The following is a 41,144-nucleotide window of genomic DNA, read 5'->3' on the forward strand; positions in this document are numbered from 1 at the left end:
TATGATTTAGGAATTTAGTATTTGTTTTAATGGAGATTTAATACTGATTTCATAAGCTTGTGAGAATCTGTACAGATGATAGAAATAATTTCTTTGCTGAATAAGTATGAGCTTGGAATACTTTCTAAAAATAACTAAAAGGAATATACAATCAGACCCAGTGCTTCAAACAACTCCGAGCGCATCCACATCGCGGGCACAGTATCCGATATCGTATTTCGACAAATTCCCAGAAAATCATCGGTGTGCGATCAAGCTGTAACAAACAATCCTTAGACGAATTTTGAGGTGTTGGAATGCTCAATCCATCAATTGGCTATCTGCGGCTCACTAGCTTTTCGGACTACACAGATAGTGGTTTATTTGTAGATGCACTCAAGGAACTTGAAACTGCGCTCGACTGAGTCTTCACTGCTTCTAAAAAGCTTCAAGGGCTTGTGATTACTTTCCCTTTTGTTGTGCGGGCTGCCGAACATGAAACCCTTTAAACTAAGAAGTTCTTTCTTTTGACAGATTTTCAAAATTCGCTTGCGCTCTTTCTGACAACGCGATCGCATGTTTTTTTGACATCGCCGTAGCTCAACGGAAAGGTGAAATACAACCAAACTGCATAGTTAATGATTTCGGTGAGAAAGCGATGGTGGATGTGCACTAGAGGTAAGGAACCGAGGGGTATCCAGATTCTACTATCTGCTGCTCCCTTCATTAACTTGACAATGCCTTCGACGGATATCCCGCCAGATTTGTGTAGCAGCAAGCGCTCCATCAGCTGCTGCAATAACTACTTGATTTAGTCCGACTTTGAGGTCCCCAATTGCAAAAATTCGGGGATGGGAGGTACAAGCCATCTTATCCGTAACCAAATTACCACCCTGCTTTTCCAGATTGAATCCTTGGAGATAATCGGCGTGATATTTTGAACCCATTGAGATTAATCCAGCTTCTAACTCAATCACTGTACCATCTTCCAGTTCTACTCCACTCATCTGGTGGTTCTTGCCCAAAAATTGCTTAATAGGTGTTTCCACCAACTTATAACCATATTTCTGTAATTTCTGACGCAACTGGAATGCCACCTCAAATTTCCCCTGGGTAAACAAGGTAATGTAGGGTGTAAACCAACCAAGAGGAAAGACTACTTCTGCATTACTGTTGCTATTTGCAAACACACCTACCTTTTTGTTTGCCATTTCATAGCCATCGCAGATGAGACATACGTGCAGATTGTACCCAGCATAATCGTAAACATTTTGCATATTTTCCATCTCTGGCAAGTAGTCAATAATACCACTAGCCACAATTAGGTATTTGGAACGGAACTTTTGATAGACGCTATCTTGCCTGCCAACTTTGACGTGCACGGCAAAGGTTTCTCCTTCATCTACTACTTCTTCCACATAACCATCAAGAAGGTCTCCGCCAAGGGATAAGTAATGTTCTCTACCTTGCTTAAGCAGCGTGCGACCAGGTGTGTCTGCAGGCAAACCCACGTAATTGTGCAGTTCTTGCATCCAGAATGATCGGGCTTTGCCTTTATCGATAATTAGACTGGAGAGGAGATAACGTTGTAGATAAATTCCAGCAGACAAACCACCTGCTCCGCCACCAACAACAATTGCATCATAAATGTGGTCAGTATGTTCTGCAAGAGTTCGTTTTGTGAGTTTCATAGCTTTGTCCTCATAGCAACTTGAATTTTAAATAGGACATTGACAAATTTAAGATTTAATAAGGACGGCAACGAACTCAAGAATGCTGCCATTTTTGATAACCAGTAGGTAAAAAGCACAGAGATAGTAGGGGATGTAGGCTATGACGGAGCTAAGTTGGTCAAAGATCACAAGCGTTATATCTTGGTTGAGTTGCGATCGCTTATCTTAGTGCCATTTTATTATGAGGCTTTAAAGTCATAGGATTTGTAGCGAGCAATTTGGTAGTTGTAGAACTTTCTCTGTAAAGGCATGATTATTCTACACCTCCAACAATTAATTGGTAAATAATAGTCAAATTAACTTTTTGGTTTGCTTAGTAAAGCGCAAGTATTATTTTTAAATCTCAAATGTTGTAGAAATAACATGCATCAGCATCGGATGGGCAACATTGCTGTTGCGATTTAAGTAATATCGTTTATAGGCGACGACTCTGAGCGCTTCTTCATAGTGAATGCCCGCCTGCTGGAATACCTCAAAAACTTGGGTTGCAGCACAATGCTGCCGCCACGGCTATCGAGTTGATGAAGAGAACGTTCGTAAATCATTACGTCCCAAGCAATTGCTTAAAGCAAAACTCCTGCCAACAATCCGTCTAGCAATCTGCTAATGATGAATGAACACGCGTTTTCCTAAAGATTGCATTTTTCATATTCTCCTCGGCATTGCTTTTAGCATTCTCAGCGTGGTTTCAAGTCATGATTACGTAGAGATATCTATTGTTCCAAACCAGATACCTGCGATGCCGATAAGCAGGAGCCCAGCAAGACAAACGCCTGTCCACTGAAAAGCGCTCCAACCATAAGTTCCAACGACCGATCCCAAAGATGCGCCTAAAAATGTGGAGACCATGAACACGGTATTAAGTCGGCTGCGAGCATCGGGAAGCAAGCTATACACTTTGACTTGATTGGCAACTAAAGCACCTTGGCTACTCAAGTTGAGTAACATGCTACCCACGATTAAGCCCCACACCTGAGTTTCAAATTTCCAAAAGATTAGATACGCTGCAATTGAAGCTAAGAGCGCCATGCCGACCATTGATCGTAGGGTCTTTGCTGTTCCACGATCGGCAATTTGTCCTAATACCGGAGCTGCTAAAATTCCTCCAATTCCAACGAAGCCGAACAGACCAACCACATTACTGCCATACGAGTAAGGAGGGCGCGTTAACAAAAACGCCAATGTTGACCAAAACACACTCAACGCACCAAACAGTATCGCTTGAATTAAACTGGCTTCGCGAAGGACGGGCTGCGATTTCACTAATCCCCATAGCGATTGCAATAATTGTAAATAGGTCAGCTTTAGGGTGGGCTGGCTTTTCGGGAGCAATTGAGCAGACGCGATCGCTAATGCAGTCATCCCACCACCCGCGCTCCAATAAATACTGCGCCAGCCATATTGTTCTCCGAGCCATCCACCTACTGGTCTTGCAAGCAAGCTGCCGACAAACAAGGCACTCATCAGATTACCTACGATTTTGCCTTGTGCATTCGGTGGAACTAACTCAGTGGCAAACGGCAGCAGAATCTGCGCGACAATCGTCGTTGCTCCAATTCCATAGCTTGCCACGACTAAACTGTTGAGGTTTGGAGAGAGTGCAGCTATAATCAAAACGCTTGCGGTGATGAGTAGCATCGTCACAATTAGTTGCCGACGCTCTAGTCGATCCCCTAACGGAACGAAAAGTAGCAGTCCAGACGCATACCCCAGTTGAGTGAGTGTGGGAATCCAGCCGACTTGATCGGCACTGGCATTGAAACTTTCAGCAATCGCCGCAAGTATCGGCTGATTATAGTAAAGATTGGCAACGGCAACGGCACACGTAATTGCCATTAACCAAAATATTTGAAGGGTCATACGGATTCAACTTAAGCGTCTTTTGCAAGTTCTCGATCAAAGCAAGCAAGCTGTTGATCGATCGCACCAGGTAATAGGTAAAATAAGGAGATAGCACCACACAAAAGAAGGCTGAGTGTCGCATTAACCAACGCTAGGGTTGCAGCCAAAGAATATGAAATTGGATAGCCCATGCTCCAAATTGACGCTTGACGAACAATATGTCGTTGAATCAAGTTTTCGCTCTTGATATACCTATTTAGAACGTAAAACCAAAGTGCATTGTAAACATATCCAGTAATCGCGAGTGAAAATCCATAAAAGCCAACAATGCTTGGATACTGGCTGTACTGCCCCACAATCGCTGTCGAGCATGGAATAAATGCAATACACATTAACAGAAATAAATTCAGCGTTAACGTGATTCGATCCACCCGTTTGAGAAAATGAAATAGGGCATGGTGATTTAGCCAAATCACACCAATTACAATGAAACTCGTTGCGTAGGTCAGGACATGTGGCACAAGATGTAAGAGTTCTCGCCAAATCGCTGTCGGCGAAGCATGAGAAAGATCGGCAATCCGAATTTCAATCGCGAGTAGAGTCGCTGCGATCGCGAATACGCCATCACTGAATGCCTCGAAGCGGTTGAGACTCATCAGTGATGTTCGCTGTTGAATGAAAGACTGAGACATTAAGCCATTTCCTTCAAGTATTTATCTTTTCGTACATTCTCTGAGCAACTCCTTCAGCATAAGCCTGATCTGCCTTGGCAAAATGTGCAAGTTGTCTTTCGATGATAAATTGTGGTACACCCTTCATTGAGTCTGCAATGTTGCCGAATAGCCGCTGTTTTGAGTCTTCTGGCAACAATCGAAATAGATTACCTGCTTGAGTGTAATCGTCGTTGTCAACGCGGTGATCGTAACGATCTGCATCACCAAAAATCTTCAATGGCGGTTCCTGATACTGTGGATTTGCTACTGGCCCCCCAAAGCTATTTGGTTCATAGTTAACCGACCCACCATCATTACCGTCAAAGCGCATCAAGCCATCACGGTGGTAGGTATGCTTCCCAGTTACATGGGGACAGTTCACTGGCAAACTTTCATAGTTGACACCCAGCCGATAGCGATGGGCATCAGTGTAGGACAAGATGCGTGCCTGAAGCATTTTATCTGGACTCAAGGAAATTCCCGGCACGACGTTGGAGGGAGCAAAGGCAACTTGTTCAATTTCGGCAAAATAGTTTTCTGAATTGTGGTTGAGTTCAATAATTCCCACTTCAATAAGAGGATAATCTTGATGTGGCCAAACCTTAGTTAAATCGAAAGGATTGTAAGGTGTCTTTTGTGCATCCGCTTCTGGCATAATCTGTACAAAGAAACGCCATCTGGGATAATTACCCTGCTCAATCGCATAGAATAGGTCACGCTGAAAACTTTCGCGGTCTTCTCCAATAATCTTAGCGGCTTGCTCATTCGTGAGGTTGCGAATACCCTGTAAAGTTTTGAGATGAAATTTGACCCAAAAACGCTGATTGTTTGTGTTAATGAAACTAAAAGTATGGCTACCATAGCCATTCATATGACGATAGCTTGCAGGTAATCCGCGATCGCTAAACAGAATTGTTACTTGATGCAGACTTTCAGGTAAGAGTGACCAGAAGTCCCACATGGCAGTAGGATTACGTAGATTGGTTTTGGGGTTGCGCTTTTGGGTGCGGATGAAATCGCTGAATTTGAGCGGATCGCGCACAAAGAAGACAGGAGTGTTGTTCCCGACTAAATCCCAGTTACCTTCTTCAGTGTAGAACTTGAGGGCAAAGCCACGCACATCTCGCTCTGCATCAGCAGCACCACGTTCGCCTGCCACTGTGGAAAACCTAACGAGGACTTCGGTTTGTTTGCCAACTTGTGAAAAAAGTTTTGCCTTTGTATATTGTGTAATGTCGTTTGTAACGGTAAAAATGCCATAAGCTCCAGAACCTTTAGCGTGAACCACCCGTTCTGGAATGCGCTCACGGTTGAAGTGGGCTATCTTCTCAATTAAGTAAAAGTCTTGCATGAGCAGTGGACCTCGTGGTCCGGCTGTCAGCGAGTTTTGATTATCAGCAACTGGTATTCCTGCATCTGTAGTCAATATCTTTTTATTTTGATTCTCGTCCATGATTGAAGTTCCAATAATTTTGTAACGCTTTTGTTAGAGGATTTTGTGTCAACACATATCCTGGTTAGGATTGATTGATGGGCAGACGAACCTTAAAGCTTGTGTTGCTTGGTTCCGAAAACAAGCGAATGTCTCCGTGATGCTGAAACACTACAATACGATAGGCAATCTCTAGACCTAATCCCGTCCCTGCACCGACCTCCTTCGTTGTAAAAAACGGCTCAAAGATTCGGGACTGAATCTCCAGAGGAATGCCTGGTCCATTATCTGCTATCTCCACCAGCACGTAGTCAATCTCTCGTGCAGTGCGCACCCAAATCTGCCCAGATTCGCCTAGCGCATCGATAGCGTTGTCAATTAGATTCGTCCAAACCTGGTTAAGTTCGGTGCCATATGCACTAATGCGCGGCAGATTCGGGTCGTACTCGCGTGTTACAACAATGCCGCTCTTCTTTCTTAGTTTATAACTGAGGATGGTTAGTGTACTTTCAAGACCCTCATGCACATCTACCTCTTGCAGTGGAGATTGATCCATGTAGGAATACGCCTTAACAGCCTTAACTAGCTCGGAGATGCGAGTAGTACCCTGTTCGAGCACATCCAGCAGACTTATTACACTCAGCGTTGCCTCCAGCCAGTTCAGCACATCGCTAAGTGCATTGACACTCACCTGCGATCTAATCGATTCCAATTCAGTAGTGTTAATTCCAGCTGCAACTAGGGTAGAAACGAAGATCCATCCATCGGCAATATCGTGCTCTTCCAGCCAGTTCGCTAATTCGTCTTCCAGCTTAATTTGAGTCAATGGATCTAAACGGTTGGGAGTAGTGAAGTGCTTAATAGCATCACGCTTTAGCTTCGAGAGGCACTGGAGTTGAACTGGCGTGAGGTGTTGCTCAATCGGCCTAAGTGCAAAGGCTTCTAATATCGCGATTGGAGTGCGCAACTGTTCCGCAACCCGATGTACTGCTGATGCTGGATTGTTGATCTCATGAGCAAGACCAGCGGCCAGTGTACCCAAGGATATGAGTTTCTCGTGCTGTTGGGATAAGACCTGCAACTCTTGCATTCGCCTTGCCATACAACCAAGTATAACTTTTCTAACTGACGGACAGATTACGAGCATCTGCCAAAAATCGTCTTTTTTTATACAATACACATGGCTTCTGCATACTGCTTGCCCACTTGCCAAGTGAACCGTACCCGTAAGTAGAGGAACTTCTCCTAAAAACATACCAGTATCGTATGTATTTAAAAAAAGCTCCTGGTTATAAATCTTTCTCGAAATCCGCACAGTTCCTTCGAGTACCACATAAAAGAGTTCGACTGGCTCTCCTTGATTAAACAGCATTTCTCCTGGATTCAGCCAGACCTGAATACCCTGTGTTAGGTACTGAAGTTGCTCCTCTGTTAATTCTTGAAACAGGGGTATTTTACGTAATGCCTCAAGCATCGCAAGAACCTAGACAGTTTCTATTTTGTTACATCTTCCGCAAATTTTACTGAGACTTAAGTATTGGTGACTGGCATAGCACTAAAGGCGATCGCTTCTGCCATATTCCGTGTATTACCCGTATTCTGTTGTGGAAATTATCAATAAATTCGTCATTTTTAATCTCCTTAGTTTTGCTCAACAACGGCATTTCCTGCCAGCATATCCAGCAGAACCAGTACATTTGGTTATTACGAATATGTTGTAGTAGTTGATGGGAGCAGAAGGACAATTTTTCACTAAAGCAGCTGGTATATGGATGACCGCTGACTACTATAAACTCCTAGAGGTCAGTTTCCCGTAGGGTAAGCATTGATCGAGAAATCACTAAGAGCCATTGCTGCCCAAAATGAAGCTTTCCACTCTAGATAACTTCACTTTCATCAATCAGCACAACAATGCTTGTCTTTTATACTGGCAATTTAAAAATGTTTTCTCCAGGGAATATTAGGAAGTTAAATATGAAATTAAAAAAGTATATATTTTGCTGGTTCAACACCTATGTGTTTTTTAAGCATATAAAGTTTTGATAAAAATAACTAAATTGAGGAAAAAAGAACGCTGTCAGTGACGTATTTGAAATTAATATTAAGCGAAGCGAAACATGAGATTCTGAACGATAGCGAAGAATAATATTCCGGCGCAAGATGTGACTTTACTTAATTTTGTAGTAAAAACAGGTGGTAGATGCGATCGCAATCTTTGCCACTGTTCGTCTGTTAAGTAGTTACGTCTCATATTACGAGATTACCGTGATTTGCAGACACGCCCTAAGCTTCATAAGTTCATCCTTAACATCCGGATGTTCGCTTGTTAAAACTTTTTTGAAGTTGAAAATTGGAATTGACTTATCACGCAACAAACAAAAGGAGCATGAAGAATGCAACTGAACCACGTTAACCATATCAGCGCTTCTGTCCGCGATCTTGACCGCTCGATTGAGTTTTACCGTGACCTTACAGGCGGTGAAATTGAGAATGAAGGAAGAGGAAACAGTCCGTCTGGTGATAACCTTGTCAATGAAATGAAAACTGCCAAGCAAGAATTCTAACTTCGGCAAATTTCCCACTTCTATAAGGCTGATCCAGACTACGGTATGCGGGTCAAGATTTAAACATCTATATCAAAAAGGAAGTGCTTAATTAGTTGAGCAAGTTGCACTGAAACATAATCAATAGTCTGCATCAGTTCCCTTCTAATATAAGCAGGAGTCGCTTAAGGGATGTATCAAAACAATGAGGCTTGATATGCAGAAGCGAAATAACTACTACAAAGATTTATCAGCTGATTATTCTAGACCAGGACTTGTTCCTGACGATCTAGGGAAAAAACTCATCAGTGATGCTGAGAAGTATATTGCACTTCAAAAACCAACTTTACCTGAAATTACTCCCGAATACACCTTACAACTCATAGAAAAAGAGAATAAGGAATGGTGGCCAACTCACTGTGAAGCTTTGCGGCAAGCTAGAGGTGATCTACTAGCAGGCGAGTACACCGATAATCTAGTTTACTTTTGTCAAGATGGGCCTTTTTACGGCAAAACAGCAGGGACAAAACGAGAGGCAAACTGGTGGGCAATTATTGCTCAACCAGAGGTAACTATGGTTTGGCCCATTGTGATGTTTCATGGTGAAACTGTCTATTTTGAATGGAAATGTCTTGACGACGAAACAAATGAAACTTTAGCTAAGGGAAATGTGACATATCTGCGTCGTGGGCATAGAGGTGGATGCTACCTCAAAACTGAGCAGCTGACCTTTTACAGGGATGTTTTTGCATCCGAGAGACTAATGAAGTTAATCACCACTTAGAGGTTAATCGTGATGAAAAAATCTAATGTTACAGAAGTATTCCAAGCTTTTAATGAGATAAATTCAGCTTTTGGCGGTCTGACAGAGTGGTATGCTCGTGGAGTCCAAGAAAGTTCCGGTCTGACTCTCAAACAGCGTGCTTTCATGTCCATTGCTTGCGATGTTTGCGAACAAACACTATACGGCCCACTAGAATTCCACATCAAAATGGCCTTAGAAAATGGTGCGACTCGCCAGGACGTGAAAGAAGCAATCTTGCATATGGGAGTATACGGAGCCTACCCGAAGTGTTTTGAAACAATTGCCAGGCTGAAGGAAATTTACACAGAATTCGACAAAAAGGGTCTGTATCTCACTGGAGATAAGGTTTCGCACCCCAAGCCAGAGCATAACTGGATATTAGATACCGATGTCAAAGATGGACTGATAGCATTTGAACCTCAGTATGGCGATCTCTCGTCACGTATGGCAGGTGAGGTTTGGGGACGTCCTGGTTTGACACCAATGGAACGGGTCTATATTTCTATTTCAGGCGATGTGTGCCAGCAGACATTAAGTGCAGATGGTCCTTTTCCTTTCCATGCCAACTTGTGCCTCCAAAATGGGATGACACAAAAGCAGGTACGCGAGATGATCATGTACCTAACGGTTGATGTTGGCTTCTTAAGAGTCTGGAATGCACTCGAAGCACTCAATGCACATTTTACCAGACTAGATTCTCAAATCGCAGAACCACTTGCAGGTTCACGTAAATAACAATTTGTCGTTATTTGCAAGTTACATTCTTAGCTCACAAGTTATATTACGATGATTGAGAACAATTTTGTAATTGATGCAGCGGTACACGCTTTTGACTTCTCAAACGAGAACAGAGTCAGAAGCTATCCTCCAGATAAGTTTCAGGATGTACAAAATTTTTGGCATCAGGTTATCCATGCATCATTAGAATCTCTAGAACCTGGTTATTTGCTGGGTTTTGAAGAGTTTACAAAGCGTTGGCAAGCGGAGGATCTTGCTCATGCCTTGTTTGTCGAATCCGATTTGGACATGGTGGTCGCCCACAGTGTTCAGATCTCGGCGGTTCTCCAGAATGGACCTAGCCCTTGGGATACTCATGTTGAACTGAAGCGTTTAGCTCCTGACCGCGTACTACTCTATGCAGAGGTAGATACCTTCGCAGAAGACAAAAATGCACTTTTTGACCACATGGAAAAACGAGTGAGCCAGGGAGCGGTTGGCTTTAAGTTCTATCCTTCCAATGGTATGTTTGACATCAAGTCAAACAAGATGGTCTCGATGTTTTATGACGATCCAGAAAATGCATATAAGCTCTTTGAAAAAGCTCGTGAATTGGGAGTCAAACATGTAGCCTTTCACAAAGCACAACCTGTAGGACCTGGACCTTCAGACGTGGTCAACGTCCAAGACATTTCAACTGCGGCAGCAGTGTTTCCTGACATGACATTTGAAGTTGTGCATACCGGCTGGGCTTTTTTAGAGGATTCAGCACTACAAATGCAGATGCATCCCAACGTCTACGCCAATCTAGAATCCACGATGGGTTTAGTTGTACGCCAGCCTCGCCGATTTGCCCACATTATCGGGAAATTGCTACAGTATGGCAAGCCAGAGCAGTTACTTTTTAGCTCTGGATGCGTGTTAAATCATCCCGATCCAATTATCAAGGCATTTATAGCCTTTGAGATGCCTGAGGATCTACGTGAAGGATATGAATATCCGGAGTTAACACTGGAAATTAAAAGGAAAATCCTCGGTGAAAACATGGCACGGATTCACGGTATAGACATTGAGCAGATCAAAAACCGAATTAAAAATGATAGATGGAGTCGCCTGAAAGCTAAGGGTAAAGCGGAACCGTGGAGTTCACATCGTGCCCGCATAGGAAGTGTCAATAAAATTGCGAGTAGAAGATGATTTTCCGGTCAACGGTATCTTGGGTGGCTGATGTCTTAAGCCTATATTCCGCAGGTAAGCGAGGAGATTAGTAGTGCATTAAAGAAGTGTCATGCCAAGCCCAAGGAGCGATCGCTAACCCTATTCTTATAGCAGCAGTTTTCCTTGCGGCTATGAACCCAAATTCAGTTGAAAGAAGTGTTGGGCTTGGCTCAAAAGTCGTATTCGCAAGACTGTATCTCACTTCCCTTGCTTGCGGCAGGCAATAGACTTTATTCTAAAACATGCTGTGTCCTAATACTACTGGCGATAGCTATAAAACAAACAGCAGTCTCAGCGATGGAAACTAGTAGAGCGACAAGGTTGATTTGATGGATAAAATTTAAAGCTTTTTCTCCTTGTCTCCCTTGTCCTTCTTTTCCCATCTGAATCCATCAATTCAAAGTTGATAGACTAGTTGTCAACTTTGAATTGAGGGATTAAAAAAACACGTTAATCTATAAAGACTGGATGTGGTGCTGTGTGTGATGCCCAAGAAAAAATACTTTGTTGACCTAACCTTAGAACAGAGAGAATACGCACGAAAAACTCACAACTAAAGGTAAAGAAAATGCCTACAAAATCAACCTTGCGCGTGTATTACTGAAAGCTGACATCAATCAAGAAGGGGGAAGTTGGACAGATGGAGCGATCGCAAAAGCATTAGATATTAGTGTTACAACGATTGAACGGCTAAAACGGCGATTTGTGGAGTCTGGTTTAGAAGCGACAATCAACCGTAAACCCCAACCGGAGAGCAATCCACACAACTTTAATCACAGAAGTTACTGCTTGGGTGACACAGAGAAATCAAGGCTCGCGGACTGTTGACTAGCAGTTTTACACAGCAGATGCACGGATTAAACTTAAGCGCCTTAATCCCTCAATTCAAACTTGACAAAGTACTAGTGAGTAGAGAAGTTAAAGCATGAACAATTCACTCAAAACTAAAGAAGATGTAATTGCTTTGGTTCAAACTAAGATGAATGAGGTTTACGACCCCTGTGGGCTGGCTCGGGGTCTCTCAATTGGAATGGTAGATATGGGGCTTATTTGCAGTATCGATGTTGAACCTGTAGACAATACTTGGAAAGTGTTTTTACGGATTCGTTTTACCTCTGCAGGATGTGAATACTTCCCCTATTTTGAGAGGGAAATCCGTGAGCGACTAGAAGTATATCAGCAAATTGAAAGTATCAGCTTAGAATGGGATAAGAACATGGATTGGACTCCTGAGAATTTGAGCGAGGTGGCTAAATCAAAGTTGGAGGAACATAATGAAAAGCTTCTGTCAGCTGCGTTGCAAAGACAGCAGTTGAGATAAAACCTTAAATTTCACATCGAGGCTGGGAAGTTCCTTCAACTATTAATATAACTCTTTCCAAAAGAGGCTCTCTGTTCTAGCAACCAGGTCTTTCATCTTTATTGGTTCAGTGCCACATACTAATTGGCTGAATGGTGTTATGAAGAGTACAAGCAAGGCTTTATCTCTTTTGGATGTTATCAACCAAGTTCCGCCCCTTGTAGATAGCGATCGCATCCTGATTCAGCCATGTTTTTACATACATTTTGCCTCTTTTGTCAATCCGTAAGTCCTAGTGATTAGCGATCATTTAATTGAAAAATCTTATCTTCTTTTTGCTCTTTGCTCCACATTTTGTCTATTTTGTCAATGCGTAAGTTCTATTATGGTCAGGCGAGTAGCCTAACAATTGAGACTCTTCGTACATCCTCTAAGCTTGTGTGGCATTGTGGTCGATAGAAACACTGAGCAATATGTCGTTGTTAAGGGAGCTGTGCCGAGATATCTCAAGCTTCAATTCAAGGTTCTTTGCATTCAAAGAAAATTGCAGATGAGTTCGGTTCTAGAGGATCTGATCGGTAAATGGATACAAGCAGGTGGACCTTTTCCTGAATACCTTGTCAATTGGTCTAGCTCTAACCAAGATAATGAGAATGTAAAGGGATATATCCCAGAATCTCTAAAGCTTCAGTTCAAAGCCCTCTGCGCACAAAAGCGAGTCACAATGTGTTCTGTTCTATATCACCTTATCGATGAATGGGTGCGGACGGGTGGTTCTACTTCTGAATCCCCGTAGTTTTGAAAGATTAATTTTATCAACTTTTATAACTTACGCAAAGCCCCACTTTTTAATGGTAGGGCTGTTTCATTCTCTAAAAGGCGTAAAATGACAAGCGTTGAGGGATGAGAAACAATGGCTGCAAATTTGATTGAACAACTGCAGCAAGTTAAAGACTTTAGAACAAAAGATGGGCAAAGACATCCAACGAACTCGAAATCGAGTCACAACAAGTACTGTACAAATTTTCAATGATTTAACTGGTATCAGTCAACAATGGATTGGCTTGAAGTCGTTAATCAAAGTTGAAAGAATTGGTACTCCTGCAGGCAAACCATATCACTAAGTTTCTTACTACATTACTGGTGGCGTGCTTTCAGCAGTTGATTTTGCCCAAAGAATTCGCAGACATTGGGCGATTGAGAAGTCTGCATTGGGTTAAGGATATGGTTTTTGATGAGGATCGTTTGACTATACGCATGGGGAGCATTCCTGCCAATCTATCGATTGTGCGAGTGTTAGCGAAGCTCCTCCGTTCGCCGTTGGGCAAAGCCCTTCTCGCAGAGTAGGGTAGGAGACTTGCCCTCAATGTTCTGTGCCAAAATGATTATTCTTGCATCACGTGTGCCCACAGATTTCTCTTGCTTTGATATTGACAAAATCTTCTCCTTTGTGGAATGAAACAGCCCTACACTTTTTAAGGAGGATTGGGGGGATTTGCAACGTCTGAAACATATGATTTTCTGTAAATGGTGCCTAAGTTCTATCTGAACAACGCTGTATACTTCGGTAAAAAGTTAAAGCACCGTTGTTTCATATACAAAGTGCTAGGAAAAACAGCAGAACATTTTGGAGTCTGCTTGCACACTCTTCAGCGTTGGAAAGACCAAGACACGATAACTGCAATTATCGCTGGCTGAAATAAAGAAAATTCGTTCTTTTTTCTAAAACTGATTTAAGAGCGATAGAACGCCTTTAGAATAAAGACATAGATTTTTATGTATAATCTATTACTCGTAACCAACCGCCTTGCCTGCACTCTGTTTAAAAATTCTCTGGTTACTCACATTCCTAAAAATTTTTATAGTTTTTATAGTTTTATTATATAGTTTAAGGTATCTAAGTCCCTAGAGACTTTTGATAATATACCATCAGGTCTAGTTGTGTTGTATCTATGTGGAGGTTGGCAATTTTAGAGAAAAGTCAAATTTTCTTTTATACTCCATAAACTTCTAAACTCTGCCTTAACCTGTCAATATTGTTCGTAGTAAGTACTGGCAGTTCCAAGCCACTGATGTTACCCATAAAAGCACGGTGCTTAGGAAACGGCAGTCAACTTGTCATTTAAATAGCTGAGAATTTAGAGGCAGGATTGAGTCTTTTGAGCAAAGGAGAACAAGCAAAGCTGACCTAGCAGAAGAGCAAACATTAGGAAACATAGTTAACTATTTAACAGGTTTCCAGATATGAATACACAGAAACAAAGACGTAAGCGCGGTGTTATTCTCAGCCTTGAAGGGTGCCAGAAACTTCGGGATGCAAGAATTGAGTCAGAAAATAAGGAGAATTTTGGAGAAAGGTATACTCTTGAAGAGTTGAGTGAACGCACTGGATTAGATACAGGCACAATCACGAAAGTACTGGCTCGCGAAGAAGGGGTTGACAAACGAACACTTGAGCGTTTTCTCGCAGCATTTAATTTAGAACTAGATAGAAGTTTCTATTCAAACATTACCCAAAGTCACTTAGATTGGGGAGAAGCGATTGATACCTCCGTTTTTTACGGACGTACAGAAGAACTTGCTACTTTAGAGCAATTGATCCTAAAGGATCGCTGCCGAGTAGTGTCAATCTTGGGGATGGGGGGAATTGGTAAATCAGCTCTATCAGTAAAGCTTACAGAAAAGATTAAAAATAATTTTGAGTACGTTATCTGGCGATCGCTACGAGAAGCTCCGCCAATTCAAGCGATCCTGGCTAACCTGATCCAGTTTTTGTCTGATGAACAGGAAACAGAAGCTAACTTACCAGAAAGCGTATGCGACAGAGTGTCGCGACTGATTGATTATTTGCGGCAGTATCGCTGTTTGCTGATACTAGATAATATGGAGTCGATTTTGCGTGGTGGTAGTCGAGCCGGACTTTATCGAGAGGGATACGAATGGTATGGGGAGCTGCTCAGACGGGTGGGAGAAACATCTCACTCTAGTTGCTTGGTGTTGACAAGCCGGGAAAAACCGAAAGAAGTGGCATCACTAGAAGGAAAAACGCTATGGGTACGCTCATTCCCACTAAGTGGTATGAACTCGGTGGATGGGCAGGGAATCTTGAAAGTAAAGGGGCTATGTGGAGTAGAAGAGGAATGTACAGCAATAGTTGAGCGCTATGCAGGTAATCCATTAGCCCTAAAGATAGTTGCTACGGCTATTCTCGATGTCTTTAATGGTAATATAAGAGAATTTTTGCATCAGAATACGGCTGTTTTTGGCGATATTCACGATATTTTAGAGCAGCAATTTCAGCGTTTGCCAGATTTAGAAAAAGATATAATGTATTGGCTGGCAATTAATCGTGAGCCAGTTTCGCTATTAGAGTTGCAAGAAGATTTTGTATCACCAATTCCGTTAAAAAAAATACTAGAAGCACTGGAGTCTCTGGTAAGGCGATCGCTAATCGAGAAGGCTTCGCCTACGCTAGTTGAAAAAAGCGCAGCACACTTCACATTACAACCTGTAGTGATGGAGTATGTGACTGACAGATTAGTAGATCAGGTGTGTTCAGAAATTTTCCTTCAGAAACTTGGTCTTTTCAAGTGTCATGCTCTGATGAAGGCGACAGCGAAAGACTATGTTAGGGAAACTCAAATTCGCCTCATCCTTAAACCAGTTATAGATGGGCTGCTTGTTCTCTTTGGGGGAAGCCCTAGAAGTGTTGAAAATCGGCTCACTCAAATTTTAGCCACCCTACGAGAGACATCACCGCTAGAAAAAAGTTATACCGCTGGAAATATTATTAATCTGCTTTGTCATTTGGGAACTGATCTCAAGGGCTATAATTTTTCTAATTTGAGTGTTTGGCAGGCAGATTTGCGGAATGTGAAATTGCACGATGTAAATTTCCAAAACGCCAATCTAGCTAAGTCTGTTTTTGCTGATACCTTTGGTGGCGTTTTGTCAGTAATTTTTAGCCCTGATGGCAAACTTTTGGCTATGGGTGATACCAATGGTGAGATTCGCTTGTACCAAGTTTCGGATGGGAAACAACTTCTGTCCTGTAAGGGGCATACCAACTGGGTTGTATCGCTTGCCTTTAGTCCCGATGGCAGAACTCTTGCTAGTAGTAGTGTTGACTGTATTGTGAAGTTGTGGGATGTCAGCACCGCTCAATGTCTGCAAATCTTGCAAGGACACGATGACGAGGTTTGGTCAGTTGCCTTTAGTCCAGATGGTAACACACTGGCGAGTGGCAGTGATGATAATACAATAAAGTTATGGAGTGTCTGCACAGGTCAATGTCTCACAACATTCCAAGGGCACACAAGTTGGGTATGCTCCGTTGTCTTCAGTAAGGATGGGCATATGCTGGCGAGTGGCAGTGATGACCACACAGTTAGGTTGTGGGATATTAACATCGGTGAATGCCTCAAAGTTTTCCAAGGACACAGTGATGGGATACGGTCAATTGCCGTCAGTCCTGATGGTAAAATGCTGGCGAGTGGTAGTGAAGACCAGACGATAAAGTTATGGGATGTCAACACTGGTGAATGCCTTAAAACGTTCCAAGGACATTTAAATGAAGTATACTCAGTCACATTTAGGTCACAAGGTGATATTCTAGCTAGTGGCAGTTTTGACCAGACGGTGAGACTATGGAGCGTTAGCACCGGTGAATGCCTCAAAACTTTCTACGGACATTCCAGTTGGGTATATTCGGTCGCCTTTAGTCCACAGGGCGAGTTAGTGGCTAGTGGCAGTTGCGATCAGATGGTACGACTGTGGGGTGTTCGTACTGGCGAATGCCTCAAAACGCTTCAGGGATATACTCATCAGGTACTCTCAGTTTCCTTCAGTCCAGATGGGCAGAAGCTAGCAAGTGGCAGTCACGATTCTTTGGTGAGGTTGTGGGATGTCGGTACAGGTCAATGCTTCAAAACGTTCCAAGGACATGGTGCTGCCATCCAGTCAGTTGCCTTTAGTCCAGATGGTAACACACTAGCGAGTGGCAGTGAAGATCGAACGGTGAGGTTGTGGGATGTTAATACAGGTCAAGTCTTGCAGACTTTCCAGGGACATGATGCTGCGATTCGGTCAGTTGCCTTTAGTCCAGATGGGCAGAAGCTAGCAAGTGGCAGTGAAGACCAAACAGTTAGGATATGGGATGTCAACACGGGTCAAACTTTAAGAACTTGCCAGGGACATATAGCTCAGGTCTGGTCAGTTGCCTTCAGTCCTCAAGGGATGATGCTAGCTAGCGGCGCGTTGGAGGAAACACTCAAGCTTTGGGATGTTAGTACTGGTGAGTGCCTCAAGACCCTAGAGGGGCATACGAATTGGGTTTGGTCAGTGGCTTTTGGTTCGGATGGTAAGCTGTTGGCAAGTACCAGTACAGATCGAACGTTAAGGTTATGGAGTGTCAGCACTGGTGAATGCCTTAACATTTTGCAGATAGATACGGGGTGGTTACTATCAGTAGCCTTTAGCCCAGACAGCCGAATACTAGCGAGTAGCTGTCAAGACCACACAGTTAGGTTGTGGGATCTTAGCACTGGTGAATGCCTCAAAGTCTTGGAAGGACATACAGGGGGTTGGATCAGGTCAGTTGCTTTTTGTCCGGATAATCAAACTTTGGCAAGCAGCGGTGAGGATGAGACAATTAGACTGTGGAAGGTAACAACAGGTGAGTGCTTAAAAGTTCTGAAAGTGGAGAAACCATATAAGCGGATGAACATTATGGGGGTTACAGGTTTAACTACAGCGATGGTTGCTACGCTGAAAGTTTTGGGGGCAGTTGCTGGTGAAAAATAGCATATTTAACAGTTATATGAAACCAGTGGAGATTTTACCAACGAGAGAGATCAGCCCACCGTAAACCTTGTCTGAAACATCAGTTTAATCTGAAGCTCCCCCGTGCAGCTAGCTGCTCTACATAAGTATCAGCGATTTTTGTTTGGGGGGAACTTCCGTTTAACGAACTGGAGATTTTCTTTGTCCGATAAGTGTTAATCCCTGACTATCTAGCCTTTACGGTAGCTAGGGCTAACCAGCCTTGAAGCTGCTTTGGCTCCTAACTTGACAGGGGCTAGACAACCAGGGTAATCAACTGTTTCAATTTTAAGCCACTAAATAGATATGTAGACTGAGTCTACATAGTACTGAATTCGGTATCACTTGGCAATCCCTGCGTGAATTCATTTATGATACTTTCCAAATCATCTAGTTCGATGCCATTCAATATATCGAAACTAGTCTCAAGGAGGTTGCTGGTGAAATCATGACTTAAAGATTGCTCCTCGATAGTTGCAGTTTTTATTGCATTTGGAAAGATCCGTGAAAAAACAACTTCATAGGCAGAACCTAAACCTAACCATACTAAAATCGAAAATCCAAAATCTAAAATCCGAAATTGCATCCTTCTTCTCCTTAAAGTTGGAACAGTACAGTTAAGGGTGTCTGAGAAAAGCTCTTCTTGCTTACCGGGTTTAGTTTTTGAAAATTAGTTCACACTCGCAGGCAAGTATTCAACTCTAGCGGTTTCAATACATTCTGAAGTTCCTCGTCTGATATATAGCCCTCCTTGGGTGGAGTAAAGCGTAACAATGCGGTTTCATAACAGGCTTGTGCTATGCGGATATGCTCTTCAGGAGTAAGCTCTGCAACAACTTTAACTGTCTCCTCTATATGCTTCACTTCGGCACCGACACTGCTGTGTACACGTAGCCAACGTGTGGCATGAGTACCCAGTGGTAACAAAGCCTCCACACTTTGGATGTACTCCTCCCCTATAAATGTCCCTAAGCGTTCGGCTGTATAGAAAAAACCAACGCAACCAATTGGATCGGTCGTCTGCACGCTTTGTATAAAGTAATCTACCAAAGCCTTTATAGGAGATGGCACAAGCGCTTGCACCACAGCCTCTGCGTCATATCCCATTGATTGAATATCGCGCAGAGCGAGTCGGTCGTGGCCTGCTTCCTCTCTGGCTTTCTGTACAGCCCACTGTGCCAAATTCTTACGACCAGATGCAGCGAATCGCTGGGCGGCTTCTTCCATCAGTCGTGAGGTATGGCAACTTGAATGGTAAGCACCAGCAAGCCGCCATACCCAACGTGTACGAGTCAGGGCTGGTGGTCTGCTGTTCGACTTCACAGCCTTCCAGGCTAATACTATAGCCCTATCTAAATGCTTCTGAGTTTGAGCTATGCTGTCTGTATCAACCTTTTTTGCAGTAAAGCCAGCCCCACTCTCTACAGAACTGGGTTGATGCACCCTAGTGCAGTTGGCTGTATTCACTGCTACTTCGTCAGATACAACACACGCCGATTCCGTGTCAATTAAAAAGTCATTACGCATATTTCGTTTCCTCAGTTACAGTTGTTGCAGAATGAGAGAAAATAACTCGTGGGAAAATTTCTTGCTCAGGGATAATTGTCTTCGCACCCTCCCACCATGCAGCGAACAACTCGGTTAACGCGTTAGCGATCCCCAGGCCTGTTTTCGTGACGAAAGTGAAATACTTTGATTGAACTATGTTGCAGTGCGTGCCACTGGGGGGCGATCGCGCCTCCCGAAACACCAAACGCATATTGCACTCCCATATCTTCCAGCATTTTGACTACTAAGTCGGCTACCGAAAGAGACGAACAAGTCTCAGATGAATACTTTTGCTGCCTGGCATGATCTGGCGTGACTTAGACAAAGGTAAGGTGTCTCGTTCTAGCTTTTCAGTATTGCTTATGTTGATTGAATGATTTGTAACACTCATAGTCGGTCAAGTAAATGGATGTGCGTTGACAATCGGTCATATTTGTGTATTAGCTATAGGGCATCCGCTAGAAAGGCTAGAGAACGCAATCGCGGACTCCGGGAACGGTAGCGTTATTACTAGGCATTTCTTTACGTTCAGCCAAAAAAGATTATTAGCACCAAAGGGCAAAAGTACTTTTTAAGGGTCGCTACATAGAATTGGTATGAACCCCAAGAATTCCTAAAGTTTCAGTCAATACCCTACAATTTGTAGATTGGGTTCTAAAGCCTCATATCATGTCCGTGAGATTAACCAGACTTTTGTAGGGGCAGGTTTTGCCGACAATATCTCAAGTCAAATCGCAATGATACTGGGACTTACAGTCCTTATATTCAACAGTAACAAAATTTACTCAGAAAACTAATTCTAGTTTTAGTCCATTAAAATGGACTTATGCTATGAGACTGGGATTTACAGTCCCAAGTGGTGGGGTAGCTAACTAGATTTACCCATTCTTCCAATATGTAGGTAGTTTTGGTTAATCGACAAGTTCACCACGCTTATACGCGGCGTTTAACTCTGTATTTGTATGAATTAGAATTTGTTGACTCCTGTACAAACAAACCACCTCCTTATTGTTAGTTCAAGAAAACTGATTTTACGAAATCTATCTAACTACAATTTTGTATTCAAAGAATATTTTTAAATGACAGTAAGGAGTAAATTACTCAACTCAGCTAAATGATTTTTATAACATTTTCTCAAACGATTTAGTGAGTATAACTATGAACACAATTTTTTGTTCAAGCTATTTTCAACTTTTAGATGCAAATACTTTTGCATTTATTATTGATACCTGTTGGTATTTTTGATATCACCTTGACTTTACCATGAACTGTAACACAAGTGAATAAAAAAATATTCATAGATTTACTACACTAATGTCTTTCTAATTATATTTTACATATTAACTTTATTTATTAAAATTATAATAAATGCTTATCTTGAAAATATTCAGCGTAAATATTGTACTAAAAATCTAATGTATCTTTTGTTGATAATCATAGCAATCAAAAATTAAACAATAGCCAAAAGCAATTATCAGTAAAATTTAGAATTTTTAAAAGATTTTAGCAACCAAAGATAGGGAAATTAAGGACGAACTTAAGTCTTTTACTTCTAATCAGTAAGAATGCACTCAATATAATGCCTAAGCGTTTAGTGGCAGAATGTATCGCAGGTCAAAAACAAAACATTCTTCTCTCTTCCTAATGTACAGGAAGTAGGTTGAAGAGTAGTTAAGTTTTTGTCTATCTCTATATTAATGTTAGACCATCTAGCTGGGAAGATTCTAAATTTAAATTCTAAAATTAAAAACAAAATTCAAAAATGTAAATTAATAGCCAATTTCAAGTAATTGTAATAAGAACGCCTTAAATATTGAATTTTGGTCTCGATTTGATTTTTTTTGCACTTCCATAGATAAATTTAGTTGCTCTGTATCCTTTTGTTTTAAATTTGAGCAAAGCAAAAGTCTGCAATAGCTTGGTTATGCAACAACCACAAAAAGAAAAAACTAAAAAAAATTAAATTTGTTTTTAACTTCCTAAATTTCGCTGGCTAAAACCTTTTTGAATTGGAAAGCTAGACATATAAAAGACCACCTTTGATTTATGAAACTGTAGTGAAAGCAGCCACATTTGTTTCAAGTATGCGGGAGGTTGAGTTCTAAGTACAGAATTGCACAAATTCATAACGATTATAAGTCGAGAACGAAGACAACATAACCTACAAGCCTTAACCATACAAATTGATGAAAAGCTGTACTAAAAGGAGGAGAAGGCATGAGCAACGCGGATTATGCAGAACACGTCGAGATGGAAAGGCAGTATTCTACGTGGCGTTGCATAATATTTGATGTCTGACGAGTACAACTTATTTAGTAAGGCAATTGGATGTGCAACGAACAATTGCAATTCCAAAACCTATTTTGATGGCATCGAAATTGGGAATCCAAACGGAAATTTGAGCATACCCAATTTCCACGTAATGGTCAAAAATGCAGATGCAATTATACCTTATGTTCCTTATGCATGGCAAGAAACTTTCAAAAATAACTTGAACACTTTTGATTTGGAAATAAGGCTAACAGCTTATTCTAGATTAATTTTGTACAACTTATTTTTACATGATGCCTTAGCTCGACTTTATCCAAAATTAAGAACTAGGTTCTCCTTATAGGGCAAAAACCCTAGCAATAAGAGCAAAAAGTTTTTCTATGTCACTGATTCACGGTGAAATCGAAAAAGTAAAACTACCACCCCATATAGGTTTCAGCAAAGCGCGATCGCGTTGCTAGAAAATGGATAAAGTCGAGCTTAGAGCAGATAGAAAAGGAAAACAAGGATTGTTGGCCAACCCACTGTGAAGCCTTGTGACAAGGGTGGGGAGATATTCTAGCTCTTGAGTACGCTAATAATCTTATCTATCTATGTGCTGATGGACTTTTTTATAGTCGAACAGCAGGAATGCAAAGAGAGACAAATTGATGGGCGATTCTCGCTAAACCAAATGTAACGATGGCTTGGCCCATTATTATGTTTCATGGTGAAGTTGTCTACTTTGAATGAAAGTGTGTTGACGACAAAAAAATGAAATGAATTGATCGCCAAGGGAAACGTGACTTGGCTGCGACGCGGTCACAGAGAAGTGGTTGCTATTTAAAATGCGAGCAACTGACTGATATCGCAATGTTTATGCACCAGAAGAATTGCTGCAATTAATCAAGCGTTAGCAGGAACATATCAATTCGCCGCGCAAAAACATTCACAAGAAAGTGATTAACCTAAATTACAAAGGAGTCCAACATGGTAACTAAAATGTCCAAGCCTAAACAAAAAATAGGTGTACTCATTGAAGCTCACTTTGACGAAACTGAATATCGAGGGTTCAACGACTTCTTTCCTAAAAATGGATACCAGATAGACTACATATCTCATCTTTGGGGTTATGACCAACTGACTTTTAAAGGCAATGATTTTACTGAAGAGGTTACAGTCTGCACAGAAGTAGAAGATGTTGAGCCTACCGATTATGACGGCATTATTCTCATTGGTGGCTATGCTATGGATCGTCTTCGCTATGAAGCCAATCCAAAGCCAGGTCAACCCAACCAGTCTTCAGCCGTCAAGTTTCTCCGAGCAGCGGTGAGAGCTATGGATACCAATCACTTAAAAATTGGAACAATTTGTCACAGCCTTTGGCTATTCTGTGCTGCACCAGAACTCCTGAGAGGCCGCAAGGTCACCTGTGCTCATAACCTGATTTACGACGTCCAAAATGCGGGAGGAATCGTCCAATTTGAGGGTGATGAAACCAAGAAAATACACATCGACGGTAATCTGATCGCAGCAAAACATCCTGACGTAACCCATGAATTCATGGGTGTCTTTTTAGAGGAAATTAAAAAGCAACAAATGCAGAAAGTTAGTGCGTAAGAGCTGATTTATAAAGTAAATCTAAATACAGCAAAATTGAAGCACGTACTCGCATCAGAATGCAATGTGTGAGGGTTAATAAATAAGGTTTTGATGACGGCGCGGCAAGATGCGTCAAGAGACGTAAACGTCATTTGCTCGTCGATTGTCTTATAGTTACCTCGGCTAATACCCAAAACCGATTGAGGTGTGCGATCGCCCGTTCGCAGAAGTTTTACGCGAGTGTGAAAATATAGAGTTGATATGGGTTGATGTAGGTTTTAGTGGTGAGAAGTTTGCCCATGTGATTGATGAAATTTATGGTGTCATTCGTTGAGGTTGTTAAACGTAATTACTTTGATTTTGAAGTGTTGCCCAGATGTTGGGTCGTAGAGAGAACATTTGATTGGTTAGAGCGGTATCGGCGTGCCAGATCGGATTCTCAGATGTTACCGGAAGTGAGTGAGGCAATTGTTTATGCTGCAATGGACAAATTGATGTTAAATCGATTTGTTTGTTAACAATTACTTTATAAATCACCTCTAATACCAATTTGCGTCGTTGCTGATTGAGGATGTGAATTGACCTGATGCAGAGACACACCAGTTGTAGAGAGTAAGAGTTTAGAGGAGCAGAGGAGTTGCCTCCTGCTTTCTCAATACCTTTGCAGAGCCTTACGTACTGACTGAATCAGGATAGACAACTCATCTGTGCAATAAAAGGAAGGGCATAATGATTGCAACAACTAAATATCAACTTGAGCCAGTAACAGCTAAGTACCAAGTAGAACGAGGAAGCCAACATCCTTTAGGTGCAACGCCATACAAAGACGGGGTAAATTTCTCAATCTTTTCAGAACATGCCACATCTGTGGAACTGTTGTTGTTCGATAAGCATGATGACGCGGAACCAATTCAGATTATCCAATTGAACCCAAAAATAAATAAAACCTTTCATTTCTGGCATATCTTTGTTAAAGGGTTGACACCAGGCACTTGCTATGGATACCGGGTTGACGGCCCTCAGAATTTACACGGCGCAGGATACCGCTTCAACAAGAACAAGGTACTAATCGATCCCTACTCCAAGGGAAACTGCAATGCTCTTTGGAACCGCATAGATGCTTTAGGAACAAAAGACAACCTAGCTACCTCAATGCGTAGTGTAGTGATTGACACCTCAGATTATGACTGGGAAGGCGATCGCCCCCTCAACCGACCAATGAGTGACACGATCATTTATGAGGTACATATTGGCGGGTTTACTAGGTCTCCCTCCTCAGGCTGTAAAAACTGCGGAACCTTCTCTGGAATTATCGAGAAGATTCCTTACTTGAAAGAATTGGGAATAACAGCTGTTGAACTCCTGCCAGTATTTGACTTTGATGAAAAGGAAATAGTCCGAGAAGTTAACGGCAACCGACTGAAAGACTACTGGGGATACAACCCACACAGCTACTTTGCTCCTGAAGGTTCATATTGTACTGCTTCTGATGAAGGAAGCCATATCAGGGAGTTTCGAGATATGGTTAAGGCTCTCCATAAGGCAGACATTGAAGTCATCCTAGATGTGGTCTATAACCATACTAGTGAAGGTAATCATATGGGTCCGACCATCAACTTCAAAGGCTTTGAAAATAGCACCTACTATCACCTCGTGCCCTGGGATAAGCAGTATTATATGGACTATACCGGGTGTGGAAATACCTTTAACTGCAATCACCCAATTGTGGAAAAGTTGATTGTAGAATCTCTGGAATTTTGGGTAAAAGAGATGCATGTTGATGGTTTCCGGTTTGATGAAGGGTCTATTCTCGCGCGTGGTCAGGACGGAGTACCTATGGCTCATCCGCCAGTAGTGTGGCACATTGAAATATCTGATACCCTAGCCGAAACCAAAATTATTGCTGAGGCTTGGGATGCTGCCGGATTGTATCAAATTGGCTACTTTCCTGGATATCGTTGGGCAGAATGGAACGGACACTATCGGGATGATATCCGGCGCTTTGTCAAGGGAGATCCAGGGCTAGTGGGGGCAGTTGCTTCACGCATAGCCGGAAGTGCCGATCTCTATCAAGCAACTGGTCACCTACCAATTAACAGCATTAATTTCATTACTTGCCATGATGGGTTCACCCTCAACGATCTGGTTTCATACAACTACAAACATAATGAAGCCAATGGTGAAAATAATCAGGATGGCATTAATGATAATTTGAGCTGGAATTGTGGAGTTGAAGGAGAGACTGACGATCCAGGAATTGATGCTTTACGTCGGCGACAAATTAAGAATTTCGCAGCCATTCTCTTCCTTTCCCAGGGCGTACCGATGTTTGTGGCTGGTGATGAAGTCAGACGTACCCAAAAGGGCAACAACAACGCCTATTGCCAAGATAACGAAATTAGTTGGTTTAACTGGAATCTTGTGGAGAAGAACTCAGATATATTCAGGTTCTTCAAGCTGATGATAGATTTCCGCAAGTGCTATTGTCATAGTGCCTTACGCCGCAGCCGTTTCTTCAGTGGCGAAGTTAACGAGCGTGGTTTGGCGGACATTTCTTGGCATGGTAGCAAGTTGTTCAGTCCAGGTTGGTGCGATCCTGATGCCAGAGTTCTCGCATATACTATGGGCGGCTTTGAAGGGGAAGCAGATATTCACGTCATGCTCAATATGTATTGGGAAGCTCTCGACTTTGAAATTCCCTCAATTACAGGTAGGGAATGGTACAAAATTGTAGACACTGCTGAACCTTCCCCTATGGATATTATGGAACAGGGGAAAGAGACTATAGTTTCAGGCAATGTCTGTACTGTTCAGGGTCGTAGCGTTGTCATTTTAATTTCCAAATAATTTCCAGGTCATCAATTTTCAATTTTGGAGAAAATTCAATGAATAACATAGATTTTACGTTTTCAGACCTGATCGCTGGGTATGTTACTGATTTTGACACGAGTAAAGGAGAGCATGGTACTTTCACCCTCAAGACCTCAGACGGAAGGAACTTTGAAGTAGCATTGACCTCAAACACCTATGCTGAGTTGGTGCGCAATTTGGGAGAGCCTTACTACGATTGCACTGGTCAGATATGGTCAAGAATTGCTCCAAATCAGTATATTTTCGTATATGGCATTTTCTATCTTGAGGGAGATCAGTATAAGTTTGAAGCCAAGCGTATAGTCTTTCTGGGTCGGACAGAACGCGAGTATCTTTTTGAAAAGCAAGACTGGTGGATCAAGCAAATACAAAATCTTGCCAATTTTTACCTGAAAGCACAGTTTGAGGATGGTGAAATTGATTATCGAAAATATCGCACTGGTATAGGCTTGGTTGGTTCAAAGGAAAAGAGCAATCGTCAGGAAACTGACACCATTTCGCGCCTAGTTTACGGTTTTGCCACAGCCTATATGATGACTGGGGAAGAGCGTTATCTAGAGGCTGCCGAAAAAGGAACCGAATACCTACGTCGACATATGCGTTTTCTCGACGAGGGTGAAGGTATTTGCTATTGGTATCATGCAGTTGACGTGAAGCCAGATGGAAGTGAGCAAAAAATATTTTCCTCAGAATTTGGGGATGATTATGACGCTATTCCAGCTTATGAGCAGATATATGCGTTGGTTGGTCCTACCCAAACTTACCGGGTTACAGGCGATCCGCACATTCTGAAGGACATAGAGTTGACCGTCAATCTGTTTGAGTACTATTTCCTGGACAAATCGGAAAGAGGAGGATTATTTTCACACATCGATCCGATTAGTCTCAGCCCTTACTCAGAGACTTTGGGTCATAACCGCGCTAAAAAGAACTGGAACTCAGTAGGCGATCATGCCCCAGCTTACTTGATTAATTTATGGCTGGCGACTGGCGAGGACAAATACGCCGATTTCCTTGAGTACACCTTTGACACAATTGAAAAGCGTTTTCCGGATTATGAGTATAGTCCGTTCGTTCAAGAACGTTTTTATGAAGATTGGAGCCACGACACGACTTGGGGGTGGCAGCAGAATCGAGCCGTTGTCGGACACAACCTCAAAATTGCCTGGAACCTGATGCGGATGAACCACCTGAAACCAAAAGAAAAATATGTAGCCCTGGCTGAAAAGATTGCAGAAATCATGCCAGCAGTTGGCAGCGATCGTCAGCGTGGAGGGTGGTATGACGTCGTAGAGCGTACCCTAAAACCAGGGGAAGGGATATACCGCTTTGTATGGCATGACCGAAAAGCTTGGTGGCAGCAGGAACAAGCCATTTTAGCCTATCTAATTCTTACTGGTTCACTTGGTAAACCTGAGTATCAACGGTTGGCACGTGAATCAGCAGCTTTCTATAACGCTTGGTTCCTCGACTACGAAGCTGGCGGTGTCTACTTCAATGTTTTGGCAAATGGACTTCCCTATCTGCTGGGAACTGAGCGAGGCAAGGGCAGCCACTCGATGAGTGGTTATCACTCCTTCGAGCTGGCTTACTTGGCTTGTGTCTATACAAACCTGCTGATTACTAAACAGCCGATGGATTTGTACTTCAAGCCAAAGCCTGGTGCCTTTAAGGATAATATTCTGCGGGTTCAGCCAGATATTCTACCACCTGGCAGCGTGCGTATTGCTGATGTATGGATCAATGGGCAATCGCATTTCGATTTTGATGCCAACAACCTCAAAATCAAACTGCCATCCTCTACCGATGAACTAAAAGTTAGAGTCAGAATTCTTCCCACTGAGGTATTTTTCAACGCAACTCTATTAGATGTAACTGAAGGTATCGCCAAGATTTCCTTAAGTGGGTTAATGGATGCAGCTGCTGTACCACTTTTCGAGGATGAATTAAAAAAAGCAACCAGCCACTCAGTCAAACGCATTGTCTTGATGCTAGAAAATCTGAAATGCATATCTAGCGCTGGGCTGCGATCGCTCATTTTCAACAAGCAAAAGTTGGGTGCTGATGTTGAATTCTATATAGTTGGTGCGGCTGAGCATGTGAAGAATTACCTTCAGATGAGTTCATTTTGTGAGGGTGTGACTGTGTTGGATAGGTATGAAACTGTCAAGATGGCTAGTGTTAGGTGATAGTTAACAGCCTCTTTAGTTTGCAACTGAGCTTTACTTGTACCTTAATAAACTTAAGAAAGCCAATAAGTAGGGGATTCAAATACTTATTAAAGATTCAAGTTAGAAGTAGAGGTTTTAAACCCAACTAGTAGTCAGCCAAAGCAACTTTAAGGGGCTAAATAACGAACTGCTAAAACGAGCCAGCGCCTTGTTTTTTCAATGTTGTAGCTTGTGAATTAATGAGGAACTTATGGCTAAGCCTGTATTAATTACAATAGACGACGACCCCCAAGTCCTATGGGCTATCGAACGCGATTTACGGCATAAATACGGTAGCGACTTCCGGATATTGCGAGCAGATTCTGGTGCGACGGCTTTGGAGGCACTCAAACAGTTGAAACTGCGCAATGAGCCAGTGGCACTATTGTTGGCAGACCAGCGGATGCCACAGATGACTGGTGTGGAGTTTCTTGAAAAGGCAATGGAAATCTTTCCACAGGCCAAACGCGCCTTGCTTACGGCGTATGCAGATACCGATGATGCTATTCGTGCCATCAATAAGGCCAAGATTGATTACTATCTTCTGAAGCCGTGGAGCCCTCCAGAAGAGCGTTTGTACCCCGTGCTTAACGATTTGCTAGAGGTTTGGCAGACATCGTTTCTCCCATATTTTGAAGGCGTTCGCGTGATTGGTGATCGCTGGTCGCCCAAATCCCATCAAGTCAAAGATTTTTTAGCACGTAATCATATTCCTTACCAGTGGCTGGACGTTGAATCAGATGAGGCGAACCGTCTGGTTACCTACGCCACCAGTTCTGATGTCCCACAACTACCACTACTGCTCTTCCCCAATGGCTCAAATCTGATAGCTCCGACAAATATTGAAATTGCCGAGAAAATAGGGCTGAAAATGCGCCCGACAATGCCGTTTTACGACTTGATTATCGTGGGTGCTGGTCCGGGCGGTCTAGCGGCAGCTGTTTATGGGGCATCCGAGGGGCTGGATACTGTAATAATTGAAAGAGAGGCCCCAGGAGGGCAAGCGGGGACAAGTTCCCGGATTGAGAATTATCTCGGTTTTCCGGTTGGACTAACTGGGGGAGATTTAGCCAGACGTGCTGTTGCACAAGCTCACAAGTTTGGAGCAGAGATTCTTACGCCGCAAGAAGTAACTAGCGTTCGTACAGAGGGTCAGTATCGAATTGTAACTCTAGCAGATGGATCGGAACTGAGCAGTCATACGCTGATGATTGCAACAGGCGTATCGTATCGCAAACTCGATGTGCCTGGTATTGACAGGTTGACAGGGGCGGGTGTGTACTATGGAGCTGCAATCACCGAAGCACTTTCCTACCAAGACGAAGACGTTTTTATTGTCGGGGCGGGTAATTCAGCTGGACAGGCTGCGATGTACCTCTCTAAATACGCCCGGCGTGTGACTCTGCTCGTACGAGGTGACTCACTAACGAAAAGTATGTCTAAGTATCTGATCGATCAGATCGAATTAACTGACAATATAACAGTAAAATTGTTGACTCAGGTTGCTGAAGTATTTGGCAAAGACAAGCTTGAGGCGATAACTCTTGCAAACATAGAAACTAGTGAGGTTGAAACTGTCCCTACCAACGCCCTTTTTACCTTTATTGGTGCGATGCCACGTACTCACTGGTTACAAGATGTTGTAGAGCGCGATAAATATGGATTCATCCTGACTGGGCCTGACACTATGCAGAATGGGACACTTCCAAAAGGATGGACACTAGAGCGCAATCCGTTTCTTCTCGAAACTAGTGTGCCGGGTATTTTCGCGGTAGGTGACGTGCGCCATAAGTCTGTGAAACGAGTTGCCTCAGCGGTGGGTGAGGGAGCGATCGCTGTTCAATTCATTCACCAATATCTCGCATCTTTATAGCTGGTTCCTATCTTTGTGGAATCCTGAATACAGATGTGCCTATATAGGGGAAGATCTGGCGAAGCTGTCACTAAACGCAAACTAGATGGTTTAGTTTAAAAACTCGCGCAATATGGTAGTGATTACACAATCAGAATTTCATAGAATTTGATCCAAGACATATGCCATTGATGCAGCAGTATTGGCGCACTTTGCAGATGCCATCCGACCAGAAGTGAGAGCCTTAAGAGATATCCAGGCACGAGAACTCGGTGAATTAGTCACTCGTCGCCGCCAGGTAGTAGAAATGATTACAGCAGAAAAAGCTTGCGAGTGCTGGAATGACAGGTGTAATGCAACAAGATATTCAAGCTCACATTTAATGACTCAAGCAGCAACTTAATAACTTGAACAAGCAACTGCAAACACTGATTCGTCAAACACTAACTTGGTGTGAACGGGTGGACTTACTCAAAAGTGTACTTAGAGTAAAAGATGTTATTTAGAGCACATAGCTGGTAGAACTAAGAGATCTTGGTAGTTTGAGTCATAAACAGATCTCTAACCTTGTCTGTTTAGCTCCCATTAACCGTGATAGTGGTCAGATGCGTGGCAAGCGCACAATTTGGGGTGGTAGGGCATAAGTGCGAGCAGCTTTGTACATGGGAACTTTAGTGGCTGTGCGATTTAATTGTTTTACGAGCGTCTCCGCCATAAGGGAAAACCAGCTAAGGTAGCTTTGACTGCTTGTATGCATAAGCTGTTAATTATTCTCAATGCAATGTTTCAACATTGCACGTTCTGGTTTTCTCAAACTGTCCAGTAACGTTGGCAGTTTAACCTGTTAACATCTGACTTTTCGGATTATCTCCTTGATGGAGCGATCACTTACTATACTCTTAGCCCAAAGCCCTATTCTTGAGTGATTTATTGTCATTAAAATTAAGTTGTTGAGAATCAAATATATTGTGAAACCCTTGCTATTCCGTTGTTTCACGACTTAACGGGAAAAGTCAGTTAACATCTGGTTCTGGAATTTTATGGCAGGGGGATTGACTTTTAAGACAGTTGCTATACGTATATACTCAAAAGCCTCATACCTCCTAACATTGGAAAACAAGTTTTTATACCACTGGCAATATTCGTCCACAAATTTGATTGTTTGTATGGGTGGACGAGGCTCTACTATGCTTTATATTTACGTTCTAGGGTTTGTAAGTTATTATACTACCGCGAAAGTGACAAAACAGGGTTAAGTGGCAACACCAAGGCTCGGAACTGGTAAAAGCAACAACAAAGCTAGTATCACTTTTTGATTTGAGCTAGATTTAAACATATAAAAACTTTGCTATATTTAAGCGTTATAAACTGTCGGTGGCTATTAATTGGATATATGCCATAGGTTTAAAATATAAAATTTCACTGCCACAATCAGGTGTTAATTAAATGGCACTTTGGTAGTCGTCACAAGTTTTAATTGCTGACTAAAATATTTAAGAATACTTTAATTTCTCAGTTAGCTTTGTTGGGTATGTGCAGCCTGAACGAGAGCTTGAAAAATTCTTTGATGACTAGGATTAAGAGTTGAAAGCTCAGGATGCCATTGCACCCCAATTGCCCAAGGATGATGTTCATGCTCGACAGCTTCAATGACCCCATCATCTGGGGCATGAGCAACAACCTGCCAACCAGGTGGGACTTTATCTACTGCTTGATGATGCAAAGAAACTACAGATATGTGAGAATTCTGTACACAGTTAGCTAAACGGCTTTTTATATCTATTCTGACGAGATGTTCTGTCGGTAAACATCGTCCAGGTTCAGGTTCTAGACGATGTAATGCAGATGTACCGTAGACATCACCAATGTGAGGAATCAGAGTACCCCCACAGGTGACGATGAGAATTTGTAAACCCCGGCAAATACCCAATATCGGCAGATGACGTTCAAGAGCAAACTTGGCAAGTTGCAATTCAAAAGCATCACGTTCAGCATCGACAGAATAAATCGTAGGATGAGCAAAACCGTTGTAGCAAACAGGGTCAATATCTCCACCTCCGGAGATAATTAAACCATCCAAAGGATCTAGAAGTATGGCAGGCTCAATTTCTCCTGGCGGTAATAATATGGGAATGCCACCTGCGGCACGGACTGCATCTATATATTCGCTTGGTAGAGAAAATGGTAATGCTGCTTGCCGACCGTAAGTTGTAATGCCAATCAATGCTTTTCGAGATTTGCTACTCATCTTGATGCTATTTAAGTATTTTGTCTAGCAGGTTTGTTGCAGGTTGTGCTTTAGCCAGTGTTGCTTGATGATCGCTGTAAGCACTAACCAAATGTACTAGACTGCTCACGCCGATCTTGAGTTGCTCGAGTTCTTGATTTGTAATCAATTCTGCATCAAGCATTCGTTCGACTAAAGGTTTAAGATCGCCGACATCAAGCGTGAACTTTTTGGACTTTTTCTACGCTATTGAGTAATGCCATTAATGTTTCCTCAAAAAATTTTCCCAGTCTATTGTTTAAATGGGGTAAATATAGCATCGGTGACACAAGGGGCAAACTAAACCGTATAGTTCAATGTCGTTGTACCCATAATCTTGCCGCGACTGGAAGCATAATGTCGCTAGAACCGAGTCTGTAATGCTCATTCTCTCGTTGTGTGATCGCGGATGTAAGCATTGGTCGAAAACCTTAAGCAACAGTTACTGGAAGTAGAAGCTGAGATTGGGCAAGCACTTAATCAAGACCAACAGTGGGCTGATTCTACCCAACTGCTGCAAAGTATTAAGGGTATCGGTTGGCTCACTGCTGCTTGGCTGTTAGTAACAACCCTAACCTAAACTTTACCACTTGTGAAACAGCTCTTGCAGTGACAGCTTATGCTGGCGCTTCACCTACACTTTTTCAATCTGGTACTAATGGATGGCCATAAAGGGGCGATTGGACATACTGGTCAGACACGACTACGAACTGCTCTCTATCTAGCAACCTTAAGTACACCTCAGAGTAATCCAATCATTAAAACCTTGTACAAGCGATTGAGGGCTTCGGGCAAGCCCATGAAAGTGTGCTGCACGAAAACTGTTGCACCTTGCTTAGGATGTTGTTAAAAAGAGGTAGCCGTTTGACCAAAACTACGCGTTGAAACAGCCATGCACTTGACAATTGGCTATGGTATCTTCGCTAGCTCTTCCCTAGATTGCCAATCTTACCGATGAACGACTTTGGATTCTCCAGTTCAGGAGTGTCCTTGCCGAAAATGTTATCTCTTGACCTAAGGAACCTGCGGAAGGTGGGGTTATCAGTTGACGGCAATTGATTTTATATTTGCATTATTTTTGGACTTGACTACCTTCTTGGTCAGCTTTATTTTAAAGCCTGATTAAGACATTTCTCTATTAGCTTATATTCTCTAATTGTTGGGTTTACCGTACTAATAAATACATGATTCTACTACTTTTGATTATGCGAAAATTATCGGACGGTAATCATCAATTTATTAGGTGCTATTAACCGTATTTTCAATCATTGAAATCATCAATAATATAAGAATCAAAGCAATAAAATCCTGAAGTCAATAAATAATTAATTAGGAATCATAAGAGCGAGTTATGGTATTAGTATGTTACAACCCCTGGCAAGAATTGAACACACTGCAATGTCAAATCGACGGAGCTCTTGAAGATTTCCAAGCACCAACCTTTACCAAAGCTCCAGTATCCGACTCCACAAAACCGAAGATACCGTACATTTGAAACTGGAACTCCCTGGTGTTAATGCTTAAAGATGTACATATAGATATCTCAGTTACTGAGAATGCAGTTAAGGTGGTTGCTGAGTGTAAGTCAGAAATCAAAACTTTCCCACAGAAATCATCAGCTATGCAGTTTGGTTGTATTGTGCCTTCCCGTTGAGTTATGGGGACGTGCAAAAACTGCTGCTGTACTGGGGGATTGATGTGAGCCATGAGGCAATATTGAGCGTGATGTCAGAAGTTTGGACAGCAGTTTGCCCTGGAGTTCCATTGATTAGACAACACTTTCACCCCAAATATCACTTACTCCCTGCTCATAAATATCGCTATTGGCAAAAGTTGCCTGGGACTCAAGTTGTTGCCTAATCCCATCTATTGCTTGTCTCCAGGCAGAATAGTGTCTTTGTGGATAACTGCTCGATTAACTTGACAATGCCTCGTTTATACCTAATCTTGATGAACTACGTACTACTTAGGAGGTACTTATGTTACAAGTTGATGAAATGTTACAAGTTGATGAAATGTTACAAGTTGATGAAATTTTGGATTTTTGGTTTGGAAGAAAAGAAGAAACAGATTACGGAAAAAATCGCACAATTTGGTTTGCTAAAGATCCAAAATTTGATCGGGAGATTCAAAACCGCTTTCAGAAAGACTATTGGAAAGCTGCAATGGGCAAGCTTGACCACTGGAAAGAAACACCCGAGAGTTGCTTGGCATTAATCATCCTACTAGATCAGTTTCCACGAAATATGTTTCGTGGTCATCCCCAAACCTATGCAACTGATCCACAAGCTCTCTCTTTAGCTCACTATGCTGTCGCTACAGGCTTTGATCAGAAGCTACCGTCGATACATCGTTGGTTTATCTACTTACCCTTTGAACACAGCGAGAACCTCAATGATCAGCGACGGTCGGTTGAGCTGTTTTCCAAACTCGGCAATGATCCAGATAGCTTGTACATTACCTCATCTGCTGTCCGACACCTAGAGATCATCGAGCGCTTCGGACGTTTTCCTCATCGCAACAACATTCTATGTCGAACTACAACACCAGAGGAAGCAGAGTTTTTGAAGCAACCAGGCTCATCATTCTAGTTCCACATAGGAGGCTGATAATTGCCCCGAGTGATACACTCCTAAAAAAGTGGAAGTGACTGAGAGTCGCTTGTTCAACTATAAACTGATATATGGAACAAGCAGGTAACCTTTACCATAAAAGATAGAAAAGCCTCCAGATGAAGCACTTGGGTAATTGTGCGTTAATTCATGATGCCGATAACTTAATTATTGCTGAGGAAAGGCAGCAAGTTTGAGGTCTATCGCTTACAGTACAGGTTCCACACCTTGCTTAAAGAATAGCTTAAACTGTAAGAATCTATGGAAAAGACGCACATTACCCATTTCTATCGTTGCTATAACTTTCTTTGCTTCCACTTCCGACACTAACTGAGTCCATTGTTAACCCAAAGTTTTGGTCTTTCCCGCAAAGGAAGCTTTCATAACTATTATTAATGATAACATATCAGTCTCACTAGAGATTACAATCAGCAATTTTTAAGCAGATAGAGAGTAAACTGATTCATGGTTCTGAGACTTTTAGTCTATTATTCTTTGCTCGCATTTATTAAGAAGAGCGTTAATCACTGGAAAATTTTTAGGTGAAATTGGCTGTAATCAAGGATTTTTTACCAGAATAGCTCTTCCTTGAAGATATCACTAGAAGGATATTTTTCATTTGCTGGCCCCTTTGAAACAAAGTACTTACTAAGAAGCTTGTTGCGTTTGAGGTTGATCTACTTTGGTAGTGATATTACTATCAGTCCCTTAAAAATATGTGTGTGCTGTGGGCACAATAGTAATGCCTAGACAGTAGATCTACTGCGTGCGCTGTTAACCTGCTTAACAAAGACTTCCTCAATAACAACTTGAATGTTCTTCATTTAGCTTGCCAATTTAGAATCGTCTTTACCAGCGATAATTAGGATGTTAAGGCTGAACTTAAGCTTTTCTACTTCATAACTTACATTCCGCAGGTAAGCGAGGAGATTAATGGTATTTTTTATTCATGAGATCATCAGTCTCAGAAATCAGAGTACAAGATATTGACCACTACGGCATAATGGCAGGCATTATTGACTAAATGTGTCTGGTACAGCAAATCAACCAAATACCAGGTACTTATCACCAAAAAATAGTCACTCTAGGTCAAGCGGTAAAAGCGATGATTCTGAATGGCTTGGGTTTAGTCAGTGCGCCATTGTACCCGGCGTGAAAAGTTTTTTGTGGGTCAAGCAACAGAGAATCTATTGGGTGAGGGGATAAGTCCAGAATCTCTAAATGAACCGTTTGGGCAGAGTGTTGGACAACTATATGAGGCGGGGCTAACACAACTATTCGTCACGCTAGCAACGGATGCAGCCAAAAAGTTTGGCGTAAAAAAGGATAGCTTGTACCTGGACTCCAGTTGATTTCACATCCATGGAGAGTACGCCAGCAAAAAGAATGAAGAGACAGAACAGACAGGGGCAATTGAAATTACCTATGGTTACTCACAAGATCATCAACCGGATCTCAAACAAATTCCAAGTGGACTTGATGTGCAGTGGAGATAGAGACATTCCCTTATGTCTAAAAGTGGCAGATGGGAATGAAGCCGACTAAGCAGCGTTTGCTCTGCTTCTCAAAAAGTTTAGGCAGCAGTGGGAGATAGATACTTTGTTTGTAGCAAATGCAAACTTTACTGTAATAACAACATCTAACAAATGGATTCCTTGTGCTAGGTATCATGAGTACCTGCAACATTAGCACTAGGGCGTATTTTCAAACTCGTTATATCCTGAAAAAGGATGCGATCGCTTTGTTGCAATGGTGAATCGAGGAGACTTAAGTAACGAACAGTGGGAACGCTTAAAACCGTTACCAGTACCATAAAAACCGCGAACAGGCAAGCCAAATAATGACCACTGCACGGTTGTGAATGGCATCCTATGGATATTAAGAACTGGAGCGCTTTCGTTTTACTCTCGTATTAAACTGGTATGGTTACTGAGCACACTTTTCTAAAAACCTGCAAGCTGAGTTAGTCAACTGCTTTGTACTGCTGATCTTTTAGTCTTCGGTATTTGCAACCATCAATGGTGGTTCTGAGAATTTCTGTAACACAAACTTATCAACCGCCTTGAGTTCAACAGTTATCATTCCGAATACTTCCATCTGGCATGATAGTGTTGCAGAAATACATACCTCTCAGACTAACTCCTTCCAAGTTCGCCTGACTTAAATTTGCGTCACACAAGTTGACACCTCTCAAATTAGTCTCTCTCAAGTCACATCCAGTAAGATTGCTGCCGATAAGTTTAGTACCTACCAAATTAGCACCTCGCAGATCAGAACCAGACAGATTGGCTTGTACGAGTTCGGTATTTTCCAAATTAGCCCCTCTTAAATCAGCTCCAGTTAAATCGGCACACCTAAAACTGGCAAAATATAAGTTAGCTTTTCTAAGAATAGCTTTAGTCAGATTAGCATAAACAAGACTGGCTTTAGCAAAGGATACCCCAGTCAAATCAGCTCCAGCCAGATTAGCTCCGATAAGACAGGAGTTCATTAGGGCATTGGTGAAGTCAGCACCACTCAAATCAACATTACTCAAGTCCATGCTTCTCAAATCAAACCTACCAAAATATCTTTGCCCCTTCTTGTACAGTTCGATCAATTCCTGACGCTCCATAATTCTACTTCTACATCCTATAGTTCTAAGTACGTCAACAGTTTTTGGTTAGTAGTTTTTAGACGATTTAAGAGTACAGCAACTGCTGCAATAATATAGGTAATGAAAAAATTTAAAGCTAGGAACAGTTAACACCGTATCCTAGAAGTATCTGCCTGTACCCACTCCTTAATAGAGGTTATGCAGAACATAATGCATTTTGATTTGTTTTTAGTGCAGAGCAATCTGAACTGAAGCTTTAGGGATTTAGGGATGTATCCCTTAACAAATTCAAGATCTTCATTAGATAATTCAGTTAGTAATTTGAGGACAGTATATAATGTTAAGATTCCATTCAAATACATTGAACAAATTAGAAAAAATGTTTCAGAAAGATTTTCCAAACACCCTTGGTGGGATCAAAATCATGGTTGGAAAAATCTCCTAAACTATTTGCATCTTAACGTTCAACATATGTGTTCTTTTCAATTAAATTAAACCTTGGTTGAAGTATTTCCACTTCCGCAACTTTCTCTTGGGTTTCCCAGTTTGATTGGCATTATCAATACCTTCTGCAATCATCTATCTTAGCCCGTTTGGGAGGACTATTTCTACTTTTCCTCTGCCTAGAGTGACAAAAGAAAGATTAGCTGGTATTAAGATAGCTGCATCAACGGAGTTGTTATCTTTGATATGGAGAAATAGAGCGCTTCACCTTGTCAAAGCAGGTTTAAGTTGACAATACCTCTCCTCTAGCTCTATTTCTTGCTGAACCATATTTTGGATTGCTTGAATAACTATACTCCGACTGTCAAGACCCTGCTTATGCATTTTTAACCACCGCTGCGCTTCGTTTCCTTCCCTGAGAATTTTTTGAATGGGTGAGAGGAAGAAGCTGAAGCCCTTTTTTTTAGCAATCAGCCAAACTTCTTGGTAAATTTCCTCAATCCAATTCCGAGCGAAAATTTTTCTACCATCTTGCCAATGTCTCAATTCTGCGTCCAGGCTCTGGCAAGAAACGGTTGCTTCATTCGCACTAGTTATGGCAAGCAAATCTTCCGATCGTGTCGCTGTTGAAAATATGCTCCTTTCTAGTGGGTCTAAGCTTGGGTCATCTATTAACTGCCAGAGCCGGGCTTCTAGCAAAGCAGTGACGGCAAGCAAGGCAATAGGATCTACAATCAGATCGCAGATTCTTAGTTCTAGTCGGTTAAGATTGTAGGGACGGCAATTACCATTGGGTCGAACTGATATCCAGAGGTGGCGTACATTTTGCATCGTCCCATCTGCTAGCTGGTCTTCTGTCCACTTTATATAATGAGCATGGCTTTCAAAAAGAGGAACATTATTGGGAGTTTTTGGAAAAATTTTCCAGCGAGTGGAATGATACCCCGTAACGCAGCCATCCAGAAACGGAGAAGAAGCACTTAAGGCCAAGTACAGTGGTGCTTCTACACGGATCAGGCGATAGGCACGCATCAACAATTCTGGGTCACTGATACCAATGTTAATATGAATGCTAGTAGTGACAACGTTAGTACCGTAGGTCTGCTCAATGTAGGTATGGTAAGAGTTGCTGGGATCAGAACGGTAGAAGGATTCGCTATTGCCTAAAGATAAAGTACTTCCAGGAACTAGCGTGTAATTACCTATACGCTTTAAATACTTTCGCAGCTCCAATCTAGGACGTACCAACTCAAACAACAATTGCTTATATTTGTACAAGGGTGCGGTTATATATTCTACATTGCGGCTGTCTGGCTCCTGCGTAAATCCGTCCAAGGCAGCCACAATCTTATCAGAAACTCCTACAATATCACCTTGAGTTGTACCCGTGTAAATCTCAACTTCAAAACCTTTCAATAACAACATATTTTTTTACATATAAGTTGATTTGTATCTCTTCTCATACCCATAAGTACCTTAAGTACCTTAAACAGCAAGACAAAAATTCTTGCTAGATTTTAAACACTCGATTTATTTTGAGAGCTAGCTTTTTCAAGATAGCAATAGCTTTAATATCTGTTATAAAATTTGGTGTAAACTTCTCTTAAGAGCAACTATTGCATTCAGTAAGTATCGACAGCACGCCCTCTGCCGCCATTTTCTAATCTGAACTCCAACAGAACAAGCACCTCAACAATATTGCGAGTAAGACCATCGCCTCATAAAACGACCGATCGGTTCAAATCATTCCATATTGCTTAACAAACTTTCAGGAACTGCGAGACGATAAATATAATTCGTTATGTTTTCAGAGTAGGCAAGATGCCTACCCTAAAAGAGTCATTTCTATTTTGTGCAATGCCTGAGAATTTGGCGGTTTGGATATTAGGGTCATTGATGTTCAACCCCAGTTCGTCGCTTTAATTACTGGTGGAACTCCTCAATTTTTCAGCGAATAATGTACATATTCTGAATATTCTCCTCATTCCGTCCACGTTTTTTCAGCGTACCATCCAAGTTAAATGTTGGAAATAATTCTACGTCAATCCAAGAATGCAGCATTGCTGCCCAGAGAGTAATTCCCTCCAAAGCTTTTGCAATTAATTGTCGCCCTCTTGGCGATTCAGGATCTTCTGGCTCAATGTAATCCATGCCCATGATGCTATGGTGTTCATCAGCTTCCACATGGATATCAAAGTAAGTATCGCCTGCACCAAGTTCGTGCATCTTAGGTGCTACTACCTTAAAGAATTCATTGGAACATCGTTCAATCCCACTATTGATAGTAACCACCCACTTAGCACGATCCTGCTCTATTGCAAGCTGATACGCTAGATTCACACAAGCATTTGTCTCTGGTGTGGGAACGACATTTTCAATTTCTTTGCGATTATTCAACAGCTTATGCCTGAGCATCCAGTGCATTAACAGCTCATGATGATCGGCCTCCCCATAGGCATGCTTTGCATAGAACGGCATCATATGATTTTCAGACATTGGGGTTGTGCCAAGCATTAAACCCATTACCTTGGGAAAGGTTGCAGAATGGTAAAATAGTTGTACTGCAGCAGGTTTAAATTGCAGTGGTGATTTTATCTCACTTACCCACTCAAAAAATGGCATTTCCTGTACAGCCTTGCTAGCATTGAAAATAGGCTCAACGACCCATGCATGCTTAACGCATATTCTTTCCAGTTCATTCACATCCAAAGCTTCGTAAACGCTGGCAGTTGTAGATGTAACATTTGTCATTTTTATTTCCTCTGTTGTTTTTTAGAAACTATCTCTTCAT

General features: G+C 42.0%; 36 protein-coding genes and 2 pseudogenes. 22 read left to right on the top strand and 16 right to left on the bottom strand.

The features are described 5' to 3' along the window. Nucleotides 1–686 precede the first annotated feature (686 nt). A complete protein-coding gene (locus tag UYC_RS0100840; RefSeq protein ID WP_016877502.1) occupies nucleotides 687–1,670 on the bottom strand; it encodes an NAD(P)/FAD-dependent oxidoreductase in 984 nt (327 codons plus the stop codon). A gap of 493 nt (nucleotides 1,671–2,163) precedes the next feature. Between UYC_RS0100840 and UYC_RS37330 the strand changes: the two genes are divergently transcribed. Further along, a complete protein-coding gene (locus UYC_RS37330; RefSeq protein WP_157171191.1) occupies nucleotides 2,164–2,319 on the top strand; it encodes a hypothetical protein in 156 nt (51 codons plus the stop codon). 92 nt (nucleotides 2,320–2,411) lie between these two features. Here the strand turns inward: UYC_RS37330 and UYC_RS0100845 are convergent, their stop codons facing one another. The 5 genes from UYC_RS0100845 to UYC_RS37335 all read right to left on the bottom strand — a co-directional run bounded on the left by UYC_RS0100845 (nucleotide 2,412) and on the right by UYC_RS37335 (nucleotide 7,950). Then, the gene (locus UYC_RS0100845) at nucleotides 2,412–3,572 is read right to left on the bottom strand and encodes an MFS transporter (protein WP_016877503.1); all 1,161 of its coding nucleotides are present in this window, start codon (nucleotides 3,570–3,572) and stop codon (nucleotides 2,412–2,414) included. Between the two features lie 11 nt (nucleotides 3,573–3,583). After that, nucleotides 3,584–4,246, bottom strand: coding sequence for a TMEM175 family protein (locus UYC_RS0100850; RefSeq protein WP_016877504.1), 663 nt, complete (start codon nucleotides 4,244–4,246; stop codon nucleotides 3,584–3,586). 13 nt (nucleotides 4,247–4,259) lie between these two features. Next, a complete protein-coding gene (locus UYC_RS0100855; RefSeq protein ID WP_016877505.1) occupies nucleotides 4,260–5,720 on the bottom strand; it encodes a catalase in 1,461 nt (486 codons plus the stop codon). Nucleotides 5,721–5,784: 64 nt separating this feature from the next. Further along, complete coding sequence (locus UYC_RS0100860; protein ID WP_016877506.1) at nucleotides 5,785–7,173, bottom strand: ATP-binding protein; 1,389 nt, start codon at nucleotides 7,171–7,173, stop codon at nucleotides 5,785–5,787. A gap of 627 nt (nucleotides 7,174–7,800) precedes the next feature. Further along, complete coding sequence (locus UYC_RS37335) at nucleotides 7,801–7,950, bottom strand: hypothetical protein (protein WP_157171192.1); 150 nt, start codon at nucleotides 7,948–7,950, stop codon at nucleotides 7,801–7,803. 142 nt (nucleotides 7,951–8,092) lie between these two features. Between UYC_RS37335 and UYC_RS38715 the strand changes: the two genes are divergently transcribed. The 11 genes from UYC_RS38715 to UYC_RS0100910 all read left to right on the top strand — a co-directional run bounded on the left by UYC_RS38715 (nucleotide 8,093) and on the right by UYC_RS0100910 (nucleotide 18,084). Next, nucleotides 8,093–8,263 carry a VOC family protein gene (locus UYC_RS38715; protein WP_016877507.1) on the top strand — a complete coding sequence of 57 codons (171 nt, stop codon included), beginning with the start codon at nucleotides 8,093–8,095 and terminating at the stop codon, nucleotides 8,261–8,263. Between the two features lie 196 nt (nucleotides 8,264–8,459). Beyond that, on the top strand, nucleotides 8,460–9,026 hold the full coding sequence (locus UYC_RS0100870; protein WP_026087659.1) for a hypothetical protein: 567 nt from the start codon (nucleotides 8,460–8,462) through the stop codon (nucleotides 9,024–9,026). Nucleotides 9,027–9,038: 12 nt separating this feature from the next. Further along, nucleotides 9,039–9,782 carry a carboxymuconolactone decarboxylase family protein gene (locus UYC_RS0100875; protein WP_016879196.1) on the top strand — a complete coding sequence of 248 codons (744 nt, stop codon included), beginning with the start codon at nucleotides 9,039–9,041 and terminating at the stop codon, nucleotides 9,780–9,782. Nucleotides 9,783–9,833: 51 nt separating this feature from the next. Beyond that, nucleotides 9,834–10,961: an amidohydrolase family protein gene (locus UYC_RS0100880; protein WP_016877510.1), complete on the top strand. Its 1,128-nt coding sequence runs from the start codon at nucleotides 9,834–9,836 to the stop codon at nucleotides 10,959–10,961. An 86-nt stretch (nucleotides 10,962–11,047) separates the two neighbouring features. Continuing rightward, nucleotides 11,048–11,209, top strand: a complete 162-nt coding sequence (locus tag UYC_RS37345; protein ID WP_157171193.1) for a hypothetical protein — start codon at nucleotides 11,048–11,050, stop codon at nucleotides 11,207–11,209. Between the two features lie 439 nt (nucleotides 11,210–11,648). After that, nucleotides 11,649–11,810: a hypothetical protein gene (locus UYC_RS40285; RefSeq protein ID WP_392408703.1), complete on the top strand. Its 162-nt coding sequence runs from the start codon at nucleotides 11,649–11,651 to the stop codon at nucleotides 11,808–11,810. A gap of 97 nt (nucleotides 11,811–11,907) precedes the next feature. Then, nucleotides 11,908–12,303, top strand: coding sequence for a metal-sulfur cluster assembly factor (locus UYC_RS0100890; protein WP_016877512.1), 396 nt, complete (start codon nucleotides 11,908–11,910; stop codon nucleotides 12,301–12,303). 139 nt (nucleotides 12,304–12,442) lie between these two features. Beyond that, the gene (locus UYC_RS39805) at nucleotides 12,443–12,571 is read left to right on the top strand and encodes a hypothetical protein (RefSeq protein WP_268744015.1); all 129 of its coding nucleotides are present in this window, start codon (nucleotides 12,443–12,445) and stop codon (nucleotides 12,569–12,571) included. Nucleotides 12,572–12,832: 261 nt separating this feature from the next. Then, complete coding sequence (locus UYC_RS0100895; RefSeq protein WP_235083045.1) at nucleotides 12,833–13,078, top strand: hypothetical protein; 246 nt, start codon at nucleotides 12,833–12,835, stop codon at nucleotides 13,076–13,078. A 133-nt stretch (nucleotides 13,079–13,211) separates the two neighbouring features. Then, the gene (locus tag UYC_RS37350) at nucleotides 13,212–13,406 is read left to right on the top strand and encodes a hypothetical protein (RefSeq protein ID WP_127011310.1); all 195 of its coding nucleotides are present in this window, start codon (nucleotides 13,212–13,214) and stop codon (nucleotides 13,404–13,406) included. A gap of 1,120 nt (nucleotides 13,407–14,526) precedes the next feature. Next, nucleotides 14,527–18,084: a WD40 domain-containing protein gene (locus UYC_RS0100910; protein WP_016877516.1), complete on the top strand. Its 3,558-nt coding sequence runs from the start codon at nucleotides 14,527–14,529 to the stop codon at nucleotides 18,082–18,084. A 337-nt stretch (nucleotides 18,085–18,421) separates the two neighbouring features. Here the strand turns inward: UYC_RS0100910 and UYC_RS0100915 are convergent, their stop codons facing one another. The 3 genes and pseudogenes from UYC_RS0100915 to UYC_RS37080 form a co-directional block, all read right to left on the bottom strand. Further along, entirely contained in the window at nucleotides 18,422–18,688 is a 267-nt protein-coding gene (locus UYC_RS0100915) for a hypothetical protein (protein WP_016877517.1), read from the bottom strand. Nucleotides 18,689–18,777: 89 nt separating this feature from the next. Beyond that, nucleotides 18,778–19,629 carry an iron-containing redox enzyme family protein gene (locus UYC_RS0100920; protein ID WP_016877518.1) on the bottom strand — a complete coding sequence of 284 codons (852 nt, stop codon included), beginning with the start codon at nucleotides 19,627–19,629 and terminating at the stop codon, nucleotides 18,778–18,780. A 73-nt stretch (nucleotides 19,630–19,702) separates the two neighbouring features. Continuing rightward, nucleotides 19,703–19,916 (bottom strand): annotated as a pseudogene (locus tag UYC_RS37080) (thiamine pyrophosphate-binding protein); the annotation flags it as partial. A gap of 2,024 nt (nucleotides 19,917–21,940) precedes the next feature. On the opposite strand from UYC_RS37080, the gene UYC_RS0100930 reads away from it, so the two are divergent. The 7 genes from UYC_RS0100930 to UYC_RS0100960 all read left to right on the top strand — a co-directional run bounded on the left by UYC_RS0100930 (nucleotide 21,941) and on the right by UYC_RS0100960 (nucleotide 30,838). Next, entirely contained in the window at nucleotides 21,941–22,264 is a 324-nt protein-coding gene (locus UYC_RS0100930) for a hypothetical protein (RefSeq protein ID WP_016877520.1), read from the top strand. 626 nt (nucleotides 22,265–22,890) lie between these two features. Continuing rightward, nucleotides 22,891–23,520, top strand: a complete 630-nt coding sequence (locus UYC_RS0100935; RefSeq protein WP_016877521.1) for a DJ-1/PfpI family protein — start codon at nucleotides 22,891–22,893, stop codon at nucleotides 23,518–23,520. Nucleotides 23,521–23,707: 187 nt separating this feature from the next. Further along, the gene (locus UYC_RS39810; RefSeq protein WP_268744016.1) at nucleotides 23,708–23,836 is read left to right on the top strand and encodes a hypothetical protein; all 129 of its coding nucleotides are present in this window, start codon (nucleotides 23,708–23,710) and stop codon (nucleotides 23,834–23,836) included. A 395-nt stretch (nucleotides 23,837–24,231) separates the two neighbouring features. Then, nucleotides 24,232–26,349, top strand: coding sequence for a glycogen debranching protein GlgX (glgX, locus tag UYC_RS0100945; RefSeq protein WP_016877523.1), 2,118 nt, complete (start codon nucleotides 24,232–24,234; stop codon nucleotides 26,347–26,349). A 38-nt stretch (nucleotides 26,350–26,387) separates the two neighbouring features. Further along, nucleotides 26,388–28,562 (top strand): AGE family epimerase/isomerase, encoded by a 2,175-nt coding sequence (locus UYC_RS0100950; protein ID WP_016877524.1) that lies wholly within the window; start codon nucleotides 26,388–26,390, stop codon nucleotides 28,560–28,562. A 232-nt stretch (nucleotides 28,563–28,794) separates the two neighbouring features. Beyond that, nucleotides 28,795–30,456, top strand: a complete 1,662-nt coding sequence (locus UYC_RS0100955; RefSeq protein WP_016879197.1) for a response regulator — start codon at nucleotides 28,795–28,797, stop codon at nucleotides 30,454–30,456. 181 nt (nucleotides 30,457–30,637) lie between these two features. After that, nucleotides 30,638–30,838, top strand: coding sequence for a hypothetical protein (locus UYC_RS0100960; protein ID WP_026087660.1), 201 nt, complete (start codon nucleotides 30,638–30,640; stop codon nucleotides 30,836–30,838). 1,113 nt (nucleotides 30,839–31,951) lie between these two features. On the opposite strand, the gene UYC_RS0100970 is transcribed toward UYC_RS0100960, so the two are convergent. Both UYC_RS0100970 and UYC_RS39280 read right to left on the bottom strand, forming a co-directional pair. After that, entirely contained in the window at nucleotides 31,952–32,683 is a 732-nt protein-coding gene (locus tag UYC_RS0100970) for a gamma-glutamyl-gamma-aminobutyrate hydrolase family protein (RefSeq protein WP_016877527.1), read from the bottom strand. A gap of 7 nt (nucleotides 32,684–32,690) precedes the next feature. Then, entirely contained in the window at nucleotides 32,691–32,846 is a 156-nt protein-coding gene (locus UYC_RS39280; RefSeq protein WP_016877528.1) for a hypothetical protein, read from the bottom strand. 273 nt (nucleotides 32,847–33,119) lie between these two features. Here UYC_RS39280 and UYC_RS37365 point away from each other — a divergent pair, with 273 nt between their 5' ends. Continuing rightward, complete coding sequence (locus UYC_RS37365) at nucleotides 33,120–33,281, top strand: hypothetical protein (protein ID WP_016877529.1); 162 nt, start codon at nucleotides 33,120–33,122, stop codon at nucleotides 33,279–33,281. An 821-nt stretch (nucleotides 33,282–34,102) separates the two neighbouring features. Here the strand turns inward: UYC_RS37365 and UYC_RS36200 are convergent. Then, entirely contained in the window at nucleotides 34,103–34,408 is a 306-nt protein-coding gene (locus UYC_RS36200) for a hypothetical protein (RefSeq protein ID WP_016877530.1), read from the bottom strand. 272 nt (nucleotides 34,409–34,680) lie between these two features. Here UYC_RS36200 and UYC_RS0100995 point away from each other — a divergent pair, with 272 nt between their 5' ends. Then, nucleotides 34,681–35,292 carry a DUF924 family protein gene (locus UYC_RS0100995; RefSeq protein ID WP_016877532.1) on the top strand — a complete coding sequence of 204 codons (612 nt, stop codon included), beginning with the start codon at nucleotides 34,681–34,683 and terminating at the stop codon, nucleotides 35,290–35,292. Nucleotides 35,293–36,262: 970 nt separating this feature from the next. Further along, nucleotides 36,263–36,930 (top strand): annotated as a pseudogene (locus UYC_RS39290) (IS1634 family transposase); the annotation flags it as partial. 74 nt (nucleotides 36,931–37,004) lie between these two features. Here the strand turns inward: UYC_RS39290 and UYC_RS37375 are convergent. The 4 genes from UYC_RS37375 to UYC_RS0101025 form a co-directional block, all read right to left on the bottom strand. Continuing rightward, nucleotides 37,005–37,181, bottom strand: a complete 177-nt coding sequence (locus tag UYC_RS37375) for a hypothetical protein (protein ID WP_157171197.1) — start codon at nucleotides 37,179–37,181, stop codon at nucleotides 37,005–37,007. Nucleotides 37,182–37,381: 200 nt separating this feature from the next. Continuing rightward, nucleotides 37,382–37,927 (bottom strand): pentapeptide repeat-containing protein, encoded by a 546-nt coding sequence (locus tag UYC_RS0101010; protein WP_016877534.1) that lies wholly within the window; start codon nucleotides 37,925–37,927, stop codon nucleotides 37,382–37,384. Between the two features lie 690 nt (nucleotides 37,928–38,617). Further along, nucleotides 38,618–39,778, bottom strand: coding sequence for a glutamate--cysteine ligase (gene gshA, locus UYC_RS0101020; RefSeq protein ID WP_016877536.1), 1,161 nt, complete (start codon nucleotides 39,776–39,778; stop codon nucleotides 38,618–38,620). Nucleotides 39,779–40,300: 522 nt separating this feature from the next. Next, a complete protein-coding gene (locus UYC_RS0101025; protein WP_016877537.1) occupies nucleotides 40,301–41,104 on the bottom strand; it encodes an iron-containing redox enzyme family protein in 804 nt (267 codons plus the stop codon). Between the last annotated feature and the right edge of the window lie 40 nt (nucleotides 41,105–41,144).

The sequence above is a fragment of the Chlorogloeopsis fritschii PCC 6912 genome (assembly GCF_000317285.1).
Lineage (GTDB): Bacteria > Cyanobacteriota > Cyanobacteriia > Cyanobacteriales > Nostocaceae > Chlorogloeopsis > Chlorogloeopsis fritschii.

Excerpts from the sequence above, each read along its gene's own strand:
- UYC_RS0100840 (WP_016877502.1), bottom strand. The coding sequence starts at position 1,670 with ATGAAACTCACAAAACGAACTCTTGCAGAACATACTGACCACATTTAT.
- UYC_RS37330 (WP_157171191.1), top strand. The coding sequence starts at position 2,164 with ATGCCCGCCTGCTGGAATACCTCAAAAACTTGGGTTGCAGCACAATGC.
- UYC_RS0100845 (WP_016877503.1), bottom strand. The coding sequence starts at position 3,572 with ATGACCCTTCAAATATTTTGGTTAATGGCAATTACGTGTGCCGTTGCC.
- UYC_RS0100850 (WP_016877504.1), bottom strand. The coding sequence starts at position 4,246 with ATGTCTCAGTCTTTCATTCAACAGCGAACATCACTGATGAGTCTCAAC.
- UYC_RS0100855 (WP_016877505.1), bottom strand. The coding sequence starts at position 5,720 with ATGGACGAGAATCAAAATAAAAAGATATTGACTACAGATGCAGGAATA.
- UYC_RS0100860 (WP_016877506.1), bottom strand. The coding sequence starts at position 7,173 with ATGCTTGAGGCATTACGTAAAATACCCCTGTTTCAAGAATTAACAGAG.
- UYC_RS37335 (WP_157171192.1), bottom strand. The coding sequence starts at position 7,950 with ATGAGACGTAACTACTTAACAGACGAACAGTGGCAAAGATTGCGATCG.
- UYC_RS38715 (WP_016877507.1), top strand. The coding sequence starts at position 8,093 with ATGCAACTGAACCACGTTAACCATATCAGCGCTTCTGTCCGCGATCTT.
- UYC_RS0100870 (WP_026087659.1), top strand. The coding sequence starts at position 8,460 with ATGCAGAAGCGAAATAACTACTACAAAGATTTATCAGCTGATTATTCT.
- UYC_RS0100875 (WP_016879196.1), top strand. The coding sequence starts at position 9,039 with ATGAAAAAATCTAATGTTACAGAAGTATTCCAAGCTTTTAATGAGATA.
- UYC_RS0100880 (WP_016877510.1), top strand. The coding sequence starts at position 9,834 with ATGATTGAGAACAATTTTGTAATTGATGCAGCGGTACACGCTTTTGAC.
- UYC_RS0100890 (WP_016877512.1), top strand. The coding sequence starts at position 11,908 with ATGAACAATTCACTCAAAACTAAAGAAGATGTAATTGCTTTGGTTCAA.
- UYC_RS39805 (WP_268744015.1), top strand. The coding sequence starts at position 12,443 with ATGAAGAGTACAAGCAAGGCTTTATCTCTTTTGGATGTTATCAACCAA.
- UYC_RS0100895 (WP_235083045.1), top strand. The coding sequence starts at position 12,833 with ATGAGTTCGGTTCTAGAGGATCTGATCGGTAAATGGATACAAGCAGGT.
- UYC_RS0100910 (WP_016877516.1), top strand. The coding sequence starts at position 14,527 with ATGAATACACAGAAACAAAGACGTAAGCGCGGTGTTATTCTCAGCCTT.
- UYC_RS0100915 (WP_016877517.1), bottom strand. The coding sequence starts at position 18,688 with ATGCAATTTCGGATTTTAGATTTTGGATTTTCGATTTTAGTATGGTTA.
- UYC_RS0100920 (WP_016877518.1), bottom strand. The coding sequence starts at position 19,629 with ATGCGTAATGACTTTTTAATTGACACGGAATCGGCGTGTGTTGTATCT.
- UYC_RS0100930 (WP_016877520.1), top strand. The coding sequence starts at position 21,941 with ATGTCTGACGAGTACAACTTATTTAGTAAGGCAATTGGATGTGCAACG.
- UYC_RS0100935 (WP_016877521.1), top strand. The coding sequence starts at position 22,891 with ATGGTAACTAAAATGTCCAAGCCTAAACAAAAAATAGGTGTACTCATT.
- glgX (WP_016877523.1), top strand. The coding sequence starts at position 24,232 with ATGATTGCAACAACTAAATATCAACTTGAGCCAGTAACAGCTAAGTAC.
- UYC_RS0100950 (WP_016877524.1), top strand. The coding sequence starts at position 26,388 with ATGAATAACATAGATTTTACGTTTTCAGACCTGATCGCTGGGTATGTT.
- UYC_RS0100955 (WP_016879197.1), top strand. The coding sequence starts at position 28,795 with ATGGCTAAGCCTGTATTAATTACAATAGACGACGACCCCCAAGTCCTA.
- UYC_RS0100970 (WP_016877527.1), bottom strand. The coding sequence starts at position 32,683 with ATGAGTAGCAAATCTCGAAAAGCATTGATTGGCATTACAACTTACGGT.
- UYC_RS39280 (WP_016877528.1), bottom strand. The coding sequence starts at position 32,846 with ATGCTTGATGCAGAATTGATTACAAATCAAGAACTCGAGCAACTCAAG.
- UYC_RS36200 (WP_016877530.1), bottom strand. The coding sequence starts at position 34,408 with ATGGCTCACATCAATCCCCCAGTACAGCAGCAGTTTTTGCACGTCCCC.
- UYC_RS0100995 (WP_016877532.1), top strand. The coding sequence starts at position 34,681 with ATGTTACAAGTTGATGAAATGTTACAAGTTGATGAAATGTTACAAGTT.
- UYC_RS37375 (WP_157171197.1), bottom strand. The coding sequence starts at position 37,181 with ATGCCATTCACAACCGTGCAGTGGTCATTATTTGGCTTGCCTGTTCGC.
- UYC_RS0101010 (WP_016877534.1), bottom strand. The coding sequence starts at position 37,927 with ATGGAGCGTCAGGAATTGATCGAACTGTACAAGAAGGGGCAAAGATAT.
- gshA (WP_016877536.1), bottom strand. The coding sequence starts at position 39,778 with ATGTTGTTATTGAAAGGTTTTGAAGTTGAGATTTACACGGGTACAACT.
- UYC_RS0101025 (WP_016877537.1), bottom strand. The coding sequence starts at position 41,104 with ATGACAAATGTTACATCTACAACTGCCAGCGTTTACGAAGCTTTGGAT.